This window comes from Rhizobium anhuiense (assembly GCF_003985145.1).
Lineage (GTDB): Bacteria > Pseudomonadota > Alphaproteobacteria > Rhizobiales > Rhizobiaceae > Rhizobium > Rhizobium anhuiense.
Window position 1 is genome coordinate 1 of the sequence record NZ_ML133534.1, and the last position, 57,163, is coordinate 57,163.

Below are 57,163 nucleotides of genomic sequence, written 5' to 3' on the forward strand. Positions count from 1 at the left end.
GAGACAAAAGGGCCGCCCATAAAGCGGCCTTTTGTGTTAAATTATATCTCGCGGGGTGGAGCAGCCCGGTAGCTCGTCAGGCTCATAACCTGAAGGCCGCAGGTTCAAATCCTGCCCCCGCAACCAACGATACTTACAAATTTGCCCATTCAGGGTATTTGCCCTTGAGCTCCTCGCCATAGCGGTCGAGGAGCTTTTTGCGTTTCTGCTGGGTGTTCAGCTCCCCGGACGCCAGTTGACCTGCCACGGAACTTTCATCCGGCAGCGATGAGAGCCTCGGCGGTTTTTGATACGCAAGATGGTGCAGTGCAACCGGCGGAAACGCGAAGCTTTCATCTTGCACAGCGAACCACTCGTCTCAAAACGTCCTGAGCCCGGACACATCATAGCCAGCGGCGACATAACTGCGACGGCATTGTATGAGGTGCGTCGCCGTTGTACCATGCAGTCTGACAAGTGCGCGCAGTGCTCATTGTATAGCCGGAGCCAAAGTCCGGGCGCGCTTCAACCCGATGAATAAGTAGCCGGGATCATGGAACTTATCGTCGCCCTTGGCCTGATCGTCTTGAAGGTCGCGTTCCTGATTGCGATCCTGCTGTTGCTACCCTTGCCGCTAACCTGGCTGGAACGCAAGATCGCTGGGCACATGCAGCAGCGGATGGGGCCGATGCGCGTGGGATGGCACGGGCTGTTGCAGCCGGTGGCGGACGGAATCAAGCTCCTGACCAAAGAGGATCACATCCCGGCCGAGGCCGACCGGTTCCTGTTCAAACTGGCGCCAATCCTGGCGCTCGCCCCGCCCTTTGTGGTGTTCGTCGCGATCCCCTTCGGCGAAACTGTCTCGATCCTCGGCCACGAGATCACGCTCTACGTCTCCAACATGAATGTGGCGCTCCTTTTCGTTTTCTCGGTGATCGGGATCGAAGTTTATGGCGTCATCTTCGGCGGCTGGGCCTCCAACAGCAAATACGCTGTCTTGGGCAGCCTCAGAACCTGCGCGCAGATGATCAGCTACGAAATCCCTATGGGGTTCGCGGTCATCGGCGTGGTCACGCTGGCGCAATCCATGAGCCTTCTCGAGATCGTGCGGGCGCAGGCCGATGTCTGGAACATCGTCTACCAACCGGTCGGATTCTTCGTGTTCTTCGTCGCCGGATTGGCCGAAGCGCAGCGCATTCCCTTCGACCTGGCGGAAGCGGAAGGCGATCTAGGGGCGGGGTTCCATACCGAATACAGCGGTATCCGCTTTGCCTTCTTCATGGTTAGCGAATATGCCATCGTATTGCTTGTGTCGGTCCTGGTGGTGATCCTGTTCTTCGGCGGTTGGAACGGAGTTCTGATTCCCTTGCCACCGCTCCTGTGGTTTGTCATCAAGGTCGCGTTCTTCGTCTATGTGTTTATCTGGTTCCGCTTCACTTTCCCTCGCTACCGCTACGACCAACTGATGGCGATCGGATGGAAAGTCTTGCTTCCTCTTTCAATGGCGAACATAATTATAACCGGTGTACTTTTAGGGGTCGTAGCGGCTCCGTAGCGAGGCGGCGATGTCGCGCGCGCAGGACAGAGTTGGAACATGGATTGGTTGGGCGTTCTTTGCCGATCTGGCGAGCGCCTTGGCTCTGACCTTCGGCTACATGTTCTCCAGATCCGTGACCATGCAGTATCCGGACAAGGAAAAGTGGCTGCCCTACTCCCGCTATCGCGGGCATCACTTCCTGACGCGTGATGAAGAGGGCGAGATCAAGTGCGTGGCCTGCGAACTCTGCGCGCGGATCTGTCCCTGCGACTGTATCGAAGTCGTCCCCTACGAGGACGAGAAGGGCAAGCGGCACCCGGCCAAATTCGAGATCGACACGGCCCGCTGCCTGTTCTGCGGGCTGTGCGAGGACGCCTGTCCGGCGGATGCGATCGCGCTTGGCCAGCAGTATGAATTTTCGAGTTTTTCCTCGCGTGACCTGGTGATCGGGCGCGACGACCTGCTCGCCAAGCCGGGTAAGGCGGCAACCGGCGGCGGCGTGGTTGCCGCGCGCCTGAATACGAAGAAGGACGTACTTGTCGAGACGAAAGAGACGCAGGGCTACAACTGGTGGTGGAATATCCGGCGAACGTGAACGCGCGCCAGCTGTCAAACCGAAGCGCTCGGAAAGGAGGCTCAGATGTTTGTCGGTGAAATCATGAAAAACAAGGGTGTCGGTGTCATCGCAGTTGCTCCCGATCAGACGATGGTGGAGGTACTGCGGCTGTTTCGAGACAACAATATCGGCTTCGTCGTCGTCAGGCGATCGAACGGCAAATACCTCGGTACGCTGTCGGAGCGGGACTGCTGTAATGCGGTGGCGGAATACGGGGCCGAGGCGGCGGCAAAGCGGGTCACGGACATCATGAACCGCAATGTGGCGACGTGTTCGACACAGGATTTGCTGCCCGTCGCGATGGGGATCATGACCCAGCGGCGTACGCGCCATGTGCTGGTCACGGATGGAGGCGACGTTGTCGGCGTGGTCAGCATCGGCGACGTGGTTAAACACAGGCTCGACGAAGCGCAGCGTACAGAGCAGGATCTGCAGGATTACATATGCGGGACCAGGTATCACTGACGTCGCCAACTCGATGTGAAGACGCTGGGGCGGGCAGCTTGCCGCGGAGCCTTGCGGTGCCCCGACCCCAAATCTTCAGACCCCACGCCAGATCCGGCCTGGGCGGTCGACCTCAAGAGTGGCATGCGCCTTCTGGACTTCCACCGCGCATGGATATTCGCCACGCCGCAGCAGGCTGTTGAGACGCAAGGCTCTATAGTTTTCCGGAACGAAGACGAGGCCCTTGGGAAACCGCCTGTCGACCTTGAGCTGCGCCGTCAGTTCGCCCTGGCCGGAACGCACGATTACCTGATCGCCATCCGAAAGGCCAAGCTCCGCGGTATCCTGCGCGCTCATCGCGACATAGGGATCGTTGGCGACCGTGTTCAGGATGTCCGACCGTTCGGAAAGATATCCGTTGTGGAACAGGCAGTCGCCGGTGATCAGCATGAGCCGGTCGGCTGCTGTCGGGACGGGCGGCGGCGCAGGGAGCATGCCAGCCGGTAGTGTTGGCACCGCCTTGGTGAAAGCGCCGTCGGCGCCAAGCCCGATCTGGGTCAACCCCTCATAGGCCGGAACCAGCCGGGCAATCTCGTCGAAAATTTCGGCTTGCGTCGATGGCCGCAGCGCCTGGTTGCGTAGCGCCGCGACGAAGTCGACAATCGCCAGATTGCCTCGCGCCTCGAAAACGGGCTCACGGAATTTGCGAACATTCTGGATCCGACCCTCGTTGTTGGTGAACGTTCCGGATTCCTCGCCGTAGCCCGCCGCGGGCAAGACGACCTCGGCCATGCCCGCCGTATCCGTGAGGAACGCGTCCTGCACGATCAGGAGATCGGCGGCGCCAAGCGCCCGCGTCACAAAGTCCCGGTCGGGATAGGCGACCAGGGGGTCGGTTCCGACGATGTAGAGCGCGCCCATCCGCCCACCGACGCAGAGCTCCAGCATGGCGTCGAGATCCGCGCCGGGTTCAGACGGGATTTCGGCGCCCCAGTTTCGTGCAAGAGTTGCGCGCGCCGCGTCATCGGCGACCGCCCGCAGCCCCGGCAGAGCCGCCGGCAGGACCCCCATGTCCCAGGCGCCCATCTGGTTGGCACGGTCGAAGAGAAACTGCATCGCCGGGCCTTTGCCGAGCAGGCGGAGAACGTGCAGCAGGTTGTTGAGCTGCTGCAGCGTCGCGCGCGCTTCGGGTGATCTCAGAAGGTCGACGCTGACAAGCACGGTGACGCTGCGGCCTTCCTTGAGCGCGGCGGCCAGGCGATCCGGCCCGTCACTGCCGGCGCCCGCCGCCGGCCTGCCGATTGCCGCGTCGATGTCCGCAAAAGCGCCGCCCGGCAAGGCCTGACCAGCTGCCGCCACGAGACCGGCCACCACCGCCGCAAGGCTTGCCGCTTCTCCGCCCGGAGGCACACGAACCACCTCCCTGGCATCGGCGTCCAGACGCGATGGCCGCGCCGATAGCATGAGCAATCCAGTCTGCCGCCGCCGCGCGCTGTCCCGCAGCAGGTATTCGGTGACCGGGTTCTCCTCGGTTATATTGCCTCCGACGACAAGCACGCAGTCGTTGCCGATTACGTCGTCCAGGGGCGTGCGGCTGTAGAAAGTTCCCAATAGCGGGCCGAGCGCATCGAAGGGCGCGGCCCAGCGTGACGAACAATCAATGTTGTTGGTCCGGAATACTGTTCGCATCAGCTTCTGGAACTGATAAAGCACCTCGTTGGGCAGGCGAGGCGAGGCCAGCCCGCCGGCAGCCTTGCTCTCGACGGCCAACAGTCGCCGGCGCAGATAGTCCCCCGCTTCGTCCCAGGAAACCGGAACCAGGGCGCCATCCTGACGGATCATTGGCTGCTTGATCCGGTCCCGGCTTGCAACGAAATCGAGGCCGAAGCGTCCTCGCACGCAGAGAGTTTCGTGGTTGACACCTTCGTCCCACTTCGAGCGCACCCGCATGAACTCGCCCTTGCGCGTGCCCACCGTCAGCTGGCAACCGGTGCCACAATGCGGGCAGACCGTGTCGGTCTCTACGAGATCCCAGGGGCGCGCCTTGTAGCGGTAGGGGAAGCTCATCAGCGCGCCGACCGGGCAGACCTCGACGCAATTGCCGCACTGGTCGCAACTCGCCAGACTGCCCTCGAAGCCGGTGACGGCGGTATCCATGCCTTTTTCGACGGTGCCCAGCGCCACCGCACCGACGACCTCCTCACACATCCGGACGCAGCGCTGGCACTGGATGCAGCGGTTGACGTTCATGATGATGACCGGGCTCACACGAATGTCCTCGGAGTGGAACACACGTTTGTCATCGCGGAATTGGCTTTCGCGGGGCCCGTAGGCCATTACCATGTCCTGAAGCTCGCATTCGCCGCCCTTGTCGCAGATCGGGCAGTCGAGGGGGTGGTTGGCGAGCAGCATGTCGAGCATGGAAGAGCGCGTTTCCTCGATCAGAGGCGTGTTCGTCCGTACGACCATGCCATCGGTAACCGCAGTGGCGCAGGACGGCTGCAGCCGGCGCAGGCCCTCGATCTCCACCAGACACATGCGGCAGGAGGCCAGCGCCGGCAGGCGCTTCATATAGCAGAAGGTCGGGATGTCGATGCCCAAACGCAGGGCGGACTGCAACACCGTCGAGCCAGCCTCAACTTCCAGCGTTTGTCCATCGATCGTGACTTTAAGCATGGTTTCCTCACAACCCTGATCCAGCACACTCCTTCAGTGAAACGGGCACCTCCGCTCCTCGACATGGGCGACGAATTCATCTCGGAAATGCGCGAGCGCTGCCCGCAATCCCATCGCTGCACCGTCACCCAACGCACAAAACGTATTGCCGAAAATGCCCTTGCAGAGCATCTCCAGCTGCTCCAGATCGCCAGGTGCGCCATCCCCGCCTTCAACCCGGCGCAGGACCTTCACGACCCAGTTCAATCCTTCCCGGCAGGGCGTGCACTTGCCGCAGGACTCATGGTGGAAGAACTCGATGATCCTGGTGGCGACCTTGACCATGCAGGTGCTATCGTCGATCACGATAACGCCAGCCGAACCGAGCATCGAGCCGGCGGCAGCCAGCGAGTCAAAATCCATCCTCACGTCCAGCCCGTGCTCAGGGATGACCGGCGCTGAGACCCCGCCCGGGATCACCGCCTTGATCTTGCGTCCCGGCAAGGCCCCGCCGGCATGTTCCTCGACCAGCTCGCGTAGTGGTATGCCCATCGGCAACTCGTAGAGGCCGGGTTTGCGCACCTGCCCACTGAGGCAGTAGAGCTTCGGGCCGGGGCTCTTGTCCGGGCCGATGCCGCGGAACCAGTCCGCGCCCCGCGCCACGATATGCGGCACGCAGGCCAGCGTCTCGACATTGTTGATCACAGTCGGGCTGGCGTAGAGCCCGGCCACGGCCGGAAACGGCGGCTTCAATCGCGGCTGCGCCCGCTTGCCCTCGAGCGACTCGAGCATCGCAGTCTCCTCGCCGCAGATATAGGCGCCTGCGCCGCAGTGGATGTGGACGGCGAAATCGAAATTCGAGCCCAGAATGCCCGTTCCCAGATAACCCTTTTCGTGTGCCTCGGCGATCGCCTGCTCCAGGCGACGGATCGCCGTCACATATTCTCCGCGGATGTAGACATAGGCGGTTTTGGCCCCAATCGCATAGGCGCTTACCGCCAGCCCCTCAATGAGTTGATGCGGATCGCGCTCCATGATGATCCGGTCCTTGAAGGTGCCTGGCTCGCCCTCATCGGCGTTGCAGCAAAGATATTTCGGCTTGTCGACCTGCTTCGGCACGAAACTCCATTTCATGCCCGTCGGGAATCCGGCACCGCCGCGACCGCGCAGGTTGGACTGTTTGACGAGGTTAACGACCTCGTCAGGCGTGTATTCGCGCAGCGCCTTCGCCAGTGCCTGGTAGCCGCCGCCAGCCTCGTAGGTCGACAGCAGGTGACTGTCCGGCGCGGCGACATTCTTGAGGAGAACCGGCTCGAACATGGCGCTACTCTCCCTGCGGTCGCGCAGAGGGCTCGATGCTCGCGACCCGTTCCGTCGTAGCCCGCAGGTTGTCCAAAAGTGCATCTATCCGCGCGACATCAAGGGCACCATGGTAATCGTCGCCGACCTGCATCACCGGAGCCATCTCGCAGGCACCGAGGCACTCGACGGAGGAAAGCGTGAACAGTCCGTCCGGCGTGGTGTCGCCCTTCCTGATCGCCAGCGCCGTTTCCAGATGCTTCAGCAGGTCCTCGGCTCCGCACAGCATGCAGGAAACATTGTCACAGAGTTGCAGATGGAACATGCCCACCGGCTCGGTATGGAAGAGCGTATAAAAGGTCGCCAGCTCGTAGACCCAGATCCGTTCGACTCCGAGAATGTCGGCGACTTCTTCCAGCACCTGACCAGGCAGATGGCCATGCTCCCTCTGCGCGATCAGAAGCGCGGGCATGATCGCAGAGCGCTGGTCGGGATACCGCGCCGCTGCCTCTTTTATCTTTTCGCGCATGGTCATTGCATTCAAATCCCCGCTACTTGTCCACCTCCGCCATCACTGGGTCGAGACTGCCGAGCACGGCGATCATGTCCGCCAGATAGCGGGCGTTGGTCACCCCGAACAGTCCCTGAAGGTTGACGAACGAGGGTGCCCGCACCTTCATGCGGAATGGTTTTGGCGACCCGTCGCTGATGATATAGAAGCCAAGCTCGCCCTTTGGCGCCTCGATCGCCGAATAGACCTCGCCCTTCGGCACCTTGAAGCCATAGGCCGACAGGTCGAAATGCTGGATCAGTGCTTCCATCGAGCAATGCACCTTGTCCTTGTCCACCGGGAAGGCGATTGTTGGCATGTCGATCTGGAACGGCCCCTCGGGCATCTGGTCGAGGCATTGCTCGATGATCCGGACGCTCTCGCGCATTTCCTCGACCCGACATTGCCAGCGCGCGTAGCAGTCGCCCTCGTCGCGCGTGATGACGTTGAAGTCGAGCCGGTCATAGATCTCATAGGGCTCGTCGCGACGGATGTCCCAGTCGACGCCCGAAGCGCGCAGGTTCGGACCGCTCAGGCCAAGATCGATGGCGTCCTCGGCGGAGATCACGCCGATCCCCTGCGTGCGCTTCAGGAACACCCGGTTGTTTTCGAGCAACCGCTCATAGTCGCGGATCCGGTTCGGGAAGATGTCGCAGAACTCCCTGATCTTGGGAAGGAAACCGTCAGGCAGGTCCTCGCGCACTCCGCCAACCCTGCAGAAGGACGTGTGCATGCGCGCACCGCTGATCATTTCCAGGAGGTCCATGATCATTTCGCGCTCCCGCATGGCGTAAAGCAAGGCGGTCATGGCGCCGAGGTCCATCGGCAGCGCGCCGGTGATCAAGACATGGCCGGAGATCCGCGCCAGCTCGGCCATCATCACGCGGATATATTGTGCGCGGATCGGTGCTTCTATGCCGAGGAGTTTCTCCACCGCCAGCGCGAAGGCGAGGTTGTTCGACGGTGGACAGAGGTAGTCGAGCCGGTCGGTGAGCGGAAAAATCTGGGTGTAGGTGAAGCTCTCCGCCAGTTTTTCGGTGCCGCGATGGAGGTAGCCGATGTGTGGGTCCACGCGCTTGACGTACTCGCCGTCCAATTCCAGGACGAGCCGAAGAACCCCATGCGTGCTGGGGTGCTGGGGGCCGAGATTGAGAAGCACCTCCTTGGTGTCGAACGCTTCGCCTTGCTGCCCGATCAGTTCGGTGACTTCGGTCATTTTAAGTTCCCGGCGTGGAGCGGCCTCCCTTATGGAATGTTCTTGGTGGCGAGGTCGGGCTGCGTCGGTGGCGTGCCTTCGGCGCCAAACGGGTTCAGCTTGTCCTTGTAGCCACGGAGCGGAAAATCCTTGCGCTGCGGGAAGCCCTCGAACCCTTCCCACATGTAGATCCGGCGCAAATCGGGGTGGCCCTCGAACCTGATCCCGTACATATCCCAGGCTTCGCGCTCATGCCAATTGGCGGTTCGCCAGATCCCCGTCACCGACGGGACCCGTGGCGGATCGGCGAGTCGGCATTTGATGCGAACGCGCAATTTGTTCGGTAGCGAATAGAGGTGGTACACCGTCTCGTAGCGTGGCATCTCAGGATAATGATCGACCCCGCAGATGTCCGACAGGAAGTTGAACCGCAACGCCGGGTGTTCCTTCAGAAACCGGCAAAGCTCGACGATCATGTCAGGCGGAGCGGCGAAGGCATGTACACCATGCGCGAAGCCAAGATCGTCGATTGCCTCGCCGAAACGCTCCGTGATCGTAGTGCGGATGAGGGGCGTCTCCACACTCATGACGCTGCAACCCGACCCAGAGGAGTCCCGGCCAGTGCTCGGGATTTTTTGATCTTCTCCTGAAGTAGCAGGAATCCATGCATCAGCGCCTCGGGCCGCGGCGGGCAGCCGGGCACATGCACGTCCACCGGCACGAAGGTCTCCGCTCCCTGCACCACGGCATAGGTATTGTAGACCCCGCCCGAGATAGCGCAGGTGCCCATGGCGATAACCCAGCGCGGCTCCGGCATCTGGTCATAGAGCCTGCGCACGACGGGAGCGAATTTCCGCGTCACGGTGCCGGCGATGATCATCACGTCGGACTGGCGCGGCGAAGGCCGGAACACCACGCCGAACCGGTCGAGATCATAGCGGGCGCACCCCGCCGAGATCATCTCGATGGCGCAGCAGGCAATTCCGAAGGTCTCGGGCCACAGCGCCGATTTTCGGCTCCAGTTGATAACGCTCTCGGCCGTGGTGAACAGCACGCTGTCGCGGATCGCATTGTTTACGCCTCCCATTCCAGTGCTCCCTTCAGCCAGGCGTAGGCGAAGCCCACAAGAAGCAGAACTATGAAGACGAACATCTCGACATAACCGACGAGCCCGATGTCTTTCAGGACAACGGCCCAGGGAAAGAGGAACATCGTCTCGACATCGAAGACGACCAACAGGATCGCGAGAACAAAGAACTGCACCCTGAAGCGGCCCCCGGCGGCGTCGCCCGCTGGGTCCATGCCGCATTCGTAGGGCATGTTCTTTTCGGGATAGGGATTGGATGGGCGCAGCAGTGAGGAGACAAAAAGCGTCGCCCCTGTCACCAGAACAACTCCGGCGACCATGAAAAGAACCGGCAAGAATTCCATTGCAGTCATATCACTGCACCGGTTGCCCACTGCAGGCTCTTCTCGGGCCGCCGCCCCTGTTCAGGGCCGTAATGCGGTCGCCCCGGGGAAGCGACTTGGGCAATCCTTTCTTGAGCTTCGAGTTTATTCCGTCGAGCAGATCATTGCAAATTCAATCGGTCAGCCGCCAAACACCGAGTTTTGAGCAAGCCTCAGAAACCACGCGGGAAACAGGCCGATGCCGATGGTGCCCAAGGCGGTGAAGGCGAGCGTGGCGCGCACCGAGGGCGTCAGCGCCGGGTCGAACGTCCTTTCCGGCTCGCGCATGTAGATCACCATGACGATGCGGATGTAAAAGTAGGCGGCGACGGCGCTCAGCAGCACCGCGATCACCGCCAGCATGACGAAACCTCGCTCGACGAGCGCGACCAGCACATAGAACTTGGCGAAGAACCCGGCCGTCGGCGGAATGCCGGCGAGCGAGAACAGATAGAGCAGCATCAGAAGCGCGAGCCCGGGACGGGACTTGGCGAAACCCGAGTAGTCTTCGATAACCTCGCCCGAGAAATTGCCGTTCCGCATCATGATGACGGTGGCGAAAATGCCGAGATTCATCAAAGAGTATATCAGCAGGTAGAGCATCACGCTGGCGATCCCGTCGGCACCGCCGGCCACCACGCCGAAAAGGGCGAACCCGGCATGGGCGATGCTGGAATAAGCGAGGAGCCGCTTGAAATTATCCTGCACCAGCGCCACGAAACTGCCGAGCGCCATCGTCACCACGGCAATGACCGCGACGATGATCCAAACGTCCGAGGCTGCTACCAGCGGGTTGAGGAACACCCGCAGGATTACTGCGAACCCCGCCGCCTTAGGGCCGACCGACATGAAGGCGGTGATCGTCGTCGGCGCGCCTTCATAGACGTCCGGCACCCACATATGGAACGGCACCGCGCCGACCTTGAAGACCAGCCCCGCGACGATGAAGACCACCGCCAGCAGCAATCCCGGATCGAGCGGGTCGCTGGTGACCGCCGCAGCCATCCCGTCCAGTTGCGTCGTGCCGGTGAGCCCGTACATCAACGAAACGCCGTAGAGGAAAATCCCGGTCGAGACCGCGCCAAGGATTACGTATTTCAGCGCCGCTTCGTTCGACCGCCGCTCTCGCCGCAGGAAGCCGGTCAGCACATAGGTGCAGAGCACCATCAGTTCGAGGCCCACATAGATCGAGAGGAGATCGGTCGCCGAGGCCATGATCATCATTCCCGACAGCGAAAAGAGCAGCAGGACATAGTATTCGCTGCTCCCGATCCCCTCGATATCCGCATATTTTCGCGAAAGGAGGAATGTCAGGATGGTAGCCAGGTAGAACACAAACTTGAAGAAGACCGCGAAGCGATCGGCGATGAACATGCCCGTATAGGCCGGCCGCACCTCGCTTGAAAGAATGAGTGTCGCCAAGGCGGCAATCAGCACGGCCGCGACGGAGGCCCAGACAAGGAAATGTTCCTGCCCCTTGCGCACAAGCTGTCCCAGGATCAAAAGGATGCAGGCTCCAGTGATCACCACGATCTCGGGCAGGCTTGCGAGAGCCGACTGGAAAAGTGCTGCGGCAGTCATTGGCCGCTCCCTTTATCATGCACCTGAGCCAGCAGATGCTTCACCGAGACGTCGATGATGTTGAGAAAGGGTTTTGGATAGAGCCCGACCCAAACTACGAAGACGGCCAGCGGCACGATCGCAGCCATCTCACGGGCGTTCACGTCGCGTATTTTGAACCGGGCGCCGACGCTGGCTGGGCCAAGCGCGACTTTCCTGTACATGCCAAGCAGATAGGCCGCGCCCAACAACGCGCCAAAAACGGCGGGCGCGCCGACGGCCAGGTTGGCCGCAAAACCGCCCGACAGCACCAGCAGCTCGCCCACGAACGAATTCGTCCCCGGCAGCGCCATTGACGACAGAGTGAACAGCGCCAGAAACGCCGTATAGACCGGCGCCGCCTTCATCAGCCCGCCATAATCCGCAATGCTACGCGTATGTGTCCGCTCGTAGATCAGGCCGACGAACAGGAACAACGCGCCGGTCGTTACGCCATGATTGAACATTTGCAGGATGCCGCCCTCGAGCCCGCGCAGGTTCAGCGCAAAAATCCCCAGCGTCACGAAGCCCATGTGGCTGATGCTGGAATAGGCCACCAGCTTCTTCAGGTCGTCCTGCGCCAGCGCAAGCAACCCGCCATAGACGATCGCAAGCGCCGAAAGCGAAAGCATCAGCGTCGAATAATACACCGACGCCTCTGGCAGCATCGGCAGCGAGAACCGCAGGAACCCGTAGGCGCCCATCTTCAGGAGCACCCCTGCAAGGATGATGCTGCCTGCCGTCGGCGCCTGCACATGGGCGTCCGGCAGCCAGGTATGGACCGGCACCATCGGCACTTTGACGGCGAAGGCGATCAGGAAGGCGAAGAACAGCCAGGACTGGACCGGGAACGGCAAATCCTGCGCTGTCAGCGCGAGGATGTCGAAGGTCTCGCCGCCGTTGAAATAGAGCACGATGACACCGATCAGGAACAGGAGGCTGCCCGCCAGCGTGTAGAGGAAGAACTTGAACGCCGCATAGACCCGGCCTTCGCCACCCCAGACGCCGATGATCAGGTACATCGGGATCAGCATCGCCTCCCAGAAGACGTAGAACAGGAACAGGTCGAGCGCGCAGAACACCCCCAGCATCAGCGCCTGCATGGTAAGCAGACTGACCATGAACTCCTTCAGCTTGCGATCGATCGCGACCCACGAGGCGAGCACGCAGATAGAGCCCAACAGCGCTGTCAGGAATACGAAGAGCGCGCTTATCCCGTCGATACCAAGCGCATAGGTGATCCCGAGCGCGGGCACCCATAGGCGCCTCTCGGTGAACTGCATCTCGTGGGTCGTGGTGTTAAAGCTCGCCAGCATGGCGATGCAGAGAGCGAGGTCGAGGATGGTGACGGCCAGCGCGGTCCACCGCACCGCATCGTCGCTGCGCAGAAACATCAGAACCGCTGCCCCGGCGACGGGCGTGAATATGATGAGACTGAGTAGCGGGAATACCATCGCCCCCCCTACCGCGACGCCACGGTGAAGACGACGGTGGCTGCGATCACACCGACGATCATCGCCAGCACGTAGTGGGTCACGACGCCGGTCTGGAGCCGCCGTAGCGCGCCGCCGCCACGCTGGATCGAGCGGGCGACGCCGTTCACGACGGCGTCCACGGCGGTGAGATCGATCCACAGCCCCGCCCGTGCCGCCCCATGCAGGAAGGGCAGCGCCGCCGTCTCGGACACGTCGCTCACCGCCTTTTCGTAGCGAGCCAGCGGTTTTCCGGCGATCCACATGAAGACTCGTGCGCCCTTGCGGTAGAACCAATCGGTGTCGATGCTGATCGTATTCTCGGGGTCGAGCGCCCTGAGGAATATGACAAAACCCAAGGCGGTGAACATCAGCACGCCAAGGCTCTCGGTGATATGGACGCCGGTGTAAGGTTCGAAGTCCACCGGATAGGGCAGAAGAGCGTAAAGCGGCTGGGGGAACACCCCGATCGCGATGCAGAGCACCGCCGCCATGCCCATCGCAACCAGCATGTTGCGGGGCGGCTCCCGCGCCTCCAGCCCACGGTCGGTGCCAAAGAACATGTAGTATGGCAACTTCAGTCCGGTGTGCAGGAATGTCCCCGCCGACGCCATCGTCAGTGCCAACACCATCACAGCGCGGTGATCCTGTCCGGCGGCGGCAATCACCATCGACTTGGTGACGAAGCCGGAGAAGAACGGAAACGCTGAGATTGCGAACGCGCCGATCATGTAGAGTGCCACGGTCAGCGGCATGGTCCTGTAGAGCCCGCCAAGCTCGGTGAGTTTGCGCCGGCCGGTGACGTAGATCACCGCTCCCGCTCCCATGAAGAGGAGCGCCTTGTAGAGGATGTGCGCGAAGGCATGACTGGTGGCCCCGTTCACTGCCATCTCGGTTCCGATGCCAATGCCCGCGACCATGTAGCCCACCTGGCTAACGATGTGATAGGCGAGCAGCCGCCGGCAGTCGTTCTCCAGCACCGCGTAGACGACACCGTAGAGCGCCATCGCGGTGCCGAGCCAAACGAGAAGTTCAGTTCCCGGAAACGCCCGCGCCAGCACATAGACGGCGGTCTTGGTCGTGAAGGCGCTCATGAACACCGCGCCGGTGACAGTCGCCTCCGGGTAAGCGTCGGTCAGCCAGGCGTTGAGCGGCGGCACAGCGGCGTTGAGCATGAACCCGGCAAGGATCAGGTAAGCGCCGACGCCCATCTCGCCTGCGATCGGGCCGAAGAGCAGCGAGCCAGTCGAGAGCCCAGAGAGAATGACGCCGCCCAGTAGGACGACGCCGCCAGTGATATGGACCATGAGATACCGGAACCCGGCGGCGATCGCCTGTCGGCCGCCTTGGGCGAAGACCAGATAGGCAGAGGCAAACGCCATGCCTTCCCAGAACAGGTAGAGCGTCAGGTAGTCGCCGGCGAACACGACGCCGAGGGCGCTGCCGACGTAGACAAATGCAGCGACATGCTGGCCGGGGCGAGGCAGGTGCAGCGCATAGACCGTTCCGATCAGCGCCATGATGGTGAAAACGGTGGCGAAGACGATGCTCAGCTTGTCGACCTTGGCGATGAGGATTTCCTGCCCGATGAACTGCGTCGCGCCGTAGCTTCCCGGTTGTATCGTCAGCACGGCGAGGATCGCCAGCGCCGGGATCAGCAGCAGATAGGCTTTGCGGATCGATCCGTTCAGGAAAGGGATCGGCAGGGCGCCGAGAATGAACAGCAGGGCGGGATGGACGAAATCAGTCATAATAGTCCTCGCGCCGCATGAGCCCAGCCCGATGGCCGAGGAACTTGGAAACGAAAATCAGCAGTACGCAGGATAAGAAGCCGTAGACGGCCGACCAGCCCGGCAGGCGGTCCCACAGGTATTCGGCGTGTTCACGGTGGACCAGAAAGTCGGCGATGACGATCAGAACGAGCACCAGATAGAACAGCCGGCGGCGCTGGCTCGCATGTTCCTCGTCACCAAAGAAGTCGACGACACGCTTGATCATCTGACAACTCCTTCCGCCAGGGCGAGGAAATAGCCGGGAAAGATGCCCATCGACACCGACAAGATGGCGGTCGCAACCAGCGGGATCGTCATCATCGGAATTTCACGGACCGTGGCCGGGCTCTCCTGCGCTTCCGTCCCGAAAAAAGCGACATAGCTGACAGGCAGGAAATAAGCTGCGTTCAGGACCGAGCTCGCAAGGAGCACGACCAGGAACGCAATTTCGCCCGCCTCCACCGAGCCCCGCGCCAGATACCACTTGCTGACGAAGCCCGCGGTCGGCGGCACCCCGATCATGCTCAGCGAGGCGACGAAAAAAGCACCCATCGTCCAAGGCAGCCTGCGGCCGATGCCGGCCATGTCGCTAATATTCCGCTTTCCCGACGCGCAAAAGATCGAGCCGGCGCAGAAGAAGAGGGTGATCTTGGAGAACGCATGAGCCGCAATGTGGATGATGCCGCCGACCATCGCGACCGGCGACAACAGAACCGCGCCCAGAACGATGTAGGAGAGCTGGCTGACCGTCGAATAGGCGAGCCTCGCCTTCAGGTCGTCCCGCGTCAGGGCATAGACGGACGCCATCAGGATCGTGAAGGAGACCAGATAGGCCGTGGCGATGCCCAGCCCCAGCCCGCCCACCAGCCCCGTGCCGAAAACGTGGAATACTACCCGCAGCACGCAGAACACGCCCATCTTGACCACGGCCACTGCATGCAGGAGCGCGCTGACCGGTGTCGGCGCTACCATCGCGGCAGGCAGCCAGGCGTGCATCGGCATTACCGCAGCCTTGGCAAAACCGAAGAGATAGCAGAAATAGACGACCGTCAGCATCGGGGCCGAGGCATCGACCCGCGAGAGCAGCCCCCCCGCCACAAAATCGAGCGACCCCGCAATGTGGTAGGTCAACGCCAGCGCGGCGAGAAGCAGGCTTTTCGACGCGCCCATCAAATAGACGAGGTACTTGCGGCTGCCCGCCCATCCCTGTTCATCCTCGTGGTGGTAAACAAGCGGATAGGTCACGAGGCTAAGCATCTCGTAGAAGATCACCAGCGTGAACAGATTGGCGGAAAAGGCGCCCCCGACGGCCGCCGCGAGGCTGGTGGCGAAGCAGGCGAAGAACCTAGTCTGCGCATGCTCGTTCAAGTGGCGCATGTAGCCGATGGAATAGATCGCCGCCACGATCCACAAAAGCGACGAGACGGTGGCGAATACCATGCCGAGCGCATCTACCCGGAAAGCGAAGTCTATCCCCGGCAAAATCTCGAACAGGCGCAAATCGACCGTCCCGCCCGCCAGCACCGTGGGCGCCATCGAGACGACAATCGCGAACATGGCGATTGCAGCGAGCGGCGAGACGATATCGCGGAGCTTCTCGCGGTTGTGCAGAAGGAGAACGGCAAGGGCCGCCAGGCCTGCTATGGCGACGGCAAGCAGCGGCCGGATCGATATCACCGGGTCCAAAGCCGCTATCCTTTCATCATGGTCACTTCGTCGACCTTGAGGGTGGATTTGTTCCTCACGAGGGCGACCAGGATACCGAGGGCGACGGCAACTTCCGCCGCGGTGATTGCGATGACGAAGATCGCGAAGATCTGCCCGCGGAAATCGCCGTAGTAACGCCCGAAAGCGATGAAATTGATGTTGACCGAGTTGAGCAGCAGTTCCAGCGACATCAGCACGACCAGGATATTGCGCCTGACCAGCACGCCCGCTGCTCCGATCACGAACAGGACCACTCCGAGTAGAATGTACCACGAGAGCGGAACCATCATCCCTGCTCCTTCCGCGCCAGCACGATGGCGCCGACCAGGGCGGCCAGAAGGATGACGGACGCAGCTTCAAACGGCAGGAGATAGTCGGCGAAAAGTGTCGTGCCGAGCTGCCTGATCTGATCGCCGCCGCCCATGGCAGCGGGCTCTGTGATCGAAAAGCGGTCGCTCCAGAGCACCAGCACAAGCATCTCGATCCCGAGCAGGATGAGCAGCACCATGGCTGGCAGGTTGCGGCCCGGCAAGAACCGCTGCAACACCGCTTCACGTACATCGATCATCATGATCACGAACAGGAACAGGACCATGATCGCGCCGACATAGACGAAGATCTGGATCACCGCGAGCAACGGCGCCTCGAGCATAACGAAGATTGCCGAGATGTTGAGGAAACACGCCATCAGCGCCAATGCGCTGTGCACCGGATTCCGGGCCAAGACCACCGTCAGGGCCGTGATCACGGACACCGTAGCGAACAGAAGAAAGAACCCCGGATCCATCGACGCCGACCCTCCGACGCGAACCGCTACCCGGCGCGAGACGGCCGGATTTGAGATTGCGCCGCAACTTCCGATGCGTTCACAAATTGTGCCCTAATATTGGATTTTTCACAAGATTATTGTCATTGGCGGAGCAAGACCGGGTCGGTCCGGATGTGGCGAAGGTCGCTTGCGAAGCGCGCGCTTTCGATAGCGCCGCACCGATTTTATTGTTCTATAGGCAAATGGCTTGAGCCGGTCGGTACCGACGTTTTGTTACGGCGTAGTGGGAAATTTCTTCCAAATAACACCGGCTGTTTCGCCGAAGTTACAAGTCTCTGTGGCTTCAGGCCCCCGCAACCAAATCCCACATAGACCGCCATACACACTGATACAAAAAGCCCGCCTCGTGCGGGCTTTTGGCGTATCTGCAAGTCCTCCTTCGTCGAACCGGTGCGTCATCGAACTGCCGGAACAGACACCGGGACCGGCAGGCACGTCCTCCGCGGGATCAGGGTGGGCCGAGCCCGATGCGGGCCGAATAACGGCCGTTGCCGTCACGATTTGTGCGTGGCATCTTCCCAGCGTGGAAGATGCCACGTCTCGCTTCGAGTCGTTGGATGACGGGTTTTCCATTTTTCGCTGTGTTAAGTCTGTCTTCTCAACGGAGGCTCGAATGAGTATCGGCCTGATTGCCCTTTTTGATGATATCGCTGCACTGGCCAAGGTGGCTGCGGCCTCGCTTGACGATATTGCCGGCCAGGCAGCCAAGGCCGGCACGAAAGCGGCAGGTGTCGTCATCGATGATGCGGCTGTGACACCCCGTTACGTCACCGGATTTTCCGCAGCACGCGAATTGCCGATCATCGGCAAGATCGCCCTCGGCTCGCTGAAGAACAAGCTTTTGATCCTGCTTCCCGCGGCGCTTATCCTGAGCCTTGTCGCACCGCAGGCGATCACACCGCTGCTCATGATCGGCGGGCTTTTTCTCTGCTATGAGGGCGTGGAAAAGGTTTACGCACTCGTGCTACCGCATGCAGCGCACACCCATGAATCGGCACTCGAGGCGACGAGCCTCGATGCACAATCGCTCGAAGACGAGAAGGTTGCGGGTGCGATCAAGACGGATTTCATCCTGTCGGCCGAAATCATGGCGATTACGCTCGGTGCGTTGCCGTCAGGCAGCATAGTCACGCAGGCCTTCATTCTTGCGGTCGTCGGACTGGGTATAACGGTCATGGTCTATGGTGGCGTGGCGTTGATCGTGAAGGCCGATGATCTGGGGCTGATGCTGGCGCGTGTACAGACGCCGTCTCCGATGGGTTCCTTCTTGCGCGCGATCGGAAAAGGGCTTGTCACCGGCATGCCCTATTTTCTGAAAGTGCTCGGCATTATCGGAACGGCCGCCATGATCTGGGTCGGCGGCGGCATCATCGTTCACGGCCTCGAAACCTATGGTGTCGGCGGCCTCGCGCATCTCATCCATGATGCCGGGGAGGCGACCGCGCATGCCATTCCCGTTCTGGCGTCGGTGCTGCGCTGGGTCGTCGAGGCTACAGGAGCTGGCATCGTCGGTATTGTCGCGGGCTTGATCACAATTCCCGTCGCTGGCTACGCTATCTCGCCACTGTGGCGGTACCTCAAATCGCTCCTGCCGCGCCGCCGGCGGAATGAGGCACTGGCGGATGGGAAAAAATGAACGCGGCGGCCACCGACAGGCAGCGATGATCGACAATGCACGGCATCACTCGAGCAATTCCAGACAAAGCGCGAGGCGCTTTTGCTGGGAATTGTGTAAAAACAAAAAGTTAGGGCGGTTGTGCGTTTCCGTGAAAAGCTGAAGCGCTCTAAGGCGTCATATCCAGCGGGGCGGAGACCGAATTTGCCTACTCGCCCTGTCGTAAGTTGCGAAGTCGGTCGAAAAGGACGGCGAGCACGATTGCTCCGCCGATGAAGCTTCCCTGCCAGAAGGCGTTGATGCCGAGCAAGCCGAGACTGTTGCGGATGATCTCGATGAGGGCGGCGCCGACCAAGGCTCCGAAGGCGGTGCCGACACCGCCGGCGAGATTGGCGCCGCCGATAACCGCGGCCGCGATGACTTGAAGTTCCATTCCGGCGCCGATGTTTGTGGTGACGGCGCCGAGCCAGCCGGTTTGAATGATGCCGGCAACGCCTGCCGACAGGGCGGAAATCATATAGACGATAATCTTGATCCTCGGCACTGGAACGCCCGTCAGTGTCGCCGCGTGCTCATTGCCGCCGATGGCAAAGACATAGCGGCCGAACTTGGTCCAGCGCAGCACGAAACCGGTGATGAGGGCCAGCACGACCATGTAAAGCACCGGATTGGCGATGCCGAAAAGCCAAGCGCCGCCACCCAGCGCCAGCAGCTTGTCGTGATCAGGCCCGAACTGGAAAACGACGGTGTTGTTGGATGCGACCATTGCAAGGCTGCGTGCAATAGACAACATGCCGAGCGTGACGACGAAAGGTGGGAAGCCGAGATAGGCAATCAATACGCCGTTGAAAGCTCCGACCACAAGAGCAGTACCGATCGAGGCGGCGATGCCGACTTCAATGCTGTATCCCGCGTGCATGACGACCGCCAGCACCATGCTGCACAGGCAAAGCACGGAGCCGACGGACAAATCGATGCCGCCGGTGATGATGACCAGCGTCATACCAAGCGCGATAATTGCAACGAAAGTGACGTTGCGGGTGATGTTGTAGATGTTCTTCGCGGTCGCAAAGGAGTCCGTCGCCATCGACAGAAAAATGCAGGCGAGAATGACTGCAATGAGCACCCAGAAGGTCTGGCCGCTGAAGACCGATGCCAGCCAACTCCGTTGCTTCTGTCCGATCGTCTGGTCAAGTGTAATCGCCATCGTCGACCTTCTTTTTTCCTATTGCAGCGGATAGCATCGATCACACCTGTTCGATGGCGCCGGTGATCAATCCCGTCACTTCCTCCGGCGAACTTGCGGCAATCTGCTTGTCGGCCACTTTTCTGCCCCGCCGCATCACGATCACGCGGTCGGCGACCGAAAAGACGTCGGGCATGCGGTGGCTGATCAGGACAACGACTATGCCCCGGTCACGCAATTGGCGGATCAGGTTCAAAACCTCAGCCACTTGGCGCACGGAAATGGCTGCCGTCGGCTCGTCCATCAACACGATTTTCGCTTCCGACAACATCGTTCGGGCGATCGCCACCGCCTGTCGCTGGCCACCCGACATTTGTTTGACGAGATCGCGCGCCCGCGTCTCGGATTTGAGCTCGCGAAATATCTCGCCGGAGCGTTTGTACATGCTCTTGTAGTCGAGGATGCGAAAAGGCCCCACGCCGCGGCGCAATTCTCGTCCGAGGAATACGTTTGCTGCCGCCGTCAGATTGTTGCAGAGCGCCAGATCCTGGTGAACGATCTCGATGCCATGCTGGCGTGCTTCCTTCGGCCGATGAAGCACCAGATCGGCGCCGTCGAGGCGCATGGTTCCGTGGCTCGGGCGAAAGTTGCCGGCGATCATCTTCACCAATGTCGACTTGCCGGCGCCGTTGTCGCCCATCAGGCCGACAACCTGCCCCGCTTCAAGCGAAAACGAAATATCGTTGACAGCCTGGATGGCGCCGAAATGTTTGGAAATATTGGTGAGCTCAAGAACCGCCACCAGCCTTCTGGCCTCCCAAGACTTGCAGGCTATCCGTCGCGTGTCTTCGGCGCGAGGCTCCAGCGACTTCGCTTTTCCAATGTCCTCCCAGAAAAGCGATCAGGAACATTTACGCAAAACCTTGCCGCAGCGTCAACTATTGTCCGGTGTATTGGCCTTATTATCGCAAAAATCTGTTTTGTCAGACAAATATCGTTTGACGAGAGCGGCGCGTGAATATTAGCTATCGGTGGGAGAGAGAGCATGCTGATCCTTGTGACCGGTGCGACGGGCAAGGTCGGGCGGCGCTTCATTGCTGGGCTGCTTGACGATCCGAGATTTTCCAAGGCCCGTATTCGCGCGCTTTGCCATAATCGGCTGTGCGATGAGACCGACCGTGTCGAAGTCATCCGCGGCTCGATCGCCGATCGCGACATCGTGGCAGCGGCGCTCGACGACGTTACCCATGTCGTGCATCTCGCCACCTGCAAGGAAACGCCTGAAGACATCATGGATGTCACGGTCAAAGGTCTGTTTTGGCTGCTCGAAGAGTTCCGCACGAGCGTCACTGCACGCCAGTTCATCCTGATCGGGGGTGACGCGGGCGTGGGACATTTCCACTATCGCCACAATGGCCCGATCACCGAGAATACTCCCCATCGTGCTTATCCGGGAAGCTATGCGCTTTCCAAGGTTCTGGAAGAGGTGATGCTGGAGCAGTTCGGCATTCAGTACGGCCTCAATGGCTGTTGTCTGCGGGCGCCCTGGATCATGGAAAAGGACGATTTCAAATATTCGCTGTCTTTTGGCGACGATGTCTTTGGTGGCCCGGACTGGAAGACGCTGGTTCCGGAAGACGCGGCACGGCGCTACGCTGCTCTGGGGACGGTGCCACTGCTCCTTGATGCTGACGGACGACCGCTGAAACGCAATTTCGTGCATGTCGATGACCTCGTATCGGCCATATTGGCAGCGATCGACAACCCGCGGGCGGAGCGGCAACTCTTCAATATCTGCATGGATCGCCCTGTCGACTATGCGGACGTCGCCGCCTACCTCCAGCGCACGCGCAATCTTGGCTCTGTCGAGATACCAAGCCGCTTCCATTCCAATTGGATGGACAACAGCAAGGCGAAATACCTGCTGGACTGGCGGCCGGACTACGATCTCGAAATGCTTATCGACTCGGCATGGCAATACGAGCGTTCGAAGGAGGAGCCTCGCATCGTCTGGTATCCGGGTTGATTTCGTATGGCGGGCATGTCGTGCCCGTCTGTTTCAAGGGAGGAAACTATGAGGAAGGCATTACTACTGACAGCCGCAGTTCTAGCACTGACCGCCGGGCAGGCCCTGGCGAAGAAGCAACTGGTCATCGTCGTCAAGGGCCTCGACAATCCGTTCTTCGAAGCAATCAACCAGGGTTGCCAGAAATGGAACAAGGAGAACCCGACTGCGGAATACGAATGCTTCTACACCGGTCCGGCATCGACATCCGATGAGGCCGGCGAAGCGCAGATCGTTCAGGATATGTTGGGCAAGGCAGACACGGCTGCAATCGCAATTTCGCCGTCCAATGCAAAGCTCATCGCCCAGACCCTGAAAACCGCCAATCCAACGGTTCCGGTGATGACGCTCGATGCCGATCTTGCCGCCGAGGATGCAGCGTTGCGCAAGACCTATCTCGGCACGGACAACTATCTGATGGGCGCACGCATCGGCGAGTACATCAAGAAGGCTAAGCCGAAGGGCGGCAAGATCTGCACGATCGAAGGCAATCCGGGAGCAGACAATATTCTACGCCGGGCGCAAGGTATGCGCGACACGCTCACTGGCGAGAAGGGCTTGACCGCGCTGAAGGGCGAGGGCGGGTGGACGGAGGTCGCCGGCTGCCCGGTGTTCACCAATGACAATGGTGCCCAGGGTGTTCAGGCAATGACCGATATCCTCGCGGCCAATCCCGACCTGGACGCATTCGGCATTATGGGTGGCTGGCCATTGTTCGGCGCGCCGCAGCCCTATCGCGACCTGTTCAAACCGATGGCCGACAAGATCGCCAGCAACGATTTCGTCATTGGTGCGGCTGACACGATCGGCGACGAGGTTGCCATTGCGAGGGAAGGCCTGGTGACGGCGCTCGTCGGCCAGCGGCCGTTCGAGATGGGCTACAAGGCGCCTTCGGTGATGATGGATCTGATTGCCGGCAAGCCGGTCGAAGATCCGGTCTTCACCGGGCTCGACGAGTGCACCAAGGATACAGTCGATACCTGCATTCAAAAGTAGGTCCGCGGTTTGGCGGCACTCGGTTCAAGGGTGCCGCCGACTGCCCCACGAGAGACGGATCGAAAGGCCCGCAGGGCTTGACGCGCCCCGGATTCCGCGCTTTTTGGCGGCGTCAATCGCAGGCGACTTCCTCGTTATTACGATTGTTTTGAGAGTACATGCAGACAATCGAAAGATGCTGAGGCAGTAGAAATAAATGCCTGACAAGAAATCGGGAAAGCCGGCGGCTCCGGTCGAAGTGGTGACGGTTGACCGTTCGGCCACAAGGCGCCCAAATGCTCCCCGCATGACGGGGGCGAGCGTTCATGTGTCTTTGGCGGGAGAGATTGGGCTGCGAATCGTACGCGGCGACTATCCGCCGGGCACGATCCTGCCAAATGAGGCAAAATGGTCTGAAGTCTTTGAAGTCAGCCGATCGGCGGTGCGCGAAGCGATCAAGATGTTGATGGCCAAGGGCCTGCTTTCTTCTCGCCCGAAAATCGGCAGCTGGGTCGAACCCAAGGAGCGTTGGAACCTACTGGATCGAGATGTCTTGGGCTGGTATGCCGCGTCTCCCGATCGTGAAGCCTTTCTGAGGGCTGTGCAGGAACTCAGGCATATGATCGAGCCGGAAGCGACGGCACTGGCTGCGGAGCGGCGAACCGAGGAGCAAATGAATGCGATCAGTCAGGCCCTGCATGACATGGATCAGGCGACATCGCTTCAGCAGCGAACGGAATCCGATGCGCGATTTCATATCGCGATCCTACGCGCCTCCGGAAATGATCTGCTGGTGCCGCTCGGCGTACTGATCGAATCGGCGTTGAACCACCTCTTCGCCCACGTCACGCGAGAGGAAGACAATTTGCGCTATGCACTGAAGCTTCATGAAAATATTGAAAAAAACATCCGATTGCAGCGACCGAACATGGCGCGCAACGCCGTTCGCAAGGCGCTGGCAAATACCGACCAGATCATAGCACGTTGGTCGCGATAGAGGTGTGCATCCTGCCCGGCTGACGCCTTGCCGGCAACCTGATGCAGAGCCGTTCAAGCTCCTACGGTGCTTGGTGCCTACCCAAAACCTGCGGCTTGTGCTATTTTCTCAGGCTACCTTCGGGGGCTGAACCATGCGCGGGTTGCTTGCATCGGTGGGGTTGATTTTCACAGCGACAATGGCCGCTGCGGGGAGCCCCTTGTTCGATGCAGTCGCAACCGGAAACACCGCCGCCGTCGAACAGGTTTTGGCTGCGGGTACGGATGTCAACAGCCGGGCACGCGATCTGGCGACGCCTCTCATCAACGCCGCGCTCGGAGACCAGCTCGCCATCGCCGAATTGCTCATCGGCAAAGGTGCTGACGTCATGGCTCGGAATTCGGGCGGCTTTACGCCGCTTCATGCCGCGGCCTTTTCCGGCAGCTTGCCGATCAGCAAGCTGCTGCTTCACCACGGGGCGACGCTCGACGATGCGGCCAACAAAGCGGGTGTAACGCCGCTGATGGTCGCCGGTGAGGAAAACCACGTCGCTCTCGCCGCGTTTCTTCTCGCTGAGGGGGCTGACGTCGGTCATGCAGAGGTTCACGGCTACACGCCGATCACGCGTGCGGTCTGGAAGGGCAACATGGACATCGTGCGATTGTTCAAACGGCACGGCGCGTCGTGCCCACCGGCCAGCCGCCTCGGCGAAGAAGGTTACGCCAAGTGCATTGAAATCCACGATTGAATAGGAGGCGCAGATGTGTGCAGGGACCAGAAGCGGTGCGCGAGGAATTGGTCGCTCTGTGGCGGTGTTCCTTCTGGCTTTGGCAGCCGCCGGTGGATCGCAGGCTTTTGCCGACGACTCGGTCAATACGGGGTACTTCGGCGGCGTGGCAATCATGGGATACGATCCTGTCGCCTATTTCACCGAAGGCAAAGCCGTGAAAGGCTCCGAGGAATTCTCCCACGAATGGCTGGGGACGCCTTGGCTTTTCGCCAATGCCAAACACCGCGAAATGTTCATCAGCGAGCCGATCAAATATGCGCCTCAGTATGGCGGTTACTGCGCGGGCGAGGTGGCTCTCGGGTCGGTCACGGTAAATGTCGATCCAGAGGCGTTCAAGATCATCGACGGCAAGCTTTACCTGATCTACGACAAGGGATCGGCGGAGGGGTTTGCCGCGCATGTGGCTGAAGCAGTCCCGAAAGCCGACAGCAACTGGCCGAAGGTCGCAGCCGATCTCGAACGGGATCAGTATCACTGACCGCGGGTGGAGTGCGGCTATTTGACGGGCGAAAAATAGAAGACCTTGGTGGAGTTCACGTAAGCATAGCTAGTTTCAGCAGGCGAGTTTGCAGATCTGTAGACCGGGCCGCAATCGGCTCGTCCGAATGCATTTTCGCTCTGCTCGCAGAGCATGTCGCCCTGGACGAAAACCGTCTCGGTGATCATCTGCGTCGCCGAGCGGAATGCAGCCTTTCCATCGCGTTCGATTTGCATGAGTGCAGGGCTTCCTGAGGGCTCGGTCTTGCCCCGCAGGAGTTTGCCCATGACGGCGCTTGTGATTTCGTCGTCGTGCAGCCGGTCCTGCTCGTCGCCCTTGAAAGCGAACGGCCATTCCGGCAGACCGGCCTCGCGCAGAGCATCGAGGATAAAGGCCAAATCCTGCTCGTTGCGGAAGTGGGCGTTGCTGATACGCCAGCCCGCCAGGGAATCGCGCCCTGCCACAAAGCGAAGTCCTTCGGTGACTGTCGCACGGGCGTCATCGAGGCGACCGGCACGGGCATAGGCCATCGCGAGCGGGGTAACGAAATCGCCATTTCCCGGAGAACCGTCTCGCGCGCGTTGGAAATTGTCGATGGCCTTTGCGTAGTCGCGCTGCAAATAAAAGACCAGGCCGGCCGTGTATCGGTTGATGGCGGAGAGGTTCGGATCGTGCCTGAGCGCCGTCTCGACGGCCGCGCCGGCTTCGGCATGATTGCCGGAGAACAATTGAACATATGCCAACGCCATATGCGCCTCGGCATCGGTAGACCCGAGCGACACTGCCTGCTGCGCCGAGGTGACAGCCTGCTCATAGCGGCGGTCCACGACCTGCATGACGGCAAGAACGGCGTAGGGCGATGACAGAACCGGGTCGAGAGCCAGCGCGCGACTTGCTTTCTCGTAGACCCTTTTTCGGGCCAGCGCGCTCTGGAGAACATCGTCGTAGGCGCTTCGCCAGACATAAGCTGTCGCGCGCGCATCGGCCGCGAAGGCCTCTGCAAAACCGGGGTCGAGCGCTTCTGCTTTGTCAAAGAGGGCCAGTGCCTCCAGCAGCCGGGAACGGCGGCCGGTCCGCGTCGCCTGCTCGGCACGAAGGTAGTAGTCGTATGCTTCCAGATTGGCGGTCGGCGGACGGGTAATCCGCTCCGCCTCGGATCGAGTGAGCTTCAGGCCAAGCGCGCCGGCGATCTGCCGACTGAGCTCGTTTTGCACAGCCATCACATCCGCCGCGCCGCGGTTAAACCGGTTGGCCCACAGGTGATCGCCGCTTGCGGTATCGATCAGTTGCGCATTGACACGGATTTGGTCGCCTATCCGCTGCACGCTGCCCTCGACGACAAAGCGCACGCCGAGATCGCGTTCGATGTCGGCCAAGACCAAGGGCTTGCCTTTGTAGGCAAACACCGAATTATGACCGATGACGTCAAGGTCCGAAAGCATGGCCAGATCTGCAATCAGGCTGTCGGTCATGCCATCGGTGAAATAATCCTGGCCGGGATCTTTGCTCAGATTCGCGAAAGGAAGCACCGCGACGGATGGACGTTGCGGCACGAACGGCCATTGCCATACGAAGACAATTGCAGCGGTCGCGATCAGCAGCGCTGCTAGCGTCGCCAGGATAATCGCACGGCGGCGCGGCCGAGGGGAGGCGACAACCTTGCCTGCCTCAGCGGGATCTAACAGGACACGATAGACGCGAACCGGATCGGCTATGTTTTTCAGTTGCTGCTCACCGAGGGCGGAGAAGCCGACATCAGCCTTGTGTACCGTGTGATCGAATGCGGTGCCGGATATGCAAATTCCGCCGGGCTGGGCAAGACTCTCCAGCCGTGCGGCTATGTTGACGCCGTCTCCGTGAATGTCCTCTCCTTCGACGATGACATCGCCGAGATTGACGCCGATGCGGAAAAGCATCCGCTGCTCGGGACGCAGGGCTGCATTGCGTTCTGCCTTTTGTTGCTGGATCTTGACGGCGCAGCGCAAGGCATCCACCACGCTTTGGAACTCAACCAGGATTCCGTCGCCCATGGTCTTGATCAGGCGGCCGTGATGCGTGGCGATCTTCGGTTCGAAGAGTTCGTGGAGATCGGAGTGGAAGCGGATACGCGTTCCCTCTTCGTCGATTTCGCTCAGACGGCTGTAACCGACCACATCTGCAATCAGGACTGCTGCAAGACGGCGCTCCATACCAGCTCTTCCTGGGTGTCAGATCCCCGACCGATATCTTACAGCAGGTGCCGAGCCGTTGCCATGACAGTCGCCCAAAGTGGCATCACGCTCGCCGGCGACATGCCTCGCGAAATCAACTGCGTGAAATGAGTTGCCGGGACGTCGGTCCGAGCTGCAGTTCCTGTCAGCTTTGGCGAGTATCCGGGACCACCAGGCCCGCCTTGCGGAGGCCTTCAACACGGCGGCTAAAGTCCTCGGGGTTTCGGAATGGAAGGACGCGGCGGCGGCGCTCGACGGAGAAATTGGGATTGATCTGGAGCGCTTTTTCCCAGGCCTGTCTGCTCTCTTCCGGCCGCCCGAGGTGGCCGTAACATGACGCGAGCAGGGCATAGGCCGTTTCAGATTGGGCGTTTTGCTGGAGCCGCTGCTCGATCGCGGCAATCGCCTGCTCATATTCGCCGAGAGAAAAGTGCGCATCGGCGAGAAATTGGAAAAGAACTTCCGGATGGTGCGGGTCGAGCCGCATCGATTCATTCAGTGTCTCGAGAGCGCCTGCGGGATCGCCGGAAAATATCTGGATATGGGCCATCAGCATCAGGAGGTCGGCGGAGTTGGGAGAAAGCGTGAGGCCCTGCAACACTTCTGCGCGCGCCCGGTCCAGTTCCCGGTTCCACATGCAAGCCATGCCCAGCGCGAAGTGGCCATTCGGCTGTTCCTCGGCCATCTCCATTGCCTGCTGCGCGAGATCCAGTCCGATCCGCAGCGAAGCCTCCGGATCGTTGCTCCACGCGTTGATGTAGTCGAGCACATGCGTGAAGGAAATCAGGGCCTGGGCTGCCGCATAATCCGGATCGATAGCGAGGGCGTCGGCCGCCAGGCTGCGGGCGGCTAGATTGCCGGTTCGGGTGTGGGCTGACGCCTGCTCGCGGCCGCGCAATAGGAGCTCGTATGCGCCGATATCGACTGCGCGCCCTTGGACTAACCGGTCCTGGTCGCCATGCGTGAGATTCAGCTTCAGCGCCGCCACGATCTCCTGGGTGAGCTCATCCTGAACCGCAAAAATATCCGTGAGTTCGCGATCGAAGCGGCTGGCCCAGATATGCCCGCCATTGTTGGCGTCGATCAATTGGGCAGTGACACGCACGCGGTTGCCGGCCTTGCGCACGCTGCCTTCCAGGACATAGCGGACGCCGAGCGCCTTGGCCATCTCAGGCACGGAGGCTGTGACGTTCTTGTAGACGAAGGATGAGTTGCGGGCGATCACGTGCAATTCTGAGAGCTTCGAAAGGTCGGTAATGATGTCCTCGCTGATGCCGTCGGAGAAATATTCCTGCTCGGCGTCGCCGCTCATGTTGTTGAACGCCAATACGGCGATGGAGGGCTTGTCGGAAACGGCCGTAACCGGAGGCATTTTCATTGCGGGCTGGACTTGTCGTGCCGTGTTCGACAGCGGTCCGACCTGGAGAGAATAGACCTGCATCGGCTCAGCGATATTCTTCAGCTGGATCCGGCCGAGATCGGTCACGGCAAGATCAAGCCGCGCTTTCACCTGGCGGTAGGCATCCTCGGAAAGACAGATGGCGCCGGGCTTGGCAATGCCCTCCAGCCGCGCGGCGATATTGACGCCGTCGCCCATCAAGTCGCCATCGCTTTCCTCGACCACATCCCCCAGATGGATCCCGACCCGGAACTCGATGCGATGCTCGGGCGACACGCCGATATTGCGCTCGACCATGGCAGTCTGCACTTCGATTGCGCAGCGCACGGCGTCCACGACGCTGCGAAACTCGATGAGGCTTCCATCCCCGGTACGCTTGACCACACGGCCATTGTGCACGGCGATGGTCGGATCGACCAGATCGCTGCGCAGAGTTCTCAACCGCGCCAGGATGCGATCCTCGTCCGCACCGGCGAGACGGCTGTAGCCGACCACATCCGCGACCAGGATCGCCGCCAGTTTTCGCGTCACGCTCGTAGCCTCAGTTCCTTGTCGGACCAAAATAACACAGTGTGAGCGGTAGCGTCGCCAAATCCCGTTTGCCTTTGCTGAGAAGCGGCCGGTGGCCAGGCTAATCTCCGTTTTTCAGCGAAAAGGCAAAGACGTAGTCGCCGGCGTCCTTCGAATATGGTGCGCCGCCGACCGATATCAGGACATATTGCTTGCCTGTTTTCGGCGAGACGTAGGTCATGGGCGTCGCGCTCGAGCCGACCGGCAGGGGATATTTCCAAAGCTCGGTACCGTTCTCGGCATCATAGGCGCGGATATAGTAGTCCTGGAAGCCGGCGAAGAAAACGACACCGCCGGCGGTCACTGAAGTGCCGGCATAGCTCGGCAAGCCCATCGGCATAGGCAAACGGGTTTTGATCTTGAACGGCCCGAGTTCTTCGGCGGTCCCCGCCGGAACCTGCCAGGCGATCTTGCGGGTACTCAGATCCACCGCCGTGACGGTGCCGAAGGGCGGCTGCGTGCAGGGAACGCGGAGCCTCGAGGTCCACATTTCGGTGGCCATGCCATAGGGCGTACCGCGCTGCGGGGCGGAGGGGCCGTGCGCGGTCGTGGTGAGGGCAAAATCGACATACTCCGCGCGCGGGATGAGCGCGAAAAGGCTCGGTACGCGGATATCGTTCATGAAGACTCGGTTGTTGGGCAGATCGACCGATACGCTTCCCCAATTAAGGCCACCCAGATTTCCCGGCTGCTGGATCGCATATTGGGTGCCGATCGGGGTGAAATCGCCGTCGTAGCGCATCTTTCGGAAGGCGATGCGGCATGCCAGCTGATCGAACATCGTCAGGCCCCAAGCCGTCTGCTCGCTCACGCGTTCCGCGCCAATGGTCGGCATGCCGACGGAATAGGGCTGCGTCGGAGACAGTTTCTCTTCCGGTGCGCCGCCTTGCTGCGGCACCGGCTTCTCCTGGACTTCGGCAAGGGGCAGGCCGGTCTGACGGTTGAGCAGGAAAAGCTGCCCACGTTTGGTGGTCTGCAGGAGAGCGGGCACGGTGGCGCCATTGCCGTCAGGCAGATCGATCAGGACCGGTTGAGCCGGCAGGTCATAGTCCCAGATGTCGTGATGCACGGTCTGAAACTTCCATTTCTCCCGCCCGGTCGTCACATCGAGCGCCACCAATGTCGCGTTGTATTGGTCGGCGAAGGCCGGACGATTGACGCCGTAATAATCCGGGGTGGTATTGCCGAGCGGCGCATAGATGAGACCGAGCTTGTCGTCGAATGCGGCCGTCGTCCACATATTGGGTGTGGCCCGCGTATAGGTCTGGCCCTCCGGTGGGAGTTTGGTGACCTCAGGATTGCCGAGATCCCATGCCCATTCGAGCTCGCCGGTGACCACGTTGAATGCGCGGATGACGCCCGAGGGTTCGCCGACCTCCTGATTGTCGGTGACCCAGCCCCCGACGACGATCAGATTGCGGGCAATCAGCGGCGCCGATGTCTGGAAGTAATAGCCTGTCTTGACTTCGCCCATGCCCTGGGAGAGCTGCACGGTGCCATTGTCTCCGAAGCCCCTGCAGGGGGCGCCGGTCTTGCTGTCGATCTCCAGCAGACGGGCATCAATCGTTGTCTGCACCAGGCGCTCGTTGCAAAGACCGTCGGCGGATTGCGCGTCCTGCGGCATCTTATAGTAACCGAGACCACGGCAGCGCTGCCAGTAAGGCGCCGTCGCCTTGGGATCGAAGATCCAGCGCGGCTTGCCGGTATCGGCATCGAGCGCTGCGATCACATCCGTCGGCGTGCAGGTGTAGACCGTGTCGCCGATCTGCAGAGGCGTGTTCTGATCGGCGCCATCGCTCTTTCCGGTGCGGTATGTCCAGGCAAGATCGAGTTTGGAGACATTGCCGCGGTTGATCTGATCGAAGGGCGAGTAACGATCTCCCGCCGTGGTGCGGCCATAGGAGGTCCAATCGGAGGGAGAATTGTCGCCCTTGGTCGCCTTGTAGGCGGTGATGCCGGCGGAAGGGCGGATGACGCCATGCGGCGTGAAAGCAAGGCTAAAACCGGCAACGAACAGGATCGCCGTGACCAGGGCGCCGCCATGGTAGAGCTTCCGGTTGGCGGTCGGCGAGAGCGATGGCGCAAAGAGAAGCGCAAAACCCGCCAGCGCGATCGGAGACATCAAGCGCGCAAAAAGTGCCCAAAAATTGAGACCCGATTCCCATAGCGCCCAGGGAAAACTGAAGATGGCGACAAGCAGGACGATGAGGCCGCCTGAGGTCTTGCGGCGCCAGAGCAGAAACGCGGCAACCAGATAGGCAAGCCCGACGATCGCATAATAGGGCGAGCCGCCGAGGCTGAGCAGCAAGGCGCCGCCTCCTATCAGCCCCAATCCGATCAGGGCGAGAACAATACAGAACAGGGTGGCTAGAAATTTCATAGTCTCCTCATCCAATCTGCTGCCCGATCGCCTGGATCCCAACTCCGACCGTCGCATGGCGCCCCGGGAAGCGCGGGGCCATTGGATTGGCGGTCGGATACGTATCTTCGGGAGAGCGGTGCTCTCTCGTTCAATTTTTACTTGATGTAGCTGTGGTCACTGACACGCCGCCCCGATCCGGCAATGATGCCGCCGCCGCTCCTGCGGCAACGGCTTGCCATTCCAAATCGAGTCAATACTTCTGAAAGGGGCACAGATGTTTCTCGGCGAAAAGCTTGATCTAGCGAACGGGCGACCGACAGGATTCGATTATATGCGATTACTGTTAGCCTTTTCAGTGCTTTGGATACATACGGCCCGCGTCACGTACGGCGATGACCTCTTTCTTTGGGAGTCACCCTTCCGTCCTGTCATCAAGTCAGTGCTGCCCATGTTCTTTGTCCTGAGCGGGTTCCTGGTGGCTGGCAGTCTTGAACGATCGAAGACATTGATCTCCTTTCTCGGGAATCGGTTTATCCGGATCTACCCTGCTCTTGCGGTAGAAGTGTTGCTGGCTGCCTTTATACTCGGAGCGATCTATACGGAGTATGACCTGCGTGACTATTTCACCGATCCTCAGTTCTTTACTTATCTGCTGAACGTCACCGGGCACATTCACTTCAATCTTCCCGGCGTATTCCTGGACAATCCTGATGCTGCGATGGTGAACGGGCAACTCTGGACGGTGCCCTTCGAGCTTGAGTGCTATGCTGCGATCGCCGCCCTGTTTCTGCTCGGCGTGGTCAGGCGGCGCGTGATCGCCCTGATCGCAACGCCGGCCTTGATCATAGCCTTTGGTATCGCAAGATATTGGAAGCATGAAAGCGACTGGGCCACCATGCCCACGACCGCATCGGGCAATCTGCTTATTTGTGCATTTCTGGTGGGGGTGACCTTCTATCTCTACAAGGACAGGGTTCGCTGGGATATCCGGATTTTCCTCGCCTCAGTGGCAGTCATCCTCTGGGCCTACTGGTTCACCTCTTTCGGAGACTTCATTGCCATCCCGGCAATCGGATATGTCACGGTTTTCCTCGGTCTGACCTCGCCCCGAAAGCTTGGTGTTCTGCGCGGGGCCGACTATTCCTATGGCGTCTTCCTCTACGGCTACCCGATCCAGCAGGCCTTCGTCGCGCTCGGGCCTTGGGCGCATAACTGGTGGCTGAACGGCATCGTCTGCAGCATTATTGCCACCTGCTTTGCCGCTTTCTCGTGGAGATTCATCGAAAAGCCGGCGTTGAAATTGAGGAAACAAGTAACCTGGCTTGAAAATCTCAGGCTTCAGCGCGGCACGAAACGACAACTGGCCGGGGCGGTCTCGAAATAGAGTTCTGGATGCCGGCTTGGAGGCGGGCAATTCCGGAACAGGCTCAATCCAGAAAACAACTCAATAGGGCTCGCCATCACCGCGAGCCCTGTTTCTTTGATGCTGGCTGAGCGCCACAGACGAAAATCCGGGCCGTTTGCAAGGGCCTGGTTTGCAGCAGGCTTGCTGCACGATCACTGCCATATCGACGTACCTACACCGATAAGCGCGGCCCGGATTTGGCGCGCATATCCGCTCATGCGTAAGCCTATGTTCAGACTGATCTTTTCGGTTGGACAAGGTAACGTCGTGGCTAGATCTATGACTGTATTAATCCTCCAAATGCCCAACTTTTCCAGCTGTCGTATCCGATGGTTTCTTGGATTTTTGGGGAGTGATCGGCCCTTCTGGATGAATAGTTGAATATTCTCCAGTGTTGTTCAATCGATCTGTTGGGCGGCTATTAGCAATATTTTAACGGCAATAGATAAAATACTTTGATCGAACTTCGTTTCGACTTTGGGTTTTGTCATGTCATTGAGGGGCTGACGGTGGCTTGAAGAAGGTGAAGAGAGGAGCAGAATAATGCTGAAGAGCACGCTCATCGTGATTGCCGTCTCCTTCGCCGCCGGAGCGACCATTCGCGCCTGGGCCTTCGCATTCTTTGCATTTCTGCTGGTCGCGGCTTTGAGCGTTGTGATCCTGCTGAAAGGTTCTTCCTTGACGGAGGCAATCGCTTCCGGCCTCCAAGTGCTTGTATTGATGGAGATATGCTATCTGGCGGGTCTCTTCGCTTTCTCGTTGGGGGGGCATATTCAGAAGCGCCGGAAAAAGACCTCCATCGCTGACCGCTCCCATGCGACCGGCAAGCGTCCTCATGGATGGTGACATGACCGATGCGGCAGGAAGCTCGGCTGTGCTATGGACGCAAACCCGCTGAGCACTTTTGCTGGAATTGCTTAGGAGTCCACCCTGGGCAGTAAGGCGTGCCGGGAAAGCAGGGCCGAGAGTGTTTTTGCGATGATCACGAAATCCAGCGCGAGCGTCCATTTGGACAAATACTCGACGTCGAGGGAAACTCTGTTCTGATGGCTGGCGTCGTTGCGTCCGTTGATCTGCCAGTGGCCGATCAAGCCGGGACGGACGGCCATATAGGCAGAGGCATGTTCGCCGTAACGCGGCAGCTCTTCCTTGGTAATGGCGTGGGGCCCGACGAGGCTCATTTGACCCAGCAACACGTTGATCAATTGCGGGAGCTTGTCGAGGCTCGATCGTCTGACGATAGCGCCGACGACAGTGACATGTGCCTTGGCCGTTGCGTCGGCGCGTGTCGTGCGAAACTTGAGGCAGCCAAACTCTTTTCCCTTATAACCGATCCGCGGATGGGAATTGAAAATGGGTCCCCAATCACTTAGCGTTATGATGGCTGCTACGGACAGAAGAAACGGTGACAAAAGGAATAAGAGACCTGTCGCAATGATGATGTCGAATGCGCGTTTCAGAAGTCTGCTGATCGTATGGGATTGTGACGAATTGAATGGACGCCTTTCCTGCCGCGCCCTGGCGAAATCCCGCCAAGGTTCGGTTGGGTTGCGCCCATGATTTTTTCCCGCCATCCGCGTCTCCGTTAGGCGAATCCCAGAAATCACAGTCAAAAGCTTGTTTGAGTGCAAGTTTGGTGTCTGTGACCGAAGTCATAACCGTGGATAAATTCTTTATCATGTGAAGAATTTCTTGTGAATAGTTGAAGAAGTATTTTTTTAGAAAAATATACATCTGTGATGTTGGAAATATTTATTCCAGGTAAAAATATTATTATTATATTGTTGGCCTATTCTAACGGCGCACAATTGTTTCGAATTGTATAAAAATTATCCAACAGCTTCAAAAGTGTGCTTTTGACAGAATTAAATATGGATTTTATGATATATAAATGTGAGGATTCGTCAGAATTATGTATAGTTTTAGAATGTAAATTTTATATTATTATTATTTGACTTTCTAACTTAACGCATTACGAATGTCGGTGACGACAATAAATCAATTAGTCTGCTTGGAGTTGCGCGTATGGACGGTGCGATTAGCATCAAAGACAGCAGGATTGAAGGAGGCGCGGCGCGAATAAGCGAAACGGTTACTTGCGGTCCTGTAGGTATTGTTTACGGCGGCCGGCCGGATTTGGATCACGAGTTTCCGTTTTGCCGCTCGAGTGTTCGAAAATTTCGTCGCGGTGAGGTTATTGCCGGCGCCGGTGTCGTCATCGACATGTTTGCCCGCGTGCAGCGCGGAATGGTGAGTGCAAGCACCCCGCTTGCCGATGGACGCGAGTTCATCGTGGAAATCATTCCGAAAGGCGGCTTGATCGGCGAATTGGAGGTGTTGCGCAAACAGTCTCTCAGCCTGGAATATCGGGCCACGGCGGACTGCGAACTGCATTACTTCGACGGCCGTTTGCTGCGGGACTGGTGTGCGAATGATCCGCAATTTCAGGTGAAGATCCTGTCGAAGGCACTGGCGCGTGTTTCAGAACTCGAACTGCGGATTATTTCCAACGCCGGGTCGAGTTTAAGGCAGAGGCTGGCCCGGACGCTGCTGCGTCTTTGTGCCTTGTACAACGTCGATACGCAGAATAGCGGCAACGAGCTCATTATCTCCCAACACCACCTGGCCGCGACGCTGCCGGCGTCGCGTGAGAAGGTCAACCAATGTCTGCGCCGTTTGCGCGAGAGCAAGGTGGTTGACGGGACACAGGGCAAAATCCGCATTCTCAATCGGAAGGCGCTTGAGGCTTATGCCGAGGGGGCAGTGTCTCTCGCTTGAGGCACCGCCGCGATAAACAAAAAACGGAGCAGCAGAAAGCCTCGACAGAACCCGCCACCGGCGGGTTCTGTGTTTGATGCGGTGGGCGTTGATAAATCGGAGCAAGCAGGGCCGAAAGATCAGCCTGGCGGTTTGCCTTCATGCACATTATCGCAAACCGCTGCGGATTTTGCGTGGCCTGCTTTAGAGCATTTCCGTTTTTCTCCGAATCATGGAAATGCTCTATCTCTTTGTTTTCACGCAATTCCGGACGGAAAACCGCTACGCACTTTTGCTGGAATTGCTCTAGACTTCGCTCTCGCAAGCATGTCTCCAGTATTGCCAGCCTTCACCCTGGATCAGCCCGTGATCGGACAGGTCCTTCCAGCTTCTGTAGGTGCCCGTATCCTCACAGACGAAGTCATCCATGTCCTTGCTCGAAGAGTATACGGTATATTCTTCCGTATGTTGGGACAGGTGCGCCGCATCGGCAACCTTGTGCACGAAGGTCGACAGGAACTTGAAATGCAGAAGAGCGCCGGATACGCCGAGCGCTCCGCGCATGTCGCCCAGATTTAGGGAGAGCGGCCAGACCTGGTGCGATGATTTCAGAAACAGACGTTCACCCTTGATATAGACGAGTGGTATCTTATTGAGCGCGGGGCCGTCCCAGAGCCGGTCGTGGAAATAGACGCGCCCGCGGACGCCGCCCTTGATCCATATCGTCCCGTTGCGTTTGTCGAAATGTGCGACATAGCCGGATCGGTCGAAGAGATTGCAGACCTCGAGCGGGTTGCGACCGGGTTCGCATATGTTTTCGAGAACGGGATGCGGGCTGTACATGTCGATCATGACCGAGCGGAGCGAGTGGCCGCCCATGGATTCGATATAGGTGGTCAATTGATCGATCGGTCGTGTGTCGCAATGCGGATAGACCAGAAACTCGTCCGCATCGACATAGAGGACCCATTTCTCCCGGCAGTGGCGGTTGATTACTTCGTTGATCCAGTCGTTTCCGAATCTCGCCGCCTTGTAGGAGCCATGAGCCGAAAGAAGGGACACATCGTCGAAGCTGGACAGCAACTCGGCCGTACCGTCGGACGAGCCGTTGTCGATGCAGATGAAGTGCTCGAAGCCGAGATCGCGATAATACTGCAGGAAGAATGCCAGCCGATGTCCCTCGTCGCGGATGACGCAGATGACGACATGACGCGCCTGCTTGAGCCCGTCGCGCAGCAGGTCGTAGCGAACCTGCCGAGCCTTGAGCGTCCGGCGCAGGCGAGCTTTTAGGTAATGCGAGATACTGGCGGCGGAAGCCCTATAACTCATATTCTGTCCTGAACACTATCCATTCTGGGTGAATGGATGAATACTTGCGCATCCGCCTGCAATCCACGGCTCGACCGGCAATCCCGACATCCGTCACGCGGACAATCCTCAGGTCTGACCAACAACACATCATCATACGGCGTAGTCGCCGCCGACCAGCAGGCTCTGGACGCGCGGATGGGGTCCGTTTTTCTCGATTGCGTGTTCGATGCGCGCTCGTATCGATCGGTATTTATACAGCATCTTACGGTCGAAGCTTATTCCGCGATACAGCGCGTTGTAAATCGGATGTGCTTTGCGCAGGTCGACGTAGACTTGGCTTTCCTTGTCGGTCCATGGAAAGAAGGTGCCATGCCACGGCTTCGGATGCGCCATGTAATGGACGATCGACAGGGAGGACATGTTTACCAGATGAAGGAACTGTTTGGGGAAGTTCCAGCGGTTCGATACGAGTATAAGCGATGAACCGCAGACATAATTCAATGCGCCTTGATCATGTTTGCCCTCGCAGGCCTCGGGGTTTTTAGCAAAAAGCTCAAGCGCCTCCTGCCCGATCCAACCGTTGCGGTGGAATTTCAGCACCCCTGCGTTGAAATAGTAGCTGCTCTTTCCAGTGTCGAGGAAGTCATGGATCGCGGTGTAATCGCGCGCCGCGAAAAACCTGCCCTCGGGCACAGTGGCATTTTCGAGCCGACTGAGATCGCTGACGATCTGGGTATCTCCATCGAGATAGATGATCTGGGTATAGTTGGCAGGCAGGATCTCGCAAAGGACCAGCTTGGCCATGGTGCTGACGCTGATGCGTCCCTGGAAATGCGAACTGTCGAGCTTGCCGAGCGAATCCCGCAGCGCGTCGGTCGCATCGATCAAGTCGACCCGGCTCGTTGCCAGCAGGGCTTTCAGCTCTTCGAAATTATCGAGATGTTCCGACATGAGGACGCAGACATCTGTCGCGGGGCTTGCAAATTTGCGAGCCTGAAGTGCGGAGAGAATGGTCGGAAATGAATACTCGACATCCGTGACGTAGACGACGCACTGATTGTTCATGTCATCACCCTTCCGATTGTGCGCAATACGAATGAATCGGCATTGACTTGCCCGTCGAGGGAACGATTGAGAATTGAGCCGACGGGTCTGTCATATGAAGGCCCTGTTCGGTATATATAGCCGGTGCTCAGCGCCGCAGAGCTGAACGGGTGTCTGGCCGCCGGCGGTTTTTATGTGTTTCATTGTTGAGATATTCGCCATGAAGAGTGCCTTGCCTGTAAAAAGGCTGTGTTTCGACATCGTGTTTCGCGGTACGACGGTCGGTACCGGGACCCTTGTCGGAAAGCAGAGGGAACGGGAATTGTCATGCTGATCACCGCAGTCGTGGCAGCGGTGATATCGATAGCTGCCGGAGCTTCCATCCGTGCCTGGGCTTTCGCAATTTTCGCCTTCCTCGTGGCAATCGGCTTCGGCAGCGTGGTTTTCAGCGACGGCTCCTCCATGATCGCGGCCATCCTCTCTGCCATTGCCATCCTCGCACTCATGGAAGTTGGCTACTTGGCAGGCGTGTTCGTTTCGGGGTTTGTGCGGCGTAGTGCCAGGCAGCGGCAAAACAATTCCGTCGCAGATAACGTCGCGGCCACCAGAGAGCGCCAGCAGAGCTGATTTTGACATAGAATCCGCAGAATAGCCTTCTGGGGACGGTTTTGCGCGATCGCGTTCGGCCGACGAATTGCTATTACCGGCAATGTTTGAAAGATGCGGCGCGGCCGGCCGATTCCGAACCGGCGCGGGCATGCCGATGGCTCGACGAGACCATCTCGCGCCATGGCGAAACTGCAAGGCGGGCGTCATCGCGTTGAAAACATCGGCGCTCTCATCTGAGATGTCGATGTCTCCAGTGGGGTCCGGTTGGCAAGCGATCGGGTCGCCTGTCGTGGCGAGATATTGGTTGTCGCCAGGCAACCGGCCGCCAGGCCCGCCGTGGTGCTGAACAGCAAGCCGAGATCGGTACCGCTTCCTGATATCGATGCCGAGGCGACCTGGGCTATCGATGCCATAATTGCGGCGTTTCCGATCGCGTGCGTTTTCCGATCGCCTGATATGTGGCGGCCGGACGCCCTCACAAGGCTGTACAGGAAGGTGGCGAAGAGCAGAGTGCCGGTCAAACCGACATTAGAGAGCAGGGCTGCGATAAAACTCGAAGCTCGAACCGTGCCGAGCCCGGCGCCGAAGGTAGCGGTGTCGACGAATGCGATCAATGCCAGCGTATTCCAGGCGGTCCGCTCTTCGCCGGATTGCGATTGGAGCTTGTCCGATAAGGTCGTGTTCACAAGGCCGGCGATGGAATCCCACGCGTCGGGGACAAGGCTGAGTGCGACGATGGCGCAGGGGATCAAGAACAGCGTGATCACCAGGAGTGTGACATGCGGCGTCGTAGCCGGCCCCCCGATCAGCCGTTTCAGGCAGAACAGCACGAACATGCAGACGACGAAGATGCCCGCGATATAGGCGGTCGTCGACGTGCAGAGGACGATCGTCGGGCCGATGAAGATCGTTGCAAGTCCCGCCATTCGGCTTTGAACACGCTCCAGCCAGAGCATGAGCGTGAAGGAAAAATAGGCCAGTGCGACCGCGCCATACATGCTTGCTTCGGGAAAGGGGCCGACAATGCGCTTGAAGCCGCTGATCGTCTCGGCCGTATGCATCGTATAATTTGCGTTCCTGATGACATCGAGCAGGTAGGACTGGCCGGTCAGGAAGGTTCCGATATCAATCAACGCCAGGGCAAAACAGACGATTGACGCCACGATCAACTGCTGTGCGATGAAACGGGCATATCCAAGTCTTGCAAGCCCTGAAACGAGGGCAAAGCAGGCGAGGTCGCCGAGCAGATAGACAGACTGGCTGAGATTGGACGAACCCGGCGCCAGCGGCGCGGCTACCGTCGACATCATGCCCGATGCGTCTCGTGCCGAGGAATAGACGAGGGTTGCGCCGGCAAAAATGCGGGGCAAGAAGAAAGACGATGCCACGGAAAACAGGATGTAGGTGGCAAACCAGAAGCCGGGGCCTGGATAGGCGAGGCTGGTCAGTATGGCCTGCGTTTGAGCCGGGCGCAGCAGGGCGGCCGCAACGAGAAAGAGCACCAGAAGATGGCTCGGCTGGATGCTGCTGCTGCCGAGCGCCGGCAATTGGAGCGCCGCTGCGGCGCCCAAGAGCGTCGACAGGCAGAGGGTCGCTATAGAAAAACGCGCGCCGTTGACCATGGTGAGCAGGCCAAGCAGCAGAATGAGGAAGCCGATCGGTTCTATCGACATGCTTCAGATCCCGATCCGGAGGACGAACGGCCAAGGCATCGGGTTTGCCGAAAACCGGTATCCGGCTTTCGGCGCGATGCTTGAGGCGAAAGCCGCCTGTTGTCATCGATGATCACAGCCGCCCCCTAATTCGCTCCCGTCTGGGATATCCAGCCGGGAGCCGCCTGATTGTCTCCGGCGACATTAGACAGCGGGACTGCCGAGCTTTGCTGCTGCGGCGCGGACTGCAGTTGCAGTGGAGGCGGTGGCGTCTGAAGGTCGGTGTCGGTGTCGGTGTCGATGCCGATTTCGACGACATCATGTGGCCGCAAGGTGGTCGTCTCGTCCGCCTCGATGTTGCGATAAGTCCCATCGTCGTTGCGACGCACGATCCGGTAGTTTTTCTGTGCTCTGCCAAGACCCGGCATGTCGGTGTTCATCTGCGCGAGTTGAGCGCTGTATCCGGCCTGTTCGCCGAGGAGTTGGGCCACCTGGATGTCGATTGCCGCCCTGCCGATCGCGAGATTGACCTGATTCAGCAGTTCCTGGTTTTCGCTGTTCTGCCTGTTGGCGATGTTGATCTTCGAGCGATCGGCTTCGCTGAGCCCCTGGCGAGCCGTGGTCAGGGCGACCTCGAGATCGATCAGCGTACCTTGTGCATCCGCCGCCCAGCGGTCGACCGAGACCTGACGGGAATTGCTGACCAGGCCCTTGCTCACCAGACTGTTGACATTATCCAGTTCCTTCTGCGCAAGATCGATCTGCCGCTTCTGCGAATTGATCTTGGCTTCGAGCGACTCGACCTGCTGGCCGTAGAGACGCGCGAGGTCGCTCGCCGCGTCGATCTGGCTCTGGATATCGACGCGGCGCAGCCGCATCAGGTTCAATTCCTGCGCCTTCAGCTTGTCCACATCGGGCGTTCCGACGAGCTCGGCAGGGATCTCGAAACTCTGTTCGCCGGCAATTTCGGCACGCAGCCGCGCCTGGCGCATCAGAAGATCGCGCCTGTTGAGAATGGCCGTTCGATAGGCGCCTGCAGCCTGGATCCGGTCGCGCTCGAAGACGGTATTTTCCTCGCGATCCCGAAGGAAGCCGCCGGCAATGCTGACGGCCTTCATGACCGTCATATCTGCCTCAAAAGCATAGCGCCCGGGGGTCTGCACGGTTCCGGTTACGAAGATCGGCGCATGCTGGGCGATCTCCAGGGCGATGAACGGTTTTCCCGGCAGTTCGGCCTTTTCGGACAGTGCGCCGGCGATCGCATCGGCGACCTGCTGCGTTGTTTTCCCGATCGCCTGCACCTGGCCGGCGATCGGGATCGACAGATTGCCGGCATCGTCGACGGCATAGGTCCCGTCGAGCGCCTCCCAGCTGGCATATCGGGAATCCGACGATCGCCATTCAACGACACGCAGTCTCACCTGGTCTTCCGGCACAAGAGTGTAGTTTTCCGCATGGGCGACGCTCCAGCCGGTCATGCAGGAGAATACCAGCAAGGCAAGGGCGACGGAGACGAGGCGATCGGACAAGGATGTGTGCTGCATTGTCTGCTATCTCCGTTTCGTTGCGATCGATGGCGACGGCATCTCGCGCGGCGAAGGATTGCCGAACTCGAGAATGCGGGACGGAGAGGTACGGCCGACAACAAGATCGGACAGCGCCAGAAAATTTCCGTTCAGACGTCCCCAGCGGTCGATCAAGCGGTCATTGAACAAGAGGCCCCGCGTATTCGCCAGGATGTTGCGGCCGATCTGGACGACGGCACGACCCCTCGACATCGTGCCCTTCCGGATCAGATAGACGGGATTGGCAACCTGCGAATAGCCGAGCCTTCGCCCGGGCTGGCGCCCGGATCTGACACCGAGATGCACCCCGCGGGCGCCTTCGACATGCACGGACCTGCCATAGCGGGCGATGGACCGGCTGAAATCGACATCCTCGAGCCAGCCATAGAGCGGCAGCTGTTCGTCAAAGGCCAGCGCGTGCTCGAGAACGGGTGAAAGGCGAACTGCCATGTTGCATCCGTAGGCGTTGTAGACCTCCGTCACCTGCTCGGTTGCTTCGCCCGCAGTATCAAGAACCTGCAGGGCCTTTGACATGCTGAGGCCACCATCGAGGACACCGTCGGCCAGGACTTCGCCGGTGGCGATCGCCACGTTGGGGTTAGCCGCAAAGACGGCCGCCATCCGGGGCAGGAAGGTCGCGGCGGGAATGAAGTCATCGTCCAGGAAGATCAGAACATCGATATCGAAAGCGGCAGCCTGGATGATCCGGTTGCGCTGAGAGGTCAGGCCGCGGCTGCCGACGATGACTTCCACATCGCAGCGGTCGGCGAGCCCGGCGGCATCGTCGATCGCGGGCACGCAGACGATCAGCCGCTCCGCCTGGTTCGGCAGGGTGGTCAGATAGTCGACCGTCTCCCGCAGTATCGAGGGGCGGCCCGCCGAGGCGATCCCCACGGCCATTCGCAGTGGATGGCTTGCGCGCTCCGCCATGGCTTCAGGTCCGCAAGGGACAGGCGCCGGCCCGATCGACCCGTCCTGCCTGGTTGCTTCTGCCGAGGGGGAGGTCATGACTGCATTCTCTTCGGCGCATGGTTGATGATCGCCCCGAGGATCTCCGCGCCGACATTCCGCAGCGTGTCGATGACGCGCATGGTATCGTCGATCGAAGTGTGCCCGTGCGAGGTCACCACGAGGACACCGTCCAGCTCCGACGCGATCGCATTGGCATCCGGCGACGCGGAGAATGAGGAGATATCGACGAATATGGCGTCGAATTCCTTTTTCAGGTCGGCAAAGCTCAACTGCGTGCGGCGGGAACTCAGGCGAATGGCCGGCGTCACCGCTTCGACCTTGCCGAGAGGAAGGAATTTCAGCGTCGGGGTGAGCGGCAATGCCGCCGTCTGAATCAGCTCACCATTGTCGAGAACATCGACTAGGCCTGTGGAACTATCGGGCGCGATAGATTTGCTGAGCGAGGATTTCTGCGCGGCCGCATCGATCAGCAGCGTGTGCGCCCCTGATATCGACGACAGCACCGCAAGTTCGCATGCTATGGTCGATGCGCCACTGCCGGGATTGACGGCGACTATACCGATGACGACCCGGCGTTTGCGCCGAAGACCGACGACCGTCGCGCTCAATTCCGCCATGCCCGGAATAACAGGATAGGCGGCTGTGTCGCTACTGCCGGTGTCGGCGGCGAGGAAACGCGCGGGGTCTCCATTCCGGCTCTTCCTCGATGTCGACAGCAAAGTGACGAAGGGCAACCCACCGGCTTCCGCGATCTGATGGGGGCGGACGATCCGGCGATCGCCGGCATGCCTGATCATGGCAAGTGCCAGGCCGGCGCCAAGACCAACCGCCGCCGCAAAGGCGATGATGAGCGTGCTGCGTGGTCTCTCCTTCGAAAGAGGCAGCGTGGCTCGTGAGACGATCGTCGCATCGGACACCGGGTAGGTGATGCGCTGCTTGGCTTCGGTCAGCTGGTTCAAGGTATTTTCATAGAGGGTGCGGCGAGCGTCCGTCGCGCTCTGCAGTTCCGCAAGCTTGAATTGATCGCGCGGATTGCTGGTGAAGCTGGCCAGGGCGCTGGCAGCTTCGGCCAGTCCCCGTTGCTGCTCGATTACGAATTTTGCCAGCCAGTCGCTATATTGCCGGGAAGCATTGGCCTTCATCGCGATATTCTTCTGGATATACTGCCTGGCGAGCGTGTCGGCGATGTCGACTGCCTTCTGAGGGGTGGACGCTGCCGCCGATATCTCGATGATCGTCGAACTGCCGATCCGGCGTACTCCCATCATACTCTGCAGAGTGGCGATCGCCCGATCGTGGGTCCGCTCCTCTTCCGTCTGCGGTCGTCTCTCACTCGGGGCTGCGTCTGCCGTTTCCTGAGATGCGTCCGGTTCTGAAGAGATTCCCATCAACCAGTTCTTTGCCCTGTCCTGCAGCGAAGGCGTCTGATCGACAAAGTCAGGATCGGTGTCGAGACCAAGGACTCTTACCGTTCCGCTGACGACATCGCTGGATTTGGCAATCTCCAGTTGACCCTCTATGAATGCGTCTTCCGCGAAAGCCCTCTGGGCTTCGGAGCCGCTCACCTGGGGGAAGATCACAAGCTGCGTGTTGGCAACGAAAGTCGGCTCGACGGTCAGCAGGTAGCTCCCTGCGATTGCGAGGAAGGCGATCGTCGTCGTCACAATCCACAGCCAGCGCATTCTGAGAAAGAACAGCATATCCCGCAAGGTCAGCGGCGAATTCCCGCCAGTGGCTGCGGGAGGCAGAGATATCGGAGAAACACCGCTGAAGATCGTGCTCGAGGTCATGTCGTCCTATTCCAAAATGGCGAAATCACGGAGTCACCAGGCACCGGGTGACCGGGTGCTGGCAGCTTGGAGGGGACGGGGGAGTAGCGTGTCTTCCGATTTCAGGCATGATCGGCAGCCCTCCCCCTGAAGGCTCAGTACGAGCCACGCTGCGAAAACAGGGCGGGAATTGTCTTGGCAATGATGACGAAGTCCCGGCCGAGCGACCAATTGTTGAGATACTGGACGTCGAGGGAAACCCGGTACTCGTAGCTGACATCATTGCGCCCGCTGGTCTGCCAGTGACCGGTCAGGCCCGGGCGGACGGCCATGTAGGCCCATATATGCTCGCCGTAGCGCGGCAGTTCCTCGGCGGTGATCGGCCGGGGGCCGACAAGGCTCATTTCGCCGCGCATGATATTGATCAGTTGCGGAAGCTCGTCGATGCTCGACCGCCTCAGAATCTCGCCGACGGCCGTGATTCTCGGATCGTCCTTCAGCTTGCGCGTCGCTTCCCATTCGCTTCGCGCAGCCGGGTTGTTTTCCAGCAATTCGGCAAGCTGAGCACTCGCGTCGGTCTTCATCGTCCGAAATTTGAGGCATCCGAATGGCGCTCCGCCGACCCCGATGCGCGTATGGGAATAGAAGACCGGGCCGCGGTCGCTCATCTTCACGATCAGTGCGACGAGCAACAGAAGCGGGGAAAGCAGGATCAAGGCGATAACGGCGATGAAAAGGTCTATCGCGCGCTTCGACGATCTGCCCGCTGCACGGGGCCGGGACGAATGGAGATCGCCGCCTTTCGCGGGCGGCCGCCCAACACGCGACCAAGCCTCGAAACTATGTGCTTCCCATGTCATCGGTGGTCTCCAAACATTCCGATTAAGAACCGTTGAAAGTTTGCTGCGCCGCACCCTGGTTGTCTGTTACCAAGGTCATAATCCTTAACAAATTCTTTATGCTACTAACCGGCATTAGTGAATTCCAACTACACCCAATAGCCTTATTTTCATATCTAATGACAATCTAACCTACTTCATGGTGATTAATAGGCGCAGATTCATTTACAGCTTTGATATGATCATTTCGATTGTTGCTGATTTTTAATTCACCAAGACTGTTTAATAAGCATGTGTCATTGATTGAACGATGGTTTTGTGGTTTCGCCGAAATTTTGATTGCAATTGATAATGTATCTTTTGCTTCTCAACCAAATGTAGACTTTGTCTTTGCGTTATCTCTTGCCGATGTTATTTGACTCTCATATTAAGACAATATAAATGATGCAGTGCAGCATTGCCTATGGTTATTCGAGTACTGGGAGTTGTGCGCATGGACGGGTTGACACACGCATCAGATCGCAGAGCCGGCATCGGCAAGGCGGCGGTACCGGCTAACGGCGGCATTCATCTCAACAGTCGCATCGTCATTGACGACGAATTTCTTTCCTGCCGATCGAGCGTCCGACGTTTCCGGCGCGGCGAGGTCATCGCCGGGGCCGGCGTTCTGGTCGATACGTTTGCGCGCGTACAGTCGGGGGTGGTCAGCGCAAGCACGATGCTACCCGACGGCAGGGAATTCATCGTCGAGATCATTCCGAAATCGGGCCTTATCGGCGAGCTCGAGGTTCTGCGCAGGCAGGCCTTGAGCCTCGAATACCGAGCCGGTTCCAACTGCGAACTGCATTTCTTCGAAGGCCGGCTGCTGCGCGACATGTACGCCAGCGACCCCAGCTTTCGCGAAAAGGTCTTCTCCAGGGCGCTGGCGCGTATTTCAGAGCTTGAACTCCGGATCATTGCAAATGCGGCGTCGAGCCTGCAGTCGAGGCTGGCCAGTACGCTGCTGCGGCTCTCCGCCGTATATGGAAAAGATGCGGCAAACAGCGGGGACGAGCTGGTCATCTCGCAAAATGACCTGGCGGCGACGCTGCCGGCGTCCCGCGAGAAGGTCAATCAATGCCTGAGGCGCCTGCGGGAAAGCAAGATCATCGACGGCGGGCAGGGCAAGATCCGCATTCTCAACCGCAAGGCGCTGGAGGCCTGTGCCAACGCGGTTTCGGTGAAGTGATGGGCTCATCGCTCCCCGAGGCCCCTCGATCCGCTGCTAGCTTCGGCCGCTTTCCCCGCCCCGGCACCACAAAAATCGATCGCGTCGTCATCATCGACGACTACTCGGTGGCCAGAGGCGGTGCAACAGCGCTTGCGGTGTTGTCTGCCAAGCTTTTTCGGGGACTCAGCATCCCTGTAACCTATATTTGCGGGGATGACGCCGCCAATGCGGAGCTTGCCGCACTTGGGGTCTCGATGGTCGGGCTGAACAGCCGCGACCTGCTCAGCGCCGAACGTGCCAAGGCTTTCGTGACCGGCATTCACAATGGCGCCGCCGTCCGTATGGTCGCCAACTGGATTGCCGCACAGGACACCGCCAACACCGTCTATCATGTGCATGGCTGGCACCAGATCCTGTCTCCGGCAATTTTCAGGGCGCTGATGCCGGTCGCCAGGCGATGCGTGGTTCACGCACACGATTTCTTCACGGCCTGCCCCAACGGCGCGTTCTTCGACTATCAGGCGCAGGAAATCTGCCTTCGACGTCCGGTCGGGGGAAGCTGCATCGCAACGGCCTGCGACAAGAGAAGTTATTCGCATAAATTGTGGCGGGTCGCCCGCGGCTCCAATATCCTCCGGCGCCTGAAGGATCAGGCCGATTTCGGCCGGATAATTCTGCTGCACGAGAAGATGGCGAGCTTTCTCGTCGGCGCCGGCTATCGACCGGAGCGGCTGACGACGATCCGCAATCCCGTCGCTCCTCTCTCCATCAAACGCATCGAGGCGGAGGCCAACGACGAGTTCGTCTTCATCGGGCGGCTGGACGAGGAGAAGGGCATAGAAGACGCTGTGGCCGCCACGCGCAGAGCCGGCGTCAGGCTCTGCGTGATCGGGGACGGGCCGCTGATGCCGTTGGTCGCAGCGTCAGGAAATCACGTCAGGGCCTTGGGCTGGCAGTCGCATGGGGAGATTGGCCCGACCATCCGCAAGGCGCGTGCCCTGTTGATGCCTTCGCGCTATCCCGAGCCGTTCGGCCTCGTCGCTATCGAAGCAGCCAGGAGCGGTCTGCCGGTCATCATGTCGCGCAGCGCCTTTCTCGCCGAGGAAATGGAAAGAGCCGGCATGGCGCTTGCCTGTGATACGGCTGACGAAAGCGCCTTTGCCGAGACTTTGGCGCGATTTAGCCAGATGCCGAGGCATGAGGTCCGCGCCATGAGCGAGCGGGCTTTCCGGCTGTCGCCGGATCTCGCCTCGACACACGAAGAATGGCGCGACGCGCTTCTTGCCGAATATCACAGCCTGATTTCAACGAATGTGGTTCCCGAACTGACAGACGGTGTGGCGATACAAGGAGTATTCAGTTGACCCTTAAAGCAACAACCTCTCTTCCTGACGCGAGAGCATTTCTTGGTGATGCGCCTGTGATGGCGAAAAGACGCGTCGCGGAGGCCGGAAGCGCAAGCGAAACCAAGCAGCTGCGGGTTGCCATCGTGCATTACTGGCTCGTTTCGATGCGCGGCGGCGAGAAGGTCGTCGAAGAACTGTGCCGCATGTTTCCGCAGGCCGACATCTTCACCCTCGTCTGCAACCGGGATCGCATCAGCGATTTTCTGAAGACGCGGAACATCCGCACGTCCTTCCTGCAGAAGATCCCCGGCGCGCAGCGTCATTATACCAAGATGCTGCCGCTGATGCCCTTCGCGCTCGAGCAGTTCGACCTGCAGGATTACGATCTCGTGCTGTCGAGCGAATCCGGACCCGCCAAGGGCATCATCACACGCGCCGACGCCCTCCACGTCTGCTACTGCCATTCGCCGATGCGCTATATCTGGGATCAGTTCCATGTCTATCGCCATGGCCTTCCCTGGGTGGGCCGCGCGTTGATGTCGATCACCGCGCCCATGCTGCGCGCCTGGGATGTGACGACGTCCTCGCGGGTCGATCTGTTCGTCGCCAACTCCGATTATGTCGCAAGCCGCATCCGCCGCTTCTACGACCGGGAATCCATCGTCATCCATCCTCCCGTTGCGACCGATGATTTTGCGGTGGGGAAGGGGAAAGGCGAGTTCTATCTCTATGCGGGACAGCTGACCACCTACAAGCGGCCGGATATCGCCGTTCGCGCCTGCACCGAGGCCGGCCGAAAACTGGTGGTGATCGGCGAGGGCGAACAATTGGCTTATCTGAAGTCGATTGCCGGACCGACCGTCGAGTTTCTCGGCCATCAGCCCTTCAACGTTCTGCGCGATCACCTGTCGCGATGCCGCGCCCTGTTGTTTCCGGGTACCGAAGATTTCGGCATCCTGCCGGTGGAAGCCATGGCATCGGGGCGGCCGGTCCTGGCGTTCGACGCCGGCGGCGCCAGGGAAACCGTTTCCTCGCCGCAGGTCGGCTTTCGCTTCGCGGAGCAGACCACAGAAGCTCTGCTGGAAACGATGGCGGCGTTCGAAGAGGTGGAGGACGATATCGATCCGCATGCGATCCGCGCGCACTCGTTGAAATTCTCTTCCGCCGTGTTCCGCGACCGTCTGTCCGGCCTGATCGAGCAACAACTATCCACCCATGGCGACCGACCCGCCGACGTCTTCAGAAGACGGCCGGGCTGACGGGAAGAAGCGGAGCCGCCTGCGTTGCCGCCGCGACCGAAACCGTCTCTCAAACCCTCGACGAGGAATAAATAAACAGACCATGTCAAGCGTATCTCAGAGGACGGCGACGGCGAGCATCTGGACCATCAGCGGAAAATTCCTGGCGCGGATGCTCGATTTCGTCAGCCTCCTTGTCCTGGCAAGGCTTTTGAGCCCCGCGGATTTCGGCCTGGTCGCCATCGCGACCTCGGTGCTGGTCATCGTCGAGACAATTTTGGACCTGCCGCTGACGCAGGCCCTGATGCGTCAGCCGTCGCCTTCGGACGATATGTTTGCCACGGCCCTTACCCTCAGCCTGCTTCGAGGCGTGGCCATCAGCACGCTGATGATGATCATCTCCTGGCCGATGGCGCTGATCTATGACGATTCCCGGATTTTCTCTCTTGTCGCCGTGCTCTCCATCGCGCCTGCCATGCGCAGTGTGATCAGCCCGCGCATGGTGTTGTTCATGCAGCGGTTCGATTTCAAACGCGAGTTCGCACTCGATCTCATCACCAAGGGGTCGACACTGCTATTCGGTGTCGGGGTGGCGGTCGCGACCGGCAGCTATTGGGGACTGGCGATCGGCGCGGTTGCAGGCCCGACCGCCGCGGCGATCACCTCCTATGTCTTTGCGCCGATGCGGCCGAGGTTCAGCCTTTCCGAGTGGAAGCACTTTCAGGACATGATCAGCTGGAACACCGTCTCGCAGGTACTGAGTTCGATCAACTGGCAACTGGACCGGCTGCTTTTGCCGCGCTTTACCGGCTTGTCGACGTTCGGCGCCTTCAGCGTCGCCGACAACATCGCCGGTATTCCATACCAGACCTTCGTTGGGCCATTACTGCGTCCGCTGATGGCGGCATTCTCGACCGTCGATGACAGTCGCAATCTGATCGCGGCCTATCTGAAGGCGACGAACGCGATCACCTTCGTTGCCGCGCCCATCCTCCTCGCGCTCGCTTTTCTTGCCGAGCCGTCCGTACGCATTATCGTCGGCGAGAAATGGGCATCCGCGGCGCCGATTCTACAATGGCTGTGCATCGTCAGTCTGCTCGGTCTTCCCACGAACATGATGCCGCCATTGGCTATGGTCCTGAACAAAACCCGCTATCTCGCTCTCCGGATGTTTGCCGAGTTCGCCGTCAGGGTTCCGGTCACCATCCTGGGCGTTGTCTATTTTCAGGTAGCAGGAGCATTGGGTGCGCGGATCGTGGCGGTGCTTGTCGCCTATGCCGCATCGCTCATCATCACGCGGCGGCTGATCGGCGCGACGTTTGCCGCTCAGTTGTATGCCTTTTTACGGCCTCTGGCCGCGAGCTTGCCGATGATCGCTTTCCTGCTGTGGATCGAGCCGATGCTCTCCGCCATGCCTGTCGGCCTCAACCTTGTCGTCAGCCTGGCGCTTTGCGGCGGGGCGGCAGTAGCGATCTTCTGGGCCTTCGCGCTGCTCGTGTGGCAGGTTGTCGGTAGACCCGACGGCATCGAGACCATCGTCGTCCAAAGGCTCATGCCGCGACGAAGCGGGGTTCTCACTTCATGATCGAAACAAGTGCAGTCCAACGATTGGTTTGGCGTTTTCGGAGGAGCAGAATGCGTTACAAGGTATCTTCTAAGGCTTTTGGTTTGCTCATCATCCTCGGACTGGGGGCGTTACCCGGCCAACCGAGCGTTGCCCAGGAGCCGCTCAATATCAATGCCTACCAACTGACGTTCGAGGAGAGTTTCGACAGCCTCGACGTTTCGGCCTGGGGAGAGAAAAGCTCTCGCTGGATCGCCCATACGCCCTGGAACGGCGATTTCGGTGACGCCCGTTTCACCGATCCGGCCCCCGGCTTTCCGTTTACCACCGATCAGGGAATTCTGAAGATCGAAGCGCGCAAGGAGGCCGATGGAACCTGGCGTTCGGGCCTGTTGTCGTCGGTGAACCCGAAAGGCCAAGGATTCTCGCAGCAGTTCGGCTATTTCGAAGCACGGATGAAGCTGCCGCCGGGCAAGGGCGTCTGGCCGGCCTTCTGGCTCATCGGGCTCGACCGGTCGAAATACACCGCAGAGATCGACGTCCTGGAATATTATGGACGCGCGCCCTACGAATTCAGCATGGGCTTTCATATCTGGCGTCAGAGCCAGGGTGGCCAGAACACCACCGGTGGCCATTGGCAAACCGTCCAGGATGGAATTTTGAACAGCGAATATCACACCTACGGCGTCGATATCCAAGCTGACAAGACGAGCTTCTACCTCGACCGCCAGCTCATCTGGAGCTTCGATACGCCGAAGGAGTTCCATATGCCGTTCTATCCGCTGGTGAACCTGGCACTCGGCTCAGGTTGGCCGATCGATGAAACGCCGAATCCTTCCATCCTGCTCGTCGACTATATCCACGTCTACCAGCGGAAGCCCACCGACGCGGCGAATTGAGCAGGGGACGGGGATAGTCGTTCCGTCGCTAACGGCCGCAGCTGAGGCCGGTTTCCGGATCGAAGAGATGCATTGCCTCCTCGTCGAAAAAGAGGGTGAGCTTTTCGCTGTCGCGGATCGGCGTGCGCGGCGGCAGGCAGGCCATCAGGCGCTGATTTCCGGCAAGGACGGTAACGACGAGTTCCGGGCCGGTCAGCTCTGCGACCTCCAGGTTTGCCTCGATCGACGGGCCGGTGCCGCCCGTGCGAAGCGCCTCGGGACGGATGCCGAGGATGAGGTCGCGGCCATTGCCGGCCGTCTCGCGGAAACGGGCGGGCAGGGGCAGGCTGGGATCGGAGCCTGAAAGCGCCAGACGATCGTCACGCACTGTTGCCTTCAGCAGGTTCATCGGCGGCGCGCCGACGAAGGTGGCGACATAGAGTGTTGCCGGATGGTTGTAGATCTCCTCCGGTGTGCCGAGCTGCTCGATGCGGCCGTCGCGCATGACGGCAATGCGGCTGGCCAGCGTCATCGCCTCGATCTGGTCATGGGTGACATAGACGACCGTCGTCTTCAGCATCTGATGCAGCCGCTTGATCTCGGTGCGCATCTCCATGCGCAGCTTGGCGTCGAGGTTGGAGAGCGGTTCGTCGAACAGGAATACCTCAGGCTTGCGCACCAGCGCGCGGCCGATCGCGACGCGCTGGCGCTGGCCGCCGGAAAGCTGGCTCGGCTTGCGGTCGAGCAGGTTTTCGATCTGCAGCAGCTTTGCAGCATCACGCACGGCCTTGTCGCGTTCCGGCGCCGGCACCTTGCGCATTTCCAGGCCGAAACCGATGTTCCGGTGCACCGTCAGGTTGGGATAGAGCGCGTAGGATTGAAAGACCATGGCGATATCGCGGTCCTTGGGATGCACGCCGAGCACCGAGCGGTCGCCAATCCTGACATCGCCGCTCGTCGCCTCGGCAAGGCCGGCAATGATGTTCAGCAGGGTGGATTTGCCGCAGCCGGAGGAACCGAGCAGCACCAGGAATTCGCCGCTTTCCAGCGAGATGTCGATGCCTTTCAGCGTCTCGACGTCGCCATAGGTCTTGCGGATGTTCTGAATTTCGAGTGCGCTCATCGCACTGGCTCCTGCAGGTGTATCGGGCCGCCATAGTTGCGGGGAAGGGTGGAAATGGCGCGCGAGGCAACCTCGGTTCCCGCCATGAGGCAGGAAACCAGCGGCGCATCGCTTGCGAGCGCGGCGAGGAAAGCGGCGTTGAAGACATCGCCGGCGCCGATCGTATCGACGACCTCAACGACGGGTGCGGCCACCGAAACCAAGAGGCCGTCCGGCCCGATCGCGATGGCGCCGTCCGGCCCGCGTTTGACGACGACGATCGCACCCTCCGGCATATGCGACCTGATGTGACGGGCGGCCTCGATCGGATCGGCGATGCCGGCAAGCGTCGTCGATTCAACCTCATTCAGCAGCGCGATGCCGCTGCGGGAGAGCCAGGCGCGTGTCGCCGCGCAATTCTCGTCTGTCCAGCCGTCGAGCGGCCAGCCGGTATCGAGGGCGATGGTGATGCCGTGACTGTCGGCCCAGTCGAGCAAGGCGTCATATTCTCTCGTCAGATCGTCGGTCAGGAACGAGCCGCAGAGAAGGGCATAACCGCCCTGAAGCCTCTCGCCCTCGATGACCGCGAAGACATCTGCCAGGCTGAAGCGCGGCAGGTGACCCCTTGTGGTGAAGAAGGTGCGTTCGCCGTCCGGATGGGTGATGCCGACGGAGAGTGTCGTTTTCTCATGACGCACCGGCCATTTCTCTGAACGGCGGCCGAAGGCTTCTCGCAGCCAGCGGCCGAACTGGTCACTGCCGATGTTGGCGGCGATCTCGAATTCGACGCCAAGCGCTTGCCAGGCGAGCGCGCTGTTGCCGGCTGCTCCGCCGACCCGCAATTCGTCATGGTCGACGATGATTTCCGTCCCGGCCTTCGGCCAGGGGGCGGCCGGTCCAAGAATCAGGTCGACATTGACGTTGCCGATGACTGCAAGTGGCCGCATTCATTCGCTCCGGGTGATTTTGGTGGATCGAACAGGCGTTCCGGCATTCTCCACGCGAGTATCGGCAAAGGCGATCATCAGCCGCTGGGCAACCGGCAGCATGGCGAAGATCGTGGCAAGGCCGGTTGCAGGGGCAAAGCGGATCGTCACTGCGCCGGCGACCGGCGCTTGCCCGGATGCGTCGAACAGGATGACGGGGGCGCCGGTCTCGACGGCGGATGCCGCCATTGCGGTGACCAGGCCGGCCGTCTCGTCCGAGCCGCGGAAGAGCACGACGCCGATCTCCGGCCCCAGCATCTCCATTGGTCCGTGACGCAACTGGCCACCCTCCAGCGAGAAGCAGGGACGACGCGACAGTTCCGTCAATCCGAGCGCCAGCGCCTCGGCGACACCCTGCAGCCGCCGGCCTGAGGTGACGACGGTCGCGACGTTTTCGAGGGCGGCGAGGGCGTCGGCGATGTCCTGGTCTTCAGGCGCCCTGAGGACGGCAAGCGCGGCGCCCGGATCTTCTCCGAGGGCGGCAAGGATTGCCAGATGCAGGGCGAAGGTTACCGTCAGGCTGCGGGTGGCGGCGAAGGCAAGCTCGGTGCCGCCGCTACCCACCAGCGACGGGGTCGTTCTTGCAAGGAAGGAACTGCCTTCGAGCGTCAGGCCGAAGGTCTCCGCCGTGCCGCCGGTCTCGTCGAACCAGCGCACGACCTCGGCACTTTCGCCGGATTGCGAGGTGACGAAGATCGTCCTGCCGCTGATCGGCAGCGGCTGGCCGAGCTGCTCGGACAGCGGCAAGGCGAGGGCATCGATGCCGAGCGCGCGGTAGAGCGGCTCGACGGCACGGTTGACGGCGTGCGAGCCGCCCATGCCGATCAGCAGCAGCCGGCCGGTTTTCTTCAGCGAGGCGGCGGCCCTGGCCGCCATCGGCCGGGCAGCTTCGTAGGAGGCGATCGCATCGACATGCTGGCGCGCCATTTCGCGATCGATCGCGGCAAGTCCGGCCGGCCGGATTGTTTCTTCTGTCATGTTCATCCCTTGACGCCGCCGCTGGTAAGCCCGGAAATCAGGGCGCGTTGCATGACGAGGCCGATCAGCACGGGAGGCAGGGCGGCGAGCACGCCTGCCGTCGCGATCAGTCCGTAATCGGAAACGCGGCCGCCGGCGAGATCGGCGATGGCGACGGTCAGCGTCTTGGCGCGCTGGTCCGAGGTGAAGAGCAGCGCATAGAAGAATTCATCCCAGGCAAGCAGGAATGCAAAGAGGCTCGACGTCGCGACCACGGGGGCGGCGAGCGGCAGCGTGATGATCCGCAATGTCTGGAACAGGCCGGCGCCGTCGATCATCGCGGCGGATTCAATCTCACGCGGGATGGAATCGAAGCCCGATTTCATCAGCCAGGTGGTGAAGGGCGCGAGAATTGTCAGATAGACGAGGGCGAGGCCGAAGACGTTGTTCAGCATGCCGAGATGGGAGAGGCTCATATAGAGCGGCACGGCGAGCGCCACCGGCGGCAACATGTAGGTGGCGATCACCATCGACAGCGACCAGCCGACGGAAGGCGTGCGCGACACCGCCCAGCCGGCCGGAATCGCAAGCGCGATGGCGGCGATCGTCGCCATGCCCGCCACCTCGATGCTGTTGCGCAGCGATGAGGTGAAGGCGGCGCCGGCGCTGTTTTCGAGCGTCGAAAGCAGCACGGCGTAGCGCGAGAAATCCGCCGTCTGCGGCCACCAGCGCAGGGGTTTTGCGGCAAGATCGGCGGCCGGCGAGATGCTCATGATGAACAGCCACAGGATCGGCGCCAGGATGACGGCGGCGAGCAGCAGCGCGCAGAGATGGATGAAGGCGGAAAAGAGCGGGCTCTGGCGTTCCATCAAGCGGCACTCCCGGCGGTCTTGCGCACCAGGGCGGCGTAGCCGGCGGCAAGCAGCGTCACCAGCAGCGTGACGATCAATGCCAGCGAGGCGCCGGAGCCTGCCCGCTGGAAGGAGAAGGCTTCCTGATAGACGAGGATCGACAGTGTACGCGTGCTGTTGGCCGGGCCGCCGCGGGTCATGACCCAGATGATGTCGAAGACCTTGAAGGCTTCGATCGTGCGCAGCACCAAGGCGACCATCAGCGGGCCGGCGAGATAGGGGAGGATGACGAAGCGGAAGCGGGCGAAAGCACCGGCGCCGTCGACCAGCGAGGCGGCGGTGATGTCGCGCGGCACGGCCTGAAGTGCGGCCAGTGCGATCAGCGCCACCAGCGGAAAATTCTTCCAGCAGTCGGCGACGATGAGGGCTGCCAGCGCCGTGCCCGGCTCGCCGAGCCAGGAGCGGTAGGCCTCCAGCAGACCGAGTTGGGTCAGTGCGGCATTCAGCGCGCCGTATTCCGGATTGTAGATCAGCCGCCAGAGCGTGGCGTTGACGACGGTCGGCAGTGCCCAGGGCAGGATCATCAGGGCGCGAAGCACGGTGCGGCCGCGAAACTGCTGGTTCAGCAACAGCGCCGCCAGAACGCCGATCACCATTTCGGCGGCGACCGAGATGATCGCGAACCATGCGGTGGTGATCAGCGTGCGCTGGAAATTCGAGCCGGAGATCATCTTGGTATAATTGTCGATGCCGACGAAGTTTCCTTGTGTGCCGACGAGCTTGGCATCGGTGAAGGAGAGACCGATAGTATCAATCAGAGGCCAGCCGATGACTGATATCATCACCACGAGAAGCGGCAGCATCAAAAGCCACGCGCGGGTTGTCAGCCAAGTGCCCGACATCGAGGCGACCCTTCTTCATTCATAGGTTATCGAAAGCGAACCGGGCGACGGCGGGCGCCGCCCGGGTTTCATGCTTTGCTCAGAGGCCGCTATTGTCGGCCGCCGACTTCAGCGCGTCTTCGGGCGAGGACTGGCCGAGCAGCGATTCCTGGATCGCCTGCTGCAGCGCGGTCGAAAGCTCCTGATATTTCGGTGTCGTCGGACGCGGATACATGGCGGCAAGGCCGATCTTGGCGGCGGAGATCAGCTCCTCCTGGCCCTTGGTGACAGCAGGGTCTTCATAGGAGGATGCCCAGATCGGCAGGCTGAGCTTGGCATAGGCATTCTGCGTCGCCTGCGATGTCATGAAGGTGATGTACTTCCAGGCCTCATCAGGATGCTGGCTGGCCGAGGTGATGCCGAGGCCCATCGAGCCGTTGACGGCCGAAGCCTCGCTCTTGCCGGCAACACCCGGCGCCGGCACGACGCCGACCTTGC

The 57,163-nt window shown here is 60.2% G+C and carries 52 protein-coding genes and 1 tRNA gene (1 of these 53 cut by a window edge); 19 read left to right on the forward strand and 34 right to left on the reverse strand.

Annotated elements, in window-relative coordinates; translation table 11 throughout:
- Positions 1–49 precede the first annotated feature (49 nt).
- Positions 50–126, forward strand: a tRNA-Met gene (locus tag EEQ99_RS26410).
- Positions 127–133: 7 nt separating this feature from the next.
- Here EEQ99_RS26410 and EEQ99_RS26415 read toward each other — a convergent pair.
- Complete coding sequence (locus EEQ99_RS26415) at positions 134–343, reverse strand: hypothetical protein (protein WP_028759211.1); 210 nt, start codon at positions 341–343, stop codon at positions 134–136.
- Positions 344–532: 189 nt separating this feature from the next.
- Here EEQ99_RS26415 and nuoH point away from each other — a divergent pair, with 189 nt between their 5' ends.
- From nuoH to EEQ99_RS26430, 3 genes are read left to right on the forward strand one after another with little or no spacing between them, the layout of a single operon-like run.
- Entirely contained in the window at positions 533–1,534 is a 1,002-nt protein-coding gene (gene nuoH, locus EEQ99_RS26420) for an NADH-quinone oxidoreductase subunit NuoH (RefSeq protein WP_028759212.1), read from the forward strand.
- Between the two features lie 10 nt (positions 1,535–1,544).
- Positions 1,545–2,111, forward strand: coding sequence for an NADH-quinone oxidoreductase subunit I (locus EEQ99_RS26425; protein WP_063474339.1), 567 nt, complete (start codon positions 1,545–1,547; stop codon positions 2,109–2,111).
- 45 nt (positions 2,112–2,156) lie between these two features.
- Entirely contained in the window at positions 2,157–2,597 is a 441-nt protein-coding gene (locus EEQ99_RS26430) for a CBS domain-containing protein (protein ID WP_028756331.1), read from the forward strand.
- A gap of 75 nt (positions 2,598–2,672) precedes the next feature.
- Here EEQ99_RS26430 and nuoG read toward each other — a convergent pair whose 3' ends face one another.
- The 14 genes from nuoG to EEQ99_RS26500 form a co-directional block, all read right to left on the reverse strand.
- Positions 2,673–5,252: an NADH-quinone oxidoreductase subunit NuoG gene (gene nuoG, locus EEQ99_RS26435; protein ID WP_127431364.1), complete on the reverse strand. Its 2,580-nt coding sequence runs from the start codon at positions 5,250–5,252 to the stop codon at positions 2,673–2,675.
- A 33-nt stretch (positions 5,253–5,285) separates the two neighbouring features.
- Positions 5,286–6,551: an NADH-quinone oxidoreductase subunit NuoF gene (nuoF, locus tag EEQ99_RS26440; protein ID WP_063474340.1), complete on the reverse strand. Its 1,266-nt coding sequence runs from the start codon at positions 6,549–6,551 to the stop codon at positions 5,286–5,288.
- Positions 6,552–6,555: 4 nt separating this feature from the next.
- Positions 6,556–7,065 carry an NADH-quinone oxidoreductase subunit NuoE gene (gene nuoE / locus EEQ99_RS26445; RefSeq protein ID WP_063474341.1) on the reverse strand — a complete coding sequence of 170 codons (510 nt, stop codon included), beginning with the start codon at positions 7,063–7,065 and terminating at the stop codon, positions 6,556–6,558.
- A gap of 16 nt (positions 7,066–7,081) precedes the next feature.
- On the reverse strand, positions 7,082–8,296 hold the full coding sequence (gene nuoD, locus EEQ99_RS26450) for an NADH dehydrogenase (quinone) subunit D (RefSeq protein WP_063474342.1): 1,215 nt from the start codon (positions 8,294–8,296) through the stop codon (positions 7,082–7,084).
- A gap of 29 nt (positions 8,297–8,325) precedes the next feature.
- Positions 8,326–8,862, reverse strand: a complete 537-nt coding sequence (locus EEQ99_RS26455; RefSeq protein WP_063474343.1) for an NADH-quinone oxidoreductase subunit C — start codon at positions 8,860–8,862, stop codon at positions 8,326–8,328.
- Positions 8,859–9,362, reverse strand: a complete 504-nt coding sequence (locus EEQ99_RS26460; protein WP_063474344.1) for a NuoB/complex I 20 kDa subunit family protein — start codon at positions 9,360–9,362, stop codon at positions 8,859–8,861. The genes EEQ99_RS26455 and EEQ99_RS26460 overlap by 4 nt, the downstream gene beginning before the upstream one ends.
- Entirely contained in the window at positions 9,350–9,715 is a 366-nt protein-coding gene (locus EEQ99_RS26465) for an NADH-quinone oxidoreductase subunit A (RefSeq protein ID WP_063474345.1), read from the reverse strand. Before EEQ99_RS26465 ends, EEQ99_RS26460 begins: the two co-directional genes overlap by 13 nt.
- A 150-nt stretch (positions 9,716–9,865) precedes the next feature.
- Entirely contained in the window at positions 9,866–11,305 is a 1,440-nt protein-coding gene (locus EEQ99_RS26470; protein WP_063474346.1) for an NADH-quinone oxidoreductase subunit N, read from the reverse strand.
- Positions 11,302–12,777: an NADH-quinone oxidoreductase subunit M gene (locus EEQ99_RS26475; protein ID WP_127431336.1), complete on the reverse strand. Its 1,476-nt coding sequence runs from the start codon at positions 12,775–12,777 to the stop codon at positions 11,302–11,304. The genes EEQ99_RS26470 and EEQ99_RS26475 overlap by 4 nt, the downstream gene beginning before the upstream one ends.
- An 8-nt stretch (positions 12,778–12,785) precedes the next feature.
- A complete protein-coding gene (locus EEQ99_RS26480; RefSeq protein ID WP_063474348.1) occupies positions 12,786–14,546 on the reverse strand; it encodes a Na(+)/H(+) antiporter subunit D in 1,761 nt (586 codons plus the stop codon).
- The gene (locus EEQ99_RS26485; protein ID WP_063474349.1) at positions 14,539–14,793 is read right to left on the reverse strand and encodes a hypothetical protein; all 255 of its coding nucleotides are present in this window, start codon (positions 14,791–14,793) and stop codon (positions 14,539–14,541) included. Before EEQ99_RS26485 ends, EEQ99_RS26480 begins: the two co-directional genes overlap by 8 nt.
- Positions 14,790–16,253 carry a monovalent cation/H+ antiporter subunit D family protein gene (locus EEQ99_RS26490; RefSeq protein WP_063474350.1) on the reverse strand — a complete coding sequence of 488 codons (1,464 nt, stop codon included), beginning with the start codon at positions 16,251–16,253 and terminating at the stop codon, positions 14,790–14,792. Before EEQ99_RS26490 ends, EEQ99_RS26485 begins: the two co-directional genes overlap by 4 nt.
- A gap of 5 nt (positions 16,254–16,258) precedes the next feature.
- Positions 16,259–16,561, reverse strand: a complete 303-nt coding sequence (gene nuoK / locus EEQ99_RS26495) for an NADH-quinone oxidoreductase subunit NuoK (protein WP_026265523.1) — start codon at positions 16,559–16,561, stop codon at positions 16,259–16,261.
- On the reverse strand, positions 16,561–17,061 hold the full coding sequence (locus EEQ99_RS26500) for an NADH-quinone oxidoreductase subunit J family protein (protein ID WP_063474351.1): 501 nt from the start codon (positions 17,059–17,061) through the stop codon (positions 16,561–16,563). Before EEQ99_RS26500 ends, nuoK begins: the two co-directional genes overlap by 1 nt.
- 655 nt (positions 17,062–17,716) lie before the next feature.
- Here EEQ99_RS26500 and EEQ99_RS26505 point away from each other — a divergent pair.
- The gene (locus tag EEQ99_RS26505) at positions 17,717–18,739 is read left to right on the forward strand and encodes a DUF808 domain-containing protein (protein WP_127431337.1); all 1,023 of its coding nucleotides are present in this window, start codon (positions 17,717–17,719) and stop codon (positions 18,737–18,739) included.
- Between the two features lie 187 nt (positions 18,740–18,926).
- On the opposite strand, the gene EEQ99_RS26510 is transcribed toward EEQ99_RS26505, so the two are convergent.
- Together EEQ99_RS26510 and EEQ99_RS26515 are read right to left on the reverse strand one after the other, a co-directional pair.
- Complete coding sequence (locus tag EEQ99_RS26510) at positions 18,927–19,925, reverse strand: ABC transporter permease (RefSeq protein ID WP_127431338.1); 999 nt, start codon at positions 19,923–19,925, stop codon at positions 18,927–18,929.
- Positions 19,926–19,965: 40 nt separating this feature from the next.
- Complete coding sequence (locus EEQ99_RS26515) at positions 19,966–20,706, reverse strand: ATP-binding cassette domain-containing protein (RefSeq protein WP_025570478.1); 741 nt, start codon at positions 20,704–20,706, stop codon at positions 19,966–19,968.
- Between the two features lie 243 nt (positions 20,707–20,949).
- On the opposite strand from EEQ99_RS26515, the gene EEQ99_RS26520 reads away from it, so the two are divergent.
- The 5 genes from EEQ99_RS26520 (at position 20,950) to EEQ99_RS26540 (ending at position 25,188) form a co-directional block, all read left to right on the forward strand.
- The gene (locus EEQ99_RS26520; RefSeq protein WP_063474354.1) at positions 20,950–21,930 is read left to right on the forward strand and encodes an NAD-dependent epimerase/dehydratase family protein; all 981 of its coding nucleotides are present in this window, start codon (positions 20,950–20,952) and stop codon (positions 21,928–21,930) included.
- A gap of 48 nt (positions 21,931–21,978) precedes the next feature.
- A complete protein-coding gene (locus EEQ99_RS26525; protein ID WP_063474355.1) occupies positions 21,979–22,965 on the forward strand; it encodes a substrate-binding domain-containing protein in 987 nt (328 codons plus the stop codon).
- Positions 22,966–23,161: 196 nt separating this feature from the next.
- Positions 23,162–23,941 (forward strand): FadR/GntR family transcriptional regulator, encoded by a 780-nt coding sequence (locus EEQ99_RS26530; RefSeq protein ID WP_025570473.1) that lies wholly within the window; start codon positions 23,162–23,164, stop codon positions 23,939–23,941.
- 133 nt (positions 23,942–24,074) lie between these two features.
- Entirely contained in the window at positions 24,075–24,668 is a 594-nt protein-coding gene (locus EEQ99_RS26535) for an ankyrin repeat domain-containing protein (RefSeq protein WP_127431339.1), read from the forward strand.
- 13 nt (positions 24,669–24,681) lie between these two features.
- The gene (locus EEQ99_RS26540) at positions 24,682–25,188 is read left to right on the forward strand and encodes a YHS domain-containing (seleno)protein (protein WP_088930330.1); all 507 of its coding nucleotides are present in this window, start codon (positions 24,682–24,684) and stop codon (positions 25,186–25,188) included.
- A 17-nt stretch (positions 25,189–25,205) separates the two neighbouring features.
- Here EEQ99_RS26540 and EEQ99_RS26545 read toward each other — a convergent pair whose 3' ends face one another.
- From EEQ99_RS26545 to EEQ99_RS26555, 3 genes are all read right to left on the reverse strand, one after another.
- Positions 25,206–27,377: an adenylate/guanylate cyclase domain-containing protein gene (locus EEQ99_RS26545; RefSeq protein ID WP_047618548.1), complete on the reverse strand. Its 2,172-nt coding sequence runs from the start codon at positions 27,375–27,377 to the stop codon at positions 25,206–25,208.
- A 166-nt stretch (positions 27,378–27,543) separates the two neighbouring features.
- Positions 27,544–29,328: an adenylate/guanylate cyclase domain-containing protein gene (locus EEQ99_RS26550; RefSeq protein WP_127431340.1), complete on the reverse strand. Its 1,785-nt coding sequence runs from the start codon at positions 29,326–29,328 to the stop codon at positions 27,544–27,546.
- A 100-nt stretch (positions 29,329–29,428) separates the two neighbouring features.
- Positions 29,429–31,747, reverse strand: coding sequence for a membrane-bound PQQ-dependent dehydrogenase, glucose/quinate/shikimate family (locus tag EEQ99_RS26555; RefSeq protein ID WP_127431341.1), 2,319 nt, complete (start codon positions 31,745–31,747; stop codon positions 29,429–29,431).
- Between the two features lie 256 nt (positions 31,748–32,003).
- Between EEQ99_RS26555 and EEQ99_RS26560 the strand changes: the two genes are divergently transcribed.
- Together EEQ99_RS26560 and EEQ99_RS26565 are read left to right on the forward strand one after the other, a co-directional pair.
- A complete protein-coding gene (locus EEQ99_RS26560) occupies positions 32,004–33,113 on the forward strand; it encodes an acyltransferase family protein (protein WP_025570058.1) in 1,110 nt (369 codons plus the stop codon).
- 564 nt (positions 33,114–33,677) lie between these two features.
- A complete protein-coding gene (locus tag EEQ99_RS26565; protein ID WP_028756340.1) occupies positions 33,678–33,980 on the forward strand; it encodes a hypothetical protein in 303 nt (100 codons plus the stop codon).
- 71 nt (positions 33,981–34,051) lie between these two features.
- On the opposite strand, the gene EEQ99_RS26570 is transcribed toward EEQ99_RS26565, so the two are convergent.
- Positions 34,052–34,708, reverse strand: a complete 657-nt coding sequence (locus EEQ99_RS26570) for a sugar transferase (protein WP_028756341.1) — start codon at positions 34,706–34,708, stop codon at positions 34,052–34,054.
- A gap of 451 nt (positions 34,709–35,159) precedes the next feature.
- Between EEQ99_RS26570 and EEQ99_RS26575 the strand changes: the two genes are divergently transcribed.
- The gene (locus tag EEQ99_RS26575; RefSeq protein WP_028756167.1) at positions 35,160–35,912 is read left to right on the forward strand and encodes a Crp/Fnr family transcriptional regulator; all 753 of its coding nucleotides are present in this window, start codon (positions 35,160–35,162) and stop codon (positions 35,910–35,912) included.
- Between the two features lie 285 nt (positions 35,913–36,197).
- On the opposite strand, the gene EEQ99_RS26580 is transcribed toward EEQ99_RS26575, so the two are convergent.
- Both EEQ99_RS26580 and EEQ99_RS26585 read right to left on the reverse strand, forming a co-directional pair.
- A complete protein-coding gene (locus EEQ99_RS26580) occupies positions 36,198–37,220 on the reverse strand; it encodes a glycosyltransferase family 2 protein (RefSeq protein ID WP_025570051.1) in 1,023 nt (340 codons plus the stop codon).
- Between the two features lie 132 nt (positions 37,221–37,352).
- Positions 37,353–38,267 (reverse strand): glycosyltransferase family 8 protein, encoded by a 915-nt coding sequence (locus tag EEQ99_RS26585; RefSeq protein WP_097544937.1) that lies wholly within the window; start codon positions 38,265–38,267, stop codon positions 37,353–37,355.
- 306 nt (positions 38,268–38,573) lie between these two features.
- On the opposite strand from EEQ99_RS26585, the gene EEQ99_RS26595 reads away from it, so the two are divergent.
- Complete coding sequence (locus EEQ99_RS26595; protein ID WP_047618555.1) at positions 38,574–38,873, forward strand: hypothetical protein; 300 nt, start codon at positions 38,574–38,576, stop codon at positions 38,871–38,873.
- Positions 38,874–39,058: 185 nt separating this feature from the next.
- Here the strand turns inward: EEQ99_RS26595 and EEQ99_RS26600 are convergent, their stop codons facing one another.
- The 5 genes from EEQ99_RS26600 to EEQ99_RS26620 all read right to left on the reverse strand — a co-directional run bounded on the left by EEQ99_RS26600 (position 39,059) and on the right by EEQ99_RS26620 (position 45,673).
- Entirely contained in the window at positions 39,059–40,528 is a 1,470-nt protein-coding gene (locus EEQ99_RS26600; protein WP_127431342.1) for a hypothetical protein, read from the reverse strand.
- A 125-nt stretch (positions 40,529–40,653) separates the two neighbouring features.
- Entirely contained in the window at positions 40,654–42,051 is a 1,398-nt protein-coding gene (locus EEQ99_RS26605; RefSeq protein WP_097595694.1) for a polysaccharide biosynthesis/export family protein, read from the reverse strand.
- Positions 42,052–42,057: 6 nt separating this feature from the next.
- On the reverse strand, positions 42,058–43,080 hold the full coding sequence (locus EEQ99_RS26610) for a glycosyltransferase family 2 protein (protein WP_174824504.1): 1,023 nt from the start codon (positions 43,078–43,080) through the stop codon (positions 42,058–42,060).
- Positions 43,077–44,834 (reverse strand): GumC family protein, encoded by a 1,758-nt coding sequence (locus EEQ99_RS26615; RefSeq protein ID WP_047618564.1) that lies wholly within the window; start codon positions 44,832–44,834, stop codon positions 43,077–43,079. Before EEQ99_RS26615 ends, EEQ99_RS26610 begins: the two co-directional genes overlap by 4 nt.
- Positions 44,835–44,968: 134 nt before the next feature.
- Positions 44,969–45,673: a sugar transferase gene (locus EEQ99_RS26620; protein WP_028756174.1), complete on the reverse strand. Its 705-nt coding sequence runs from the start codon at positions 45,671–45,673 to the stop codon at positions 44,969–44,971.
- A gap of 472 nt (positions 45,674–46,145) precedes the next feature.
- Here EEQ99_RS26620 and EEQ99_RS26625 point away from each other — a divergent pair, with 472 nt between their 5' ends.
- From EEQ99_RS26625 to EEQ99_RS26645, 5 genes are all read left to right on the forward strand, one after another.
- Positions 46,146–46,880: a Crp/Fnr family transcriptional regulator gene (locus tag EEQ99_RS26625; protein ID WP_063474360.1), complete on the forward strand. Its 735-nt coding sequence runs from the start codon at positions 46,146–46,148 to the stop codon at positions 46,878–46,880.
- The gene (locus EEQ99_RS26630) at positions 46,877–48,226 is read left to right on the forward strand and encodes a glycosyltransferase family 4 protein (RefSeq protein WP_174824505.1); all 1,350 of its coding nucleotides are present in this window, start codon (positions 46,877–46,879) and stop codon (positions 48,224–48,226) included. Before EEQ99_RS26625 ends, EEQ99_RS26630 begins: the two co-directional genes overlap by 4 nt.
- Positions 48,223–49,467 (forward strand): glycosyltransferase family 4 protein, encoded by a 1,245-nt coding sequence (locus EEQ99_RS26635; protein ID WP_063474362.1) that lies wholly within the window; start codon positions 48,223–48,225, stop codon positions 49,465–49,467. The genes EEQ99_RS26630 and EEQ99_RS26635 overlap by 4 nt, the downstream gene beginning before the upstream one ends.
- An 82-nt stretch (positions 49,468–49,549) precedes the next feature.
- Positions 49,550–51,031, forward strand: a complete 1,482-nt coding sequence (locus EEQ99_RS26640; protein ID WP_127431344.1) for a lipopolysaccharide biosynthesis protein — start codon at positions 49,550–49,552, stop codon at positions 51,029–51,031.
- Positions 51,032–51,081: 50 nt separating this feature from the next.
- Complete coding sequence (locus EEQ99_RS26645; RefSeq protein ID WP_097544930.1) at positions 51,082–51,909, forward strand: glycoside hydrolase family 16 protein; 828 nt, start codon at positions 51,082–51,084, stop codon at positions 51,907–51,909.
- A 28-nt stretch (positions 51,910–51,937) separates the two neighbouring features.
- On the opposite strand, the gene EEQ99_RS26650 is transcribed toward EEQ99_RS26645, so the two are convergent.
- From EEQ99_RS26650 to EEQ99_RS26675, 6 genes are all read right to left on the reverse strand, one after another.
- Complete coding sequence (locus EEQ99_RS26650) at positions 51,938–53,011, reverse strand: ABC transporter ATP-binding protein (RefSeq protein WP_127431345.1); 1,074 nt, start codon at positions 53,009–53,011, stop codon at positions 51,938–51,940.
- On the reverse strand, positions 53,008–53,937 hold the full coding sequence (locus EEQ99_RS26655) for a PfkB family carbohydrate kinase (RefSeq protein ID WP_097544928.1): 930 nt from the start codon (positions 53,935–53,937) through the stop codon (positions 53,008–53,010). Before EEQ99_RS26655 ends, EEQ99_RS26650 begins: the two co-directional genes overlap by 4 nt.
- Positions 53,938–54,960 (reverse strand): SIS domain-containing protein, encoded by a 1,023-nt coding sequence (locus tag EEQ99_RS26660; RefSeq protein WP_097544927.1) that lies wholly within the window; start codon positions 54,958–54,960, stop codon positions 53,938–53,940.
- A complete protein-coding gene (locus EEQ99_RS26665) occupies positions 54,957–55,802 on the reverse strand; it encodes a carbohydrate ABC transporter permease (RefSeq protein ID WP_025570024.1) in 846 nt (281 codons plus the stop codon). Before EEQ99_RS26665 ends, EEQ99_RS26660 begins: the two co-directional genes overlap by 4 nt.
- Complete coding sequence (locus EEQ99_RS26670) at positions 55,802–56,686, reverse strand: carbohydrate ABC transporter permease (RefSeq protein ID WP_127431346.1); 885 nt, start codon at positions 56,684–56,686, stop codon at positions 55,802–55,804. Before EEQ99_RS26670 ends, EEQ99_RS26665 begins: the two co-directional genes overlap by 1 nt.
- A 79-nt stretch (positions 56,687–56,765) precedes the next feature.
- On the reverse strand, positions 56,766–57,163 hold the end of the coding sequence (locus tag EEQ99_RS26675; protein WP_127431347.1) for an extracellular solute-binding protein. Its footprint extends 841 nt past the window's final position; the window shows 398 of its 1,239 coding nt (coding positions 842–1,239); its start codon lies beyond the right edge, outside the window — the gene reads right to left on this strand; its stop codon occupies positions 56,766–56,768.

Bases quoted from the DNA above. Each gene is read 5' to 3' on its own strand.
- EEQ99_RS26600 (WP_127431342.1), bottom strand. From the start codon at position 40,528: ATGTCGATAGAACCGATCGGCTTCCTCATTCTGCTGCTTGGCCTGCTC.
- EEQ99_RS26565 (WP_028756340.1), top strand. From the start codon at position 33,678: ATGCTGAAGAGCACGCTCATCGTGATTGCCGTCTCCTTCGCCGCCGGA.
- EEQ99_RS26540 (WP_088930330.1), top strand. From the start codon at position 24,682: ATGTGTGCAGGGACCAGAAGCGGTGCGCGAGGAATTGGTCGCTCTGTG.
- nuoE (WP_063474341.1), bottom strand. From the start codon at position 7,065: ATGACCATGCGCGAAAAGATAAAAGAGGCAGCGGCGCGGTATCCCGAC.
- EEQ99_RS26505 (WP_127431337.1), top strand. From the start codon at position 17,717: ATGAGTATCGGCCTGATTGCCCTTTTTGATGATATCGCTGCACTGGCC.
- EEQ99_RS26455 (WP_063474343.1), bottom strand. From the start codon at position 8,862: ATGAGTGTGGAGACGCCCCTCATCCGCACTACGATCACGGAGCGTTTC.
- nuoH (WP_028759212.1), top strand. From the start codon at position 533: ATGGAACTTATCGTCGCCCTTGGCCTGATCGTCTTGAAGGTCGCGTTC.
- nuoF (WP_063474340.1), bottom strand. From the start codon at position 6,551: ATGTTCGAGCCGGTTCTCCTCAAGAATGTCGCCGCGCCGGACAGTCAC.
- EEQ99_RS26640 (WP_127431344.1), top strand. From the start codon at position 49,550: ATGTCAAGCGTATCTCAGAGGACGGCGACGGCGAGCATCTGGACCATC.
- nuoG (WP_127431364.1), bottom strand. From the start codon at position 5,252: ATGCTTAAAGTCACGATCGATGGACAAACGCTGGAAGTTGAGGCTGGC.
- EEQ99_RS26475 (WP_127431336.1), bottom strand. From the start codon at position 12,777: ATGGTATTCCCGCTACTCAGTCTCATCATATTCACGCCCGTCGCCGGG.
- EEQ99_RS26575 (WP_028756167.1), top strand. From the start codon at position 35,160: ATGGACGGTGCGATTAGCATCAAAGACAGCAGGATTGAAGGAGGCGCG.
- EEQ99_RS26510 (WP_127431338.1), bottom strand. From the start codon at position 19,925: ATGGCGATTACACTTGACCAGACGATCGGACAGAAGCAACGGAGTTGG.
- EEQ99_RS26655 (WP_097544928.1), bottom strand. From the start codon at position 53,937: ATGCGGCCACTTGCAGTCATCGGCAACGTCAATGTCGACCTGATTCTT.
- EEQ99_RS26460 (WP_063474344.1), bottom strand. From the start codon at position 9,362: ATGGGAGGCGTAAACAATGCGATCCGCGACAGCGTGCTGTTCACCACG.
- EEQ99_RS26660 (WP_097544927.1), bottom strand. From the start codon at position 54,960: ATGAACATGACAGAAGAAACAATCCGGCCGGCCGGACTTGCCGCGATC.
- EEQ99_RS26650 (WP_127431345.1), bottom strand. From the start codon at position 53,011: ATGAGCGCACTCGAAATTCAGAACATCCGCAAGACCTATGGCGACGTC.
- EEQ99_RS26535 (WP_127431339.1), top strand. From the start codon at position 24,075: ATGCGCGGGTTGCTTGCATCGGTGGGGTTGATTTTCACAGCGACAATG.
- EEQ99_RS26585 (WP_097544937.1), bottom strand. From the start codon at position 38,267: ATGAACAATCAGTGCGTCGTCTACGTCACGGATGTCGAGTATTCATTT.
- EEQ99_RS26670 (WP_127431346.1), bottom strand. From the start codon at position 56,686: ATGTCGGGCACTTGGCTGACAACCCGCGCGTGGCTTTTGATGCTGCCG.
- nuoD (WP_063474342.1), bottom strand. From the start codon at position 8,296: ATGACCGAAGTCACCGAACTGATCGGGCAGCAAGGCGAAGCGTTCGAC.
- EEQ99_RS26615 (WP_047618564.1), bottom strand. From the start codon at position 44,834: ATGACCTCGAGCACGATCTTCAGCGGTGTTTCTCCGATATCTCTGCCT.
- EEQ99_RS26425 (WP_063474339.1), top strand. From the start codon at position 1,545: ATGTCGCGCGCGCAGGACAGAGTTGGAACATGGATTGGTTGGGCGTTC.
- EEQ99_RS26560 (WP_025570058.1), top strand. From the start codon at position 32,004: ATGTTTCTCGGCGAAAAGCTTGATCTAGCGAACGGGCGACCGACAGGA.
- EEQ99_RS26645 (WP_097544930.1), top strand. From the start codon at position 51,082: ATGCGTTACAAGGTATCTTCTAAGGCTTTTGGTTTGCTCATCATCCTC.
- EEQ99_RS26530 (WP_025570473.1), top strand. From the start codon at position 23,162: ATGCCTGACAAGAAATCGGGAAAGCCGGCGGCTCCGGTCGAAGTGGTG.
- EEQ99_RS26595 (WP_047618555.1), top strand. From the start codon at position 38,574: ATGCTGATCACCGCAGTCGTGGCAGCGGTGATATCGATAGCTGCCGGA.
- nuoK (WP_026265523.1), bottom strand. From the start codon at position 16,561: ATGGTTCCGCTCTCGTGGTACATTCTACTCGGAGTGGTCCTGTTCGTG.
- EEQ99_RS26480 (WP_063474348.1), bottom strand. From the start codon at position 14,546: ATGACTGATTTCGTCCATCCCGCCCTGCTGTTCATTCTCGGCGCCCTG.
- EEQ99_RS26430 (WP_028756331.1), top strand. From the start codon at position 2,157: ATGTTTGTCGGTGAAATCATGAAAAACAAGGGTGTCGGTGTCATCGCA.
- EEQ99_RS26665 (WP_025570024.1), bottom strand. From the start codon at position 55,802: ATGGAACGCCAGAGCCCGCTCTTTTCCGCCTTCATCCATCTCTGCGCG.
- EEQ99_RS26610 (WP_174824504.1), bottom strand. From the start codon at position 43,080: ATGACCTCCCCCTCGGCAGAAGCAACCAGGCAGGACGGGTCGATCGGG.
- EEQ99_RS26570 (WP_028756341.1), bottom strand. From the start codon at position 34,708: ATGGCGGGAAAAAATCATGGGCGCAACCCAACCGAACCTTGGCGGGAT.
- EEQ99_RS26465 (WP_063474345.1), bottom strand. From the start codon at position 9,715: ATGACTGCAATGGAATTCTTGCCGGTTCTTTTCATGGTCGCCGGAGTT.
- EEQ99_RS26520 (WP_063474354.1), top strand. From the start codon at position 20,950: ATGCTGATCCTTGTGACCGGTGCGACGGGCAAGGTCGGGCGGCGCTTC.
- EEQ99_RS26625 (WP_063474360.1), top strand. From the start codon at position 46,146: ATGGACGGGTTGACACACGCATCAGATCGCAGAGCCGGCATCGGCAAG.
- EEQ99_RS26545 (WP_047618548.1), bottom strand. From the start codon at position 27,377: ATGGAGCGCCGTCTTGCAGCAGTCCTGATTGCAGATGTGGTCGGTTAC.
- EEQ99_RS26470 (WP_063474346.1), bottom strand. From the start codon at position 11,305: ATGACTGCCGCAGCACTTTTCCAGTCGGCTCTCGCAAGCCTGCCCGAG.
- EEQ99_RS26620 (WP_028756174.1), bottom strand. From the start codon at position 45,673: ATGACATGGGAAGCACATAGTTTCGAGGCTTGGTCGCGTGTTGGGCGG.
- EEQ99_RS26500 (WP_063474351.1), bottom strand. From the start codon at position 17,061: ATGGATCCGGGGTTCTTTCTTCTGTTCGCTACGGTGTCCGTGATCACG.
- EEQ99_RS26555 (WP_127431341.1), bottom strand. From the start codon at position 31,747: ATGAAATTTCTAGCCACCCTGTTCTGTATTGTTCTCGCCCTGATCGGA.
- EEQ99_RS26525 (WP_063474355.1), top strand. From the start codon at position 21,979: ATGAGGAAGGCATTACTACTGACAGCCGCAGTTCTAGCACTGACCGCC.
- EEQ99_RS26485 (WP_063474349.1), bottom strand. From the start codon at position 14,793: ATGATCAAGCGTGTCGTCGACTTCTTTGGTGACGAGGAACATGCGAGC.
- EEQ99_RS26605 (WP_097595694.1), bottom strand. From the start codon at position 42,051: ATGCAGCACACATCCTTGTCCGATCGCCTCGTCTCCGTCGCCCTTGCC.
- EEQ99_RS26580 (WP_025570051.1), bottom strand. From the start codon at position 37,220: ATGAGTTATAGGGCTTCCGCCGCCAGTATCTCGCATTACCTAAAAGCT.